Source organism: Uliginosibacterium sangjuense (genome assembly GCF_059132465.1).
The window spans coordinates 336,033-393,703 of record NZ_CP101132.1 but is presented as its reverse complement, the minus strand read 5'-3'; the positions used below and the strand labels follow the sequence as shown (position 1 = coordinate 393,703).

45 protein-coding genes (1 of these 45 only partly in view) are annotated in these 57,671 nt (G+C 67.2%); 30 read left to right on the top strand and 15 right to left on the bottom strand.

Annotated elements, in window-relative coordinates; genetic code table 11:
* Window positions 1-24: 24 nt before the first annotated feature.
* From NMB43_RS01820 to hemF, 11 genes are all read left to right on the top strand, one after another.
* The gene (locus NMB43_RS01820; RefSeq protein WP_494352098.1) at window positions 25-177 is read left to right on the top strand and encodes a rubredoxin; all 153 of its coding nucleotides are present in this window, start codon (window positions 25-27) and stop codon (window positions 175-177) included.
* Between the two features lie 172 nt (window positions 178-349).
* Complete coding sequence (gene pilG, locus NMB43_RS01815) at window positions 350-715, top strand: twitching motility response regulator PilG (RefSeq protein WP_494352097.1); 366 nt, start codon at window positions 350-352, stop codon at window positions 713-715.
* Between the two features lie 19 nt (window positions 716-734).
* Window positions 735-1,100 carry a response regulator transcription factor gene (locus NMB43_RS01810; protein ID WP_494350451.1) on the top strand — a complete coding sequence of 122 codons (366 nt, stop codon included), beginning with the start codon at window positions 735-737 and terminating at the stop codon, window positions 1,098-1,100.
* A gap of 24 nt (window positions 1,101-1,124) precedes the next feature.
* Window positions 1,125-1,646 (top strand): chemotaxis protein CheW, encoded by a 522-nt coding sequence (locus tag NMB43_RS01805; RefSeq protein WP_494350450.1) that lies wholly within the window; start codon window positions 1,125-1,127, stop codon window positions 1,644-1,646.
* A gap of 53 nt (window positions 1,647-1,699) precedes the next feature.
* On the top strand, window positions 1,700-3,850 hold the full coding sequence (locus NMB43_RS01800; RefSeq protein ID WP_494350449.1) for a methyl-accepting chemotaxis protein: 2,151 nt from the start codon (window positions 1,700-1,702) through the stop codon (window positions 3,848-3,850).
* A 94-nt stretch (window positions 3,851-3,944) separates the two neighbouring features.
* A complete protein-coding gene (locus NMB43_RS01795; RefSeq protein WP_494350448.1) occupies window positions 3,945-10,151 on the top strand; it encodes a hybrid sensor histidine kinase/response regulator in 6,207 nt (2,068 codons plus the stop codon).
* Between the two features lie 135 nt (window positions 10,152-10,286).
* On the top strand, window positions 10,287-11,321 hold the full coding sequence (gene dusB / locus NMB43_RS01790; RefSeq protein ID WP_494350447.1) for a tRNA dihydrouridine synthase DusB: 1,035 nt from the start codon (window positions 10,287-10,289) through the stop codon (window positions 11,319-11,321).
* The gene (locus tag NMB43_RS01785; protein ID WP_494350446.1) at window positions 11,318-11,554 is read left to right on the top strand and encodes a helix-turn-helix domain-containing protein; all 237 of its coding nucleotides are present in this window, start codon (window positions 11,318-11,320) and stop codon (window positions 11,552-11,554) included. Before dusB ends, NMB43_RS01785 begins: the two co-directional genes overlap by 4 nt.
* A gap of 32 nt (window positions 11,555-11,586) precedes the next feature.
* Window positions 11,587-13,182, top strand: coding sequence for a bifunctional phosphoribosylaminoimidazolecarboxamide formyltransferase/IMP cyclohydrolase (purH, locus tag NMB43_RS01780; protein WP_494350445.1), 1,596 nt, complete (start codon window positions 11,587-11,589; stop codon window positions 13,180-13,182).
* 1 nt (window position 13,183) lies between these two features.
* Window positions 13,184-14,452 (top strand): phosphoribosylamine--glycine ligase, encoded by a 1,269-nt coding sequence (purD, locus tag NMB43_RS01775; RefSeq protein ID WP_494350444.1) that lies wholly within the window; start codon window positions 13,184-13,186, stop codon window positions 14,450-14,452.
* Window positions 14,453-14,466: 14 nt separating this feature from the next.
* Window positions 14,467-15,477, top strand: a complete 1,011-nt coding sequence (hemF, locus tag NMB43_RS01770; RefSeq protein WP_494350443.1) for an oxygen-dependent coproporphyrinogen oxidase — start codon at window positions 14,467-14,469, stop codon at window positions 15,475-15,477.
* A 54-nt stretch (window positions 15,478-15,531) separates the two neighbouring features.
* Here the strand turns inward: hemF and NMB43_RS01765 are convergent, their stop codons facing one another.
* From NMB43_RS01765 to hemC, 4 genes are read right to left on the bottom strand one after another with little or no spacing between them, the layout of a single operon-like run.
* A complete protein-coding gene (locus NMB43_RS01765) occupies window positions 15,532-16,704 on the bottom strand; it encodes a heme biosynthesis HemY N-terminal domain-containing protein (protein ID WP_494350442.1) in 1,173 nt (390 codons plus the stop codon).
* A 12-nt stretch (window positions 16,705-16,716) separates the two neighbouring features.
* Window positions 16,717-17,871, bottom strand: a complete 1,155-nt coding sequence (locus NMB43_RS01760; RefSeq protein ID WP_494350441.1) for a uroporphyrinogen-III C-methyltransferase — start codon at window positions 17,869-17,871, stop codon at window positions 16,717-16,719.
* Between the two features lie 49 nt (window positions 17,872-17,920).
* Window positions 17,921-18,721, bottom strand: a complete 801-nt coding sequence (locus NMB43_RS01755; protein ID WP_494350440.1) for a uroporphyrinogen-III synthase — start codon at window positions 18,719-18,721, stop codon at window positions 17,921-17,923.
* Complete coding sequence (hemC, locus tag NMB43_RS01750; protein ID WP_494350439.1) at window positions 18,718-19,662, bottom strand: hydroxymethylbilane synthase; 945 nt, start codon at window positions 19,660-19,662, stop codon at window positions 18,718-18,720. Before hemC ends, NMB43_RS01755 begins: the two co-directional genes overlap by 4 nt.
* Window positions 19,663-19,837: 175 nt before the next feature.
* Here hemC and ppc point away from each other — a divergent pair, with 175 nt between their 5' ends.
* The gene (ppc, locus tag NMB43_RS01745; RefSeq protein WP_494350438.1) at window positions 19,838-22,606 is read left to right on the top strand and encodes a phosphoenolpyruvate carboxylase; all 2,769 of its coding nucleotides are present in this window, start codon (window positions 19,838-19,840) and stop codon (window positions 22,604-22,606) included.
* 63 nt (window positions 22,607-22,669) lie between these two features.
* On the opposite strand, the gene NMB43_RS01740 is transcribed toward ppc, so the two are convergent.
* Genes NMB43_RS01740 through NMB43_RS01730 form a run of 3 tightly spaced genes read right to left on the bottom strand, consistent with a single transcriptional unit; the run spans window position 22,670 to window position 24,817 of the window.
* Window positions 22,670-22,948 carry a hypothetical protein gene (locus tag NMB43_RS01740; protein WP_494350437.1) on the bottom strand — a complete coding sequence of 93 codons (279 nt, stop codon included), beginning with the start codon at window positions 22,946-22,948 and terminating at the stop codon, window positions 22,670-22,672.
* Between the two features lie 10 nt (window positions 22,949-22,958).
* The gene (locus NMB43_RS01735) at window positions 22,959-23,723 is read right to left on the bottom strand and encodes a LytR/AlgR family response regulator transcription factor (RefSeq protein ID WP_494350436.1); all 765 of its coding nucleotides are present in this window, start codon (window positions 23,721-23,723) and stop codon (window positions 22,959-22,961) included.
* On the bottom strand, window positions 23,720-24,817 hold the full coding sequence (locus NMB43_RS01730; RefSeq protein ID WP_494350435.1) for a sensor histidine kinase: 1,098 nt from the start codon (window positions 24,815-24,817) through the stop codon (window positions 23,720-23,722). The genes NMB43_RS01735 and NMB43_RS01730 overlap by 4 nt, the downstream gene beginning before the upstream one ends.
* 71 nt (window positions 24,818-24,888) lie before the next feature.
* Here NMB43_RS01730 and argH point away from each other — a divergent pair, with 71 nt between their 5' ends.
* The 7 genes from argH (at window position 24,889) to NMB43_RS01695 (ending at window position 31,665) form a co-directional block, all read left to right on the top strand.
* On the top strand, window positions 24,889-26,316 hold the full coding sequence (gene argH / locus NMB43_RS01725; protein WP_494350434.1) for an argininosuccinate lyase: 1,428 nt from the start codon (window positions 24,889-24,891) through the stop codon (window positions 26,314-26,316).
* 6 nt (window positions 26,317-26,322) lie between these two features.
* Complete coding sequence (locus NMB43_RS01720) at window positions 26,323-27,612, top strand: protein kinase domain-containing protein (protein ID WP_494350433.1); 1,290 nt, start codon at window positions 26,323-26,325, stop codon at window positions 27,610-27,612.
* Window positions 27,609-28,508 carry a fructosamine kinase family protein gene (locus NMB43_RS01715; protein ID WP_494350432.1) on the top strand — a complete coding sequence of 300 codons (900 nt, stop codon included), beginning with the start codon at window positions 27,609-27,611 and terminating at the stop codon, window positions 28,506-28,508. The genes NMB43_RS01720 and NMB43_RS01715 overlap by 4 nt, the downstream gene beginning before the upstream one ends.
* A 228-nt stretch (window positions 28,509-28,736) precedes the next feature.
* Complete coding sequence (locus NMB43_RS01710; RefSeq protein ID WP_494350431.1) at window positions 28,737-29,354, top strand: hypothetical protein; 618 nt, start codon at window positions 28,737-28,739, stop codon at window positions 29,352-29,354.
* 15 nt (window positions 29,355-29,369) lie between these two features.
* Window positions 29,370-29,642, top strand: a complete 273-nt coding sequence (locus NMB43_RS01705) for an HPr-rel-A system PqqD family peptide chaperone (RefSeq protein WP_494350430.1) — start codon at window positions 29,370-29,372, stop codon at window positions 29,640-29,642.
* On the top strand, window positions 29,639-30,568 hold the full coding sequence (locus NMB43_RS01700; protein WP_494350429.1) for an HprK-related kinase A: 930 nt from the start codon (window positions 29,639-29,641) through the stop codon (window positions 30,566-30,568). Before NMB43_RS01705 ends, NMB43_RS01700 begins: the two co-directional genes overlap by 4 nt.
* Complete coding sequence (locus NMB43_RS01695; protein WP_494350428.1) at window positions 30,565-31,665, top strand: nucleotidyltransferase domain-containing protein; 1,101 nt, start codon at window positions 30,565-30,567, stop codon at window positions 31,663-31,665. Before NMB43_RS01700 ends, NMB43_RS01695 begins: the two co-directional genes overlap by 4 nt.
* A 58-nt stretch (window positions 31,666-31,723) precedes the next feature.
* On the opposite strand, the gene grxD is transcribed toward NMB43_RS01695, so the two are convergent.
* The 4 genes from grxD to hemA all read right to left on the bottom strand — a co-directional run bounded on the left by grxD (window position 31,724) and on the right by hemA (window position 35,313).
* Window positions 31,724-32,041, bottom strand: coding sequence for a Grx4 family monothiol glutaredoxin (gene grxD, locus NMB43_RS01690; RefSeq protein WP_494350427.1), 318 nt, complete (start codon window positions 32,039-32,041; stop codon window positions 31,724-31,726).
* A 71-nt stretch (window positions 32,042-32,112) separates the two neighbouring features.
* Window positions 32,113-32,952: a peptide chain release factor N(5)-glutamine methyltransferase gene (gene prmC, locus NMB43_RS01685; protein WP_494350426.1), complete on the bottom strand. Its 840-nt coding sequence runs from the start codon at window positions 32,950-32,952 to the stop codon at window positions 32,113-32,115.
* Window position 32,953: 1 nt separating this feature from the next.
* A complete protein-coding gene (gene prfA / locus NMB43_RS01680; protein ID WP_494350425.1) occupies window positions 32,954-34,036 on the bottom strand; it encodes a peptide chain release factor 1 in 1,083 nt (360 codons plus the stop codon).
* Window positions 34,033-35,313 (bottom strand): glutamyl-tRNA reductase, encoded by a 1,281-nt coding sequence (gene hemA, locus NMB43_RS01675; RefSeq protein WP_494350424.1) that lies wholly within the window; start codon window positions 35,311-35,313, stop codon window positions 34,033-34,035. The genes prfA and hemA overlap by 4 nt, the downstream gene beginning before the upstream one ends.
* Window positions 35,314-35,511: 198 nt before the next feature.
* Here hemA and NMB43_RS01670 point away from each other — a divergent pair, with 198 nt between their 5' ends.
* From NMB43_RS01670 to NMB43_RS01655, 4 genes are all read left to right on the top strand, one after another.
* Window positions 35,512-36,420, top strand: a complete 909-nt coding sequence (locus tag NMB43_RS01670) for a DMT family transporter (RefSeq protein WP_494350423.1) — start codon at window positions 35,512-35,514, stop codon at window positions 36,418-36,420.
* Window positions 36,421-36,716: 296 nt separating this feature from the next.
* Entirely contained in the window at window positions 36,717-37,934 is a 1,218-nt protein-coding gene (locus tag NMB43_RS01665) for a cation:proton antiporter (protein WP_494350422.1), read from the top strand.
* A complete protein-coding gene (locus tag NMB43_RS01660) occupies window positions 37,931-39,097 on the top strand; it encodes a YbdK family carboxylate-amine ligase (protein ID WP_494350421.1) in 1,167 nt (388 codons plus the stop codon). The genes NMB43_RS01665 and NMB43_RS01660 overlap by 4 nt, the downstream gene beginning before the upstream one ends.
* Window positions 39,079-39,897, top strand: a complete 819-nt coding sequence (locus NMB43_RS01655) for a gamma-glutamyl-gamma-aminobutyrate hydrolase family protein (RefSeq protein WP_494350420.1) — start codon at window positions 39,079-39,081, stop codon at window positions 39,895-39,897. Before NMB43_RS01660 ends, NMB43_RS01655 begins: the two co-directional genes overlap by 19 nt.
* A 56-nt stretch (window positions 39,898-39,953) precedes the next feature.
* Here NMB43_RS01655 and NMB43_RS01650 read toward each other — a convergent pair whose 3' ends face one another.
* From NMB43_RS01650 to NMB43_RS01640, 3 genes are all read right to left on the bottom strand, one after another.
* Window positions 39,954-41,030, bottom strand: coding sequence for a M48 family metallopeptidase (locus NMB43_RS01650; RefSeq protein ID WP_494350419.1), 1,077 nt, complete (start codon window positions 41,028-41,030; stop codon window positions 39,954-39,956).
* Between the two features lie 9 nt (window positions 41,031-41,039).
* Window positions 41,040-41,222 (bottom strand): hypothetical protein, encoded by a 183-nt coding sequence (locus tag NMB43_RS01645; protein WP_494350418.1) that lies wholly within the window; start codon window positions 41,220-41,222, stop codon window positions 41,040-41,042.
* A gap of 297 nt (window positions 41,223-41,519) precedes the next feature.
* Complete coding sequence (locus NMB43_RS01640; RefSeq protein ID WP_494350417.1) at window positions 41,520-42,317, bottom strand: TIGR00266 family protein; 798 nt, start codon at window positions 42,315-42,317, stop codon at window positions 41,520-41,522.
* Between the two features lie 202 nt (window positions 42,318-42,519).
* Between NMB43_RS01640 and ilvD the strand changes: the two genes are divergently transcribed.
* The 7 genes from ilvD to NMB43_RS01605 all read left to right on the top strand — a co-directional run bounded on the left by ilvD (window position 42,520) and on the right by NMB43_RS01605 (window position 56,984).
* Window positions 42,520-44,385: a dihydroxy-acid dehydratase gene (gene ilvD / locus NMB43_RS01635; protein ID WP_494350416.1), complete on the top strand. Its 1,866-nt coding sequence runs from the start codon at window positions 42,520-42,522 to the stop codon at window positions 44,383-44,385.
* A 203-nt stretch (window positions 44,386-44,588) separates the two neighbouring features.
* Entirely contained in the window at window positions 44,589-47,339 is a 2,751-nt protein-coding gene (locus tag NMB43_RS01630) for a bifunctional diguanylate cyclase/phosphodiesterase (protein ID WP_494350415.1), read from the top strand.
* Between the two features lie 108 nt (window positions 47,340-47,447).
* Window positions 47,448-49,607, top strand: a complete 2,160-nt coding sequence (locus NMB43_RS01625; RefSeq protein WP_494350414.1) for a methyl-accepting chemotaxis protein — start codon at window positions 47,448-47,450, stop codon at window positions 49,605-49,607.
* Window positions 49,608-49,626: 19 nt separating this feature from the next.
* Window positions 49,627-51,666 carry a methyl-accepting chemotaxis protein gene (locus NMB43_RS01620; protein WP_494350413.1) on the top strand — a complete coding sequence of 680 codons (2,040 nt, stop codon included), beginning with the start codon at window positions 49,627-49,629 and terminating at the stop codon, window positions 51,664-51,666.
* Window positions 51,667-51,865: 199 nt separating this feature from the next.
* Window positions 51,866-53,476 (top strand): methyl-accepting chemotaxis protein, encoded by a 1,611-nt coding sequence (locus NMB43_RS01615; RefSeq protein WP_494350412.1) that lies wholly within the window; start codon window positions 51,866-51,868, stop codon window positions 53,474-53,476.
* A gap of 103 nt (window positions 53,477-53,579) precedes the next feature.
* The gene (locus tag NMB43_RS01610; RefSeq protein WP_494350411.1) at window positions 53,580-54,152 is read left to right on the top strand and encodes a lipid-binding SYLF domain-containing protein; all 573 of its coding nucleotides are present in this window, start codon (window positions 53,580-53,582) and stop codon (window positions 54,150-54,152) included.
* Between the two features lie 150 nt (window positions 54,153-54,302).
* Complete coding sequence (locus NMB43_RS01605) at window positions 54,303-56,984, top strand: bifunctional diguanylate cyclase/phosphodiesterase (RefSeq protein ID WP_494350410.1); 2,682 nt, start codon at window positions 54,303-54,305, stop codon at window positions 56,982-56,984.
* A gap of 15 nt (window positions 56,985-56,999) precedes the next feature.
* Here NMB43_RS01605 and NMB43_RS01600 read toward each other — a convergent pair whose 3' ends face one another.
* Window positions 57,000-57,671: the 3' portion of a LysR family transcriptional regulator gene (locus NMB43_RS01600; RefSeq protein ID WP_494350409.1), read on the bottom strand. 249 nt of this gene lie beyond the right edge of the window; only the last 672 of its 921 coding nucleotides appear in the window; its start codon lies off the right edge, out of view — the gene reads right to left on this strand; the stop codon is at window positions 57,000-57,002.

Below are 57,671 nucleotides of genomic sequence, written 5' to 3'. Positions count from 1 at the left end.
GCGACCGCCCAGTTCAAGACCTGGATGTGCCTGACCTGCGGCTGGATCTACGACGAAGCAGTGGGCAGCCCGGACGAGGGACTGCCCCCGGGCACCCGCTGGGAGGACGTCCCGCTCAACTGGACCTGTCCCGAATGCGGAGCGCGCAAGGAAGATTTCGAACTCGTCGAAATCTGAGTTAAGACATGGACGCAACTTGACGTTACTGCATAATGCAGCGGCAGTCGTGATACCGGGGTGACGTCAGGCTGTCAGGAATGGAGTCCGGAAGCGGGCAGGAATCCGGATCGGATATTGAGAACAGGAGTACTGCGTGGCCGAAGCACTCGACGTCTCCAACGTCAAAGTAATGGTGATCGATGACAGCAACACGATTCGCCGCAGTGCAGAAATTTTCCTCGCTCAGGCCGGCTACCAGGTCTTGCTGGCCGAAGACGGCTTCGACGCCCTGTCGAAGATTGCCGACCATCTGCCTGACCTGATCTTTGTCGACATCATGATGCCGCGCCTGGATGGCTACCAGACCTGCGCACTGATCAAGAAGAATCCCCGTTTCGCCGCCACCCCCGTGATCATGCTGTCGTCCAAGGACGGCCTGTTCGATCGCGCGCGCGGCCGCATGGTTGGCTCCGACGAGTACCTGACCAAACCCTTCACCAAGGACAGCCTGCTCAAGGCCGTCTCTGCCCATATCGCCGCCCGTACCCAGAAGTAGCCGCAAGAGGTCACACATCATGCCTATCAAGAAGATCCTGGTTGTCGACGATTCGCCGACGGAACGCTTTGCATTGAGCGAGTTCCTGGCCAAACAGGGGTTCACCGTGGTCACCGCCGAAAATGGCGAGGACGGGGTCGTCAAGGCCAAGGCCGAGCAACCCGACCTGATCCTTATGGACGTAGTCATGCCCGGCATCAATGGCTATCAGGCCACCCGCACCATCTCGCGCGACGAAGCCACACGCCACATCCCGGTCATCATGACGACCAGCAAGGATCAGGAGACCGACAAGATCTGGGGCATGCGCCAGGGGGCCTTCGACTACATGACGAAGCCGCTCAATCACGATGAGCTGATGAAGAAAATCCAGGCAATCGGCTGAACGACGAAGCGGAGCCCGCACACCATGGCGAAACGAATCAGTCTGCGCGAGTTCCAGCAGGATCTGACCAAACGGCTCACGGAAATCAAGAGCTCGGGCCGCCGCGCCGCCCTGCTGGCCGTCAACGCCGGCAGCGACAACTGGCTGGTCGACCTCACCGACGCGGGTGAAATCATTGCTGCACCGCAACTCACTCCCGTCCCGCTGACGCATCACTGGTTCCGCGGATTGACCAACGTGCGCGGCAATCTCTACAGCGTGGTCGACCTCGCTGCCTTCTGCGGCGAGGGCGTCACCACGCTCAACGCGGATTCGCGCATGATGCTGATCGGCACGCGCCACGGCCTGAACACCGCGCTGCTGGTATCGCGCGCGCTGGGCCTGCGCAACCCTGAGGACTTCGAGTCGGACGACGAATACATCGACAACCGGCCGTGGGTCGCTGGCGCCGTGCGTGACACGCAGGGACGACAATGGAAAAAACTGGTGGTCCGCCCCTTGCTGGCGGATGCCCGCTTTCTGGATGCGGCGGCCGACTACCGCTGACACCGCACAATAACCGCACTGACAAACGATAAGTCTGCACCTGGAGTCTTCGCATGGCACTGAAACTATTCGGTCGCAAGTCCCCGACGGGCAATACGACGGTAATGCCTGAGGGTACTGACAGCACCATCATGGACAACGCCACCGTCATGGAAGGCTCGCAGTTCTCGGTCACCAAGATCCGGCGCAAGCTGCCCTGGCTGGGCAGCAAGCCGGTGTCCGAGCAGCTCAAGATTCTGGGTATCGCCTTCGGCGTGTTCACCGCCGTCGCGGTGACGCTGACCTACTTCCAGATTCGCAACGCCAGCCGCGGCACCGCCTTCGTGTCGGCGGCCAGCCAGATGGGTACCCAATCACAGCAGCTCGCCAAGGCCGCTCAGTTGGCCGTGACCGGCGGCCGCACGGGCTTCTCCGAACTGAAGGAGTCGCGCGAACGATTCGCCAGTCTGCTCGCTGCAGTCAGCCAAGGGGGCGAGGTTGACGGCACCGCGGTGCCGGCCAGCCCCGGCGTGGTCAACACCCAGCTCAAGGAAGTGCAGGACATCTGGGAAAAGGTGAACAAGGACGCCACCCAGCTTGCCAGCCAACAGGTGAACATCACCCGCCTTGGCACCGCCGTGGCCAACATCAACAACAACAATGCGCAGTTGCTGGACTTCGCGGAACAGGTGGCAGCCTCCAAGCTGCAACGCAACGCACCCGCCGCCGACATCGCAACCGCCAACCAGATCGTGATGCTGACCCAGCGCATGGCGAAGAACGCCAACGCGCTGCTGGCCGCCGAGGCGGTGGAGCCGGAAGAAGTGTTCCTGCTCGGCAAGGACTCCAACACCTTCGGTGAGCTGATCGAGGAAATCAGCGCCAAGACCGGCGACGCCGACATGCAGGAAAAGCTGGAGGGCCTGAAGAAATACTCGACCCGCCACCTGCTGGCCGTGGGCGGGATCTTGAGCAACGTGCAACTGCTGGTGCAAGCCAAACGCGCCGGCGCCCAGATCTTCCAGAACTCGACCTCGCTGCTGACGGCCACCGACCAACTGTCCCAGGCTTACAAGAACGCCTATACCGGCTTCAGCGCCCTGATTGGCGCGATCATCGTGTTCGCCCTGCTGTCCCTGATCACGCTGGCCCTGTTGGCCTGGACCTACGGCGACGATATCGCGGCCCGACGGGAGGAGGCCGAAAGCCAGCGCGCCTCGGCGGAAGCAGACAAGAACGCCACCCAGCAGGCCATCTTGCGCCTGATGAACGAAATGGGCGACTTGGCGGATGGTGACTTGACGATCCGCGCCACGGTGACGGAAGACGTGACGGGCGCCATCGCCGACTCGGTGAACTACACGATTGAAGAACTCTCGGTGCTGGTGCGACGAATCAACGACGCCGCCAGCCGGGTGACGCAGGCCACCGAATCCGCCCAGCGTGTATCGGGCGAACTGCTTGACGCATCGGAACGCCAGTCGCGCGAAATTCAGCAGGCCGGCTCGCAGGTGCAGGAAATGGCCCGCCAGATGAACGCGGTATCGACCAACGCGCTGCAGACCGCGCAGGTGGCCCGCCGTTCGCTGGAAGCCGCGCGCAAGGGCGCCGACGCGGTGCAGGACTCGATCAAGGGCATGAACGAAATCCGCGAGCAGATCCAGGAGACCTCCAAGCGGATCAAGCGCCTCGGCGAATCCTCGCAGGAGATCGGTGAAATCGTGGAACTGATCTCCGACATTACCGAGCAGACGAACGTGCTGGCCCTGAACGCTGCCATTCAGGCAGCATCGGCGGGTGAAGCCGGGCGCGGTTTCACGGTGGTTGCGGAAGAAGTGCAGCGCCTCGCCGAACGCTCGGCGGAAGCGACGAAGCAGATCGCGGCGATCGTGAAGACGATTCAGACCGACACACAAGACGCCGTGGCCGCCATGGAAAACTCGACGCGGGGCGTGGTGGAGGGAGCCAAGCTGTCCGACGCGGCCGGTCAGGCACTGTCCGAGATCGGCGACGTGTCGGTGGAAATGGCCACGCTGGTCGAGAAGATCTCGGCCGACACGCAGCGCCAGGCTTCGGTGGCGACTGATGTGGCCGAGTCGATGCGCGGCATTCTCGCCATCAACGAAGCCACGACGCGCGGCACGCAGCAGTCTGCGGTGTCGATCGGTCAGTTGGCCGACCTCGCGGTAGAACTGAAGGGCTCGGTGTCCGGCTTCAAGGTCTGACCCCAGCACAGCCTGCATAGCACATGTCGAACCGACCCCGCCCTACTTCGCACCCTGTGGTGCCTACCGGTGGTGAGTCCTGCAGAGGCAATGAATGAGCCCGACGAACGACTTTGATATCGGACCGCTGTCCTGGGTCAAATCTGAGATCGACGCGACGCTGAATCGCGCGCGCGAAAGCCTGGAGGAATTCCAGCGCAATCAGGAATCACGCGAACCCCTGCGCTTCGCCCAAGGGCACATGCACCAGGCCAGCGGGGCGCTGTCGCTGGTCGGCCTGGATGGCGTGGCGCAATTCGCGGAAGCCATCGACAAGTTGCTGTCTGCCCAGGTGGCGGAAGAAACCAGCCCGCCTGCCGAGCAGATCACCCTGGTGCTGCGCGGCATCGCGGTACTGGCCAACTACCTCAACGAGTTGATGGCCGGCGCCACACACCAACCGCTGCGCCTGTTCCCGGTCTACCGCGAACTGGTCACCGCACGCGGTGGCGAGGAACCCGTTCAGTCCGAGCTGTTCTTCCCCGACCTGTCGGCACGCCCGGTGCTGGCGCAGCAGGCAGCACCGCAGTCGGCGGAGCGTACCGCGCACGAGTTGCGCCTGTTGCGCGGCCGCTTCGAGAAAGGCCTGCTGGCCTGGATCCGCAAGCCAGCCGAGGCAACCGGTCCCACCGAGATGCTGGCCGCCGTACGACGCATCGAACAAATTTCCGCCCTGCCCGCGACACGCGCGTTCTGGTGGGCGGCCATCGCCTACTTTGAAGGCCTTGCCCAGCGCGCCATCGCGCCGGATCGCCAGGCCCACCGCCTGTGCCGCCGGATCGACACACAGATGCGCCGCCTCATCGAAGGCTCGCAGATCGTCGCCGAACGCCTGGTCCGCGACGTGCTGTACTTCGTGGCCGCACACAAGATTCAGAGCGAGCACGCGGAAGCTGTACGCAAGGTTTACGCGCTCGAAAAACTGTTGCCCTCCAGCGCCAACGCAGCCCTGTCCGACACGCTGCGCCAGCCGGTCGTGCTACGCGTGCGTGAGTCCCTTGAGCACGTGAAGGAAGCCTGGAACCGCTTCTGCGCCGGCGCTGCAGTCGCCCTGCCTGTCTTCCAGGAACAACTGGAGGAGCTCACCAACCGGGCACGTCCGCTCAAGCTGCAGGCGGTAGACCGCCTGCTCGACGCGATGCTGGCCTTGGCCGACTGGCTGCGTAGCGATCCCTTGCGCTACAACGACGAACTCGCGATGGAAGTCGCCACCGCGCTACTTGTGTTGGAGCAGGTTGCCGACTCCCCGGCCTACGACCAGGATCTGCTGACCCGCCAGGTCGACCTGCTGTGCGCCATCTACACGGCTCGCCAGAACGGCAACCCGCCGCCCGCACTGGACGACGGCTTGTTCGGCGAAGCCTCCCAGCGTGCGCAGGAACGCCTGTTCTTCAACCAGTTGGCACGCGAGATTCTGACCAACCTGGGCCAGATCGAGCAGACCCTGGACGCCTTCTTCCGCAACCCGGCGGCCCAGCGTGAATCGCTGCCCGGTTTGTCCAGCCCGCTCAAGCAGATCGAAGGGGCCTTCTCGATGCTGGGCGAGGCCTCGGCCGCCCAGTTGGTGCGCAACGCAGCCGCCGAAATTGCCGGCATGGCAGGCAGCAGCGACGCTCCCCCGCAAGAAGCCTGCGAGACCCTGGCCCACAACTTGTCCGCACTGGGTTTCTATGTCGAAGCGCTGAAGGGGGGACCGGCGCAGCTTGAGCGCTTCCTCAACCCGGAAGCGAAGGCGCCGGAAGCCGAAATCGTCGCCTCCGCGGAGACCGTAGAAGCGCAGCTTGCACGCGAGACGCGCGAAACGCACAGCATCGCCGAAGCACTCAAGGACGCCCCGGAAAACGATGCTCTGCGCCAGCAACTGGTGAGCAGCCTCGAAGCGATCCGCGAAGACGCCCACCTGCTCGCCAACAGCGAGCTGGAGCAACAGACCAAGGACGCTATCGCCAGCATCAAGGCCGGCGGCGACATCCTGCCCGGACAACTGGACGTGGCCCTCGCCGGCGTGGTGCCGGCGGCGGCACCACAGCCCTCGGAAGAGGCTGCGCGGCTGATGCAGGCCAGCGCAGAAGAGCTGGACAAAGAACTACTCGAAATCTTCCTCGAAGAAGCCAACGAGGTCGTCGCGACGCAGAGCGAAAGCCGCCACGCAGCCGCGCGCAACCCTCACGATGTGGACGCGCTGACCACGCTGCGTCGCGGCTTCCACACCCTCAAGGGCTCCAGCCGCATGGTGGGCCTACAGGACTTCTCGGAGGCGGCCCGCCACGTCGAAATGGCGATGAATCGCTGGCTGCAACTGGAGAAGGACGCCAGCAGCGAGATCCTGTCACTGATCGACACCGGCATCATGGTGTTCACGGCCTGGGTCAAACAGCTCGAAGCCGGCGGTTCGCTGTGGTACGACGCCAGTGCTCTGATCGCCCAGGCGCAGACCTTGCTGTCCTCGCTCGACGTGCCACCAGGGGAGGACAGTCCGCCCATCCCTAGGTTTGGGGTCGCGGCCGCCCCCGTAATCGCAGCGGCCGCAGAAGCCCTCGCCAGCCCCGCCCCCCAGGAGCAGGATGCAGCGCTGGATGAGCTTGATTTCGACCTTGACGCCGGCGACGAGGAAGTGGTTGACGTGGAAGCCACCTCGCTCGCCTTCGACGCCTTCGAGGTCGAGGAGGGGGCCGAGGTCGACGCCCTCCCGAGTACACCGAGCACGCCACCCGCTGAGCCGGAATACCTCTCCTCGCTGGAGGCCACGCGCCTCGATGCCGACGCCTTGCGTGCCTTCGAGGCCGACGCCCCGGACATCTCCGCCGCCCCGCTGATGCCCGAGCTGGATCTCAACGCCACCCATCTGGAAGGTGGGTTGACCGCCCTGGACGGCGGAGCCGACGAGCTCAAGGAGATCGACCTCACCGCCACCCTGATGGATGGGGACCCGCTGTTCGCCGGCGGACTGGACTTTGAGCTGGGAGGCGACGACGAGCCAGCCGCTGCGCCGCAGGCGGTCGAGACGGTCAACGAAGAAGACATCGGACTCGAGGAAATTGCAGGCGACCTGGTCACCACCTCGCTGGACTTCGACCTGCGCGGAGAACAAGAGGAAGAGGAACCTACCGACCTCGGCGAAGCCCCCATTGTCATGGAAGCGCCAGCCGAGCCGGACGAATCCGCCGACGAACCCGCAGTCCTGACCGACATCGTCGAACCGCAGGCACTTGCCGCCAGCGAGCCCACCGCGAGCCCCGTCGAGCCGCCGGCCCCCGCCAGCAAGGACGAAGGCCTGGAGGTCGTCTCCATTGAGGACGAGCTCGACACCCGCGACGAGGATCTGCCGGTCCTGGACCTGAGCATGCTGGGCGGCGTCGCCCCGCTGGCCGTGGCACACGCCGAAATGGCAAGCGAGCCCGCCCCCGCCGACACGGAAGCCGAACCCACCGGGGAAAGCGCCGAAGCGCAGAGCGACGTCGGCACGGCCGACAGCGAGGTCAGCATCGGCAGCATCATGCTGTCACGCGCCCTGTACGACCTTTATCTCGCCGAAGCCCGCCAGCACATCGGCAGCCTGCAAGAGGAGCAACTGCGCCTGCGCGGCAGCCCGCTGCACGTGCCGCAGGCCCCGGCGATCCGTGCCGCCCACACCCTGGCGGGCATCTCCGGCACTGCGCGCATGGAACCGGTCCTCGCGCTGTCGCGTGCGCTGGAGCACGCCCTGCACCGCTTTGAAGAACTCGCGATGGCACCGGACACGGTGCAGTCCGAGGTGATGTACCGCACCGTGGACGCCCTGGAGCAGATGGTCGATGCCATCGCCGAACGCCAGGAACCGGTGCCGGAACCCGACCTGGTCGCCCAGCTCGAAGCCCTGTGGCCGCATGAGCCCATCCCTGCCGTGAGCATGGCGGCACCAGCCGAGCCTGTCGCGGTGATCCTGCCCGACTCAGCCATCGGTGAAGCGGAGGAAACGGGCAGCAAGCTTGAGGACGACCTGGACGAGCAACTGCTGCCGATCTTCTTCGAGGAAGCCGATGAGCTGAACCAGGAAATCGGCGTGCTCCTGCGCCAGATGAGGGCCGATCCGGCCGACCAGGCCTCCGCCCAGGCGCTGGCCCGCGTCTATCACACGCTCAAGGGCAGCGCCCGCATGGCGGGCGCCATGCGTCTGGGCGAATTCGTGCACGGGCTCGAGACTCGGCTGGAGCAGGCCAGCAGCCACAAGCAGGTCGATGCCGCCGTGGTCGACGAGCTGGAGCATGGTCTCGACCAGATCGGCACCATGATCGAGCTGCTGCGCAACCCCGCGGCCACCCCGGCGGAACAGCCGGCGCTCGAACAAGTCGCCGCGACGCCCGATGCGCTGGGCGCCCAGATCGAACGCGAGCCTGGCCAGACGCCGGCGATCCTGCTGCAACAGCCCGAGCCGCTCGCGCTGGTGGAAGACGATGCCCTGCAGGCCGTGCGCTCCCTGGTGCGCGTGCGCGCCGACATGGTCGACCGTTTCGTCAACGAGGCAGGCGAAATCTCCATCGCGCGCACCCGCGTCGAAGGGGAGATGCGCACGCTGCGCCGCTCGCTGCTGGACCTCACCGACAACGTGATCCGCCTGCGCAACCAGTTGCGCGAAGTGGAAATCTCGGCCGAATCGCAGATGCAGTCGCGCATCGCCGCGGCCGAATCGCAGCACGCCAACTTCGACCCGCTGGAGTTCGACCGCTTCACGCGCCTGCAGGAAATCACGCGCATGATGGCCGAGTCCGTCGGTGACGTGACGACCATCCAGCAGAACCTGCTGCGCAACCTCGATTCGGCTGACGCTGCGCTGCATGCGCAGGGGCGCCTGTCGCGCGACCTGCAGCAGGCGCTGATGGGCGTGCGCATGGTGCCCTTCGAGGACATCGCCGAACGGCTCTACCGCGTCGTGCGCCAGACCGCCAAGGAACTGGGCAAGCGCGCCAACCTCGACATCCGCGGCGGACGCATCGAAATCGACCGCGGCGTGCTGGACAAGATGGTGGCGCCGATCGAGCATCTGCTGCGCAACGCCATTGCCCACGGCATCGAGATGCCCGCCGACCGCGTCGCCGCCGGCAAGGCCGAGATCGGCCAGATCACCCTGACCCTGACCCAACTGTCCAACGAAATCGCGCTGGACATGCAGGACGATGGGCGTGGTCTCAACTTCGAGCGCATCCTCGCGCGCGGCCGCTCAGTCGGTCTGGTCGGCGCCGACGAATCGCCCAGCGAAGGTCGTCTCACCCAACTGATCTTCGAGCCCGGCTTCTCAACCGCCGAGACCATCTCCGGCATCGCCGGGCGCGGCGTCGGCATGGACGTGGTCAAGAACGAAACCCTGTCGGTCGGTGGCCGCATCGACACCAGCACCACGCCGGGCCAGGGCACGCGCTTCCTGATCCATCTGCCGCTCACCCTGGCCGTCACCCAGGCCCTGCTGGTGCGCAGCGCCGAACGCACCTACGCGATTCCGTCCAACATGGTGGAACAGGCGCTGGAGCTCAAGGAGCCCGCACTGGAAGCGATGCGCGCGCAAGGCTACGCCGAGTGGAAAGAGCAGCGCTACCCGCTGCGCTACCTGCCGCGCCTGCTGGGCGACCGCGAGACGCAGGCGATCCAGAGCCGCTTCCACTGGGTGCTGCTGCTGCGCGCCGGCAACGAGACGCTGGCGCTACAGATCGACGAGTTGCGTGGCAACCAGGAAATCATCGTCAAGAACGCGGGGCCACAGTTCGTGCGCCTGCAGGGCTTCACTGGCGCAACCGTGCTGCCTGACGGCGAGATCTCGCTGATCCTGAATCCGGTGGTACTGGCCTCGCGCGGCTCCGCCGCCGAGGATGAACTGGCGGTCGATGCCCGCTACGCCGCCGCGGTGCAGGAAGAACGCGTGCCCACGGTCATGGTGGTCGACGATTCGCTGACCGTGCGCAAGATCACCAGCCGCCTGCTGGAGCGCGAGGGCTACCAGGTCGTCACCGCCAAGGACGGCGTGGATGCGCTGGAGCAACTGGTCGACATGAAGCCGGATGTGATGCTGCTCGATATCGAGATGCCCCGCATGGACGGTTTCGACCTCGCCCGCAACATTCGCGCCGACGAGCGCCTGCGCAGCATCCCGATCATCATGATCACCTCGCGCATGGCCGACAAGCACCGCAACTACGCGTTCGAGATCGGCGTCAATCACTACCTCGGCAAGCCTTACCAGGAAGAGCAATTGCTCGAACTGATCGCCGACTTCGTTCGTCAGCAGCGCTGAGTCCCACCCTTCCTGTCTCGCGCCCGCCCCGGGCGTGAGACAGTTCCTGTTCGTGGCGCGTGCACACTCGCCGCGCTTACTTCGAAGGGGGTCGCTGGGGTAGAATTCCGCCCTTCGCCCTCCCCTTTCCGCCCGATGCAATTCGCCGGCATCCGCTTGAAAAACAACCTGTTTGTCGCACCCATGGCGGGCGTGACGGACCGTCCTTTCCGCCAGCTTTGCAAGAAGCTGGGGGCAGGACTCGCGGTGTCGGAGATGGTCACCTCAAACGCCTTGTTGTACGGCAGCAGCAAGACCCAGCGCCGCGCCAACCATGCTGGCGAGGTGGACCCGATCTCGGTACAGATCGCCGGCGCCGACCCGCAGATGATGGCCGAGGCGGCCCGCCACAACGTGGCCAACGGCGCGCAGATCATCGACATCAACATGGGTTGCCCAGCCAAGAAGGTATGCAATCTGGCCGCCGGCTCCGCCTTGTTGCGCGACGAAGCCCTGGTCGGGCGCATTCTGGATGCAGTCGTGGCGGCAGTACCCGAGGTGCCAGTCACGCTCAAGTTCCGCACCGGCTGGGACCGCAGCAGCCGCAACGCAACCGCCATCGCGCGCCTGGCGCAGGAAGCCGGCATCCGGTTGATCGCGATCCATGGCCGCACACGTGCAGATCAGTACATGGGCGAGGCCGAGTACGACACCATCGCCGAGGTAAAAAGCCGGATCGCCATCCCGGTCATCGCCAATGGCGACATCGACTCGCCGCGCAAGGCCCATAGTGTGCTGGCCTACACCGGCGCAGACGGTGTGATGATCGGTCGGGCGGCGCAGGGCAGGCCGTGGATCTTCCGCGAGATCGAGCACTTCCTGCAGACCGGCGAGGAATTGCCTCCCCCCGAGGTGAGCGAGATTCATCGCGTGTGCCGAGAACACCTGGCTGACCTGTACGCCTTCTACGGAGAAGTCAGCGGGGTGCGCGTGGCACGCAAGCACATTGCCTGGTACACGAAGGGACTGGCCGGCTCCAATGCCTTCCGCCAGGCCATGTACCAGTTGGAAAGCGCCGGCGCGCAACTGGACGCGCTCGACGCTTTCTTCGCCGAACAGGCCGCGCAAGGCACGCGGCTACAGTACCACCACAATAACGACGGGGAGGGGGCGCAAGCCCTCGCAGCATGAGCAACAACAACGAAATCTCCACCTGCGTGTCACGCGCACTCGACCGCTACTTCGCCGATCTTGACGGCGAGGCACCGGCCGGCGTCTATGACATGGTGCTACGCCAGGTCGAGCGTCCGATGCTCGAATCGGTCATGCGCCGGGCCAATGGCAACCAGTCTCAGGCGGCCTTGATCCTCGGCATCACGCGCAACACCCTGCGTCGCAAGCTGACCGAACACGGTCTGCTGTAAAGCCTCACTCCCATTCTTTTCAGGCACTTCCCATGAAAGTCACCCAAGCCCTCCTCAGCGTTTCCGACAAAACCGGCGTCGTCGAATTCGCGCGCGAACTGGCAGCCCTCGGCGTCACCCTGCTGTCCACCGGTGGCACCGCCAAGGCCCTGCGCGACGCTGGTCTGCCCGTCACCGATGTCGGCGACTACACCGGTTTTCCCGAAATGCTCGACGGCCGCGTCAAGACCCTGCATCCCAAGGTGCATGGTGGCATCCTGGCGCGCCGTGACCTGCCTGAACACCTGAGCACGATTGAAGCCAACGCCATCCCGCGCATCGACCTGGTAGTGGTGAATCTCTACCCCTTCCAGGCCACCGTGGCCAAGGCAGGCTGCTCGCTCGAAGATGCGATCGAGAACATCGACATCGGCGGCCCGACCATGGTGCGTGCCGCAGCCAAGAACCATGGCAGCGAGGCCGGTGGCGTGGGGATCGTGACCGACCCGGCCGACTATGCCGGCATCATGAAAGAGCTGAAGGGCAATGCCGGCGTGCTGAGCTACAAGACGCGCTTCGAGCTGGCGCGCAAGGCTTTCACCCACACTGCGCGCTACGACTCCGCCATTGCCAACTGGCTCACCGCCGTCGATGCCGACAAGCTGGAGCCGGCCGCTGCACCGACGCGCGCCGAGTACCCGACTCGCCTGCAACTGGCCTTCGACAAGGTGCAGGACCTGCGCTATGGCGAGAACCCGCACCAGACCGCAGCCTTCTACCGCGACCTGGCGGCCCCGGCCGGCGGCATTGCGGGTTACACGCAATTGCAGGGCAAGGAACTGTCGTACAACAACATCGCCGACTCCGACGCAGCCTGGGAATGCGTCAAGGCCTTCGACCCCGCCACCCCGGCCTGTGTGATCGTCAAGCATGCCAACCCCTGTGGTGTGGCCCTCGGCGCCAATGCCGAGGAGGCCTACCGCAAGGCCTTCTCGACCGATCCGACCTCGGCCTTCGGCGGCATCATCGCCTTCAACACCACGGTGGACGCGGTCGTGGCCGAGGCTGTCTCGGCACAGTTCATGGAAGTGCTGATCGCCCCGGACTACACGCCGGAAGCGCTGGCCCTGCTGGCCGTGAAGAAAAACGTGCGGGTACTGACCTGCGCCCTGGGCCGCGTGACGCAGACCGACTACAAGCGCGTGGCCGGTGGCCTGCTGGTGCAGACCTATGACGACGCCGTGCTCAACACGGCCGATCTCAAGGTGGTGACCAAACGCGCTCCGACCGACAAGGAGCTTTCCGACCTGTTGTTCGCCTGGCGCGTGGCCAAGTATGTGAAGTCCAATGCCATCGTCTACTGCAAGGACGGCATGACCGTGGGCGTGGGCGCCGGCCAGATGAGCCGTGTCGATTCCGCGCGCATCGCCAAGATCAAGGCGGAGAACGCCGGCCTCGCCATCCCTGGTTGCGTGGTCGCCTCGGACGCCTTCTTCCCCTTCCGCGACGGCCTCGACGTACTGGCACAGGCCGGTGCCACCGCGGTGATCCAGCCCGGCGGCTCGATGCGCGACGCGGAGGTCATCGCCGCCGCCGACGAACAGAACGTCGCCATGGTGTTCACCGGCTTCCGTCATTTCCGTCACTGATATGAAGATTCTCGTCATCGGCTCCGGCGGCCGCGAACACGCCTTGGCCTGGAAACTGGCCCAGTCGCCCCGCATCCAGAAGGTTCTCGTCGCCCCCGGCAATGCCGGCACAGCCACTGAACCCGGCCTGCAGAATGTCCCTGCCAACAGCATCCCCGAGTGGATCGCACTGGTGAAACAGGAAGGCATCGGACTCACCGTGGTCGGCCCCGAAGCGCCGCTGGCTGCGGGCGTGGTCGATGCCTTCCGTGCCGAGGGTCTGCCGATCTTCGGTCCGACCCGGGCGTGCGCCCAGCTTGAATCCTCCAAGGATTTCGCCAAGCAATTCCTGGTTCGCCATGGCATTCCGACTGCCAAGTACCAGACCTTCAGCGACGCCGCGCAGGCCCACGCCTACATCGACGCCGAAGGCGCCCCCATCGTCATCAAGGCTGACGGCCTGGCCGCCGGCAAGGGCGTGGTGGTGGCGATGACGCCGGACGAGGCGCACGCCGCCATCGACATGATGCTGGTCGGCAACAAGATGGGCGACGCGGGCGCGCGCGTGGTCATCGAAGAGTTCATGCAGGGCGAGGAAGCCAGCTTCATCGTCATGGCCGACGGCCGGAACGCGCTGGCGATGGCGACCAGCCAGGACCACAAGCGCCTGCTCGACGATGATCAGGGCCCCAACACCGGCGGCATGGGCGCTTATTCGCCGGCACCCGTCGTGACGCCTGACGTGCATGCCCGCGTCATGCGCGAGATCATCCGTCCGACACTCGCCGGCATGGCTGCCGACGGCCTGCCTTACAGCGGCTTCCTGTACGCCGGCCTAATGATCGACGAGGCCGGCGCGCCACGCGTAGTGGAGTTCAACTGCCGCTTCGGCGACCCCGAGACCCAGCCCATCATGATGCGCCTCAAGAGCGATCTGGTGGACCTGATCGAAGCCGCACTGGCCGGCAAGCTGGACGAGGCCGAGGCCGAGTGGGACCGCCGCGTGGCTCTGGGCGTCGTACTCGCGGCGGGCGGCTACCCCGACAACCCGCTCAAGGGAGACGTCATCCGCGGCCTGGACCATGTTGCAGAAGACGTGCATGTGTTCCACGCCGGCACGACGCAACACGGCGACGCCATCGTCACCGCCGGTGGTCGCGTGCTGTGCGTCACCGCGCTGGGAGACTCGGTGCGCGAAGCGCAGACACGCGCCTACGAAGCCTGCAGCCGCATCGGGTTCGACGGCATGCAGTACCGCCGCGACATCGGCCACCGCGCCATCAAGCGCTGAACAGGAGGCCCTGCATGTCACTCAGCGAGCAAGTACGCAGCTACCTGCTGGACCTCCAGCAACGCATCGTCGCCTCGCTGGAGACTTTTGACGGCCGCCCCTTCCGCACCGACACCTGGGAGCGCCAGGGCGGGGGTGGCGGCATCACCCGCGTGATCGAGGACGGTCACTTCTTCGAGCGCGGCGGAGTGAATTTCTCACACGTAAAGGGCGACCAGTTGCCACCCTCGGCCAGTGCCAGTCGCCCGGAGCTCGCCGGTGCTGCCTTCGAGGCCATGGGCGTGTCCCTGGTCCTGCACCCGCGCAACCCGTACTGCCCGACGGTGCACATGAACGTGCGCTTCTTCATCGCGCGCCATCTTGCGCGCGTGGACGAAGGACCGGAGCCTTCCCGCTTCTATGCCTCGCCGCGCCGCCTCAGGGCCAACGCCGAGGAAGAGGAGCGCCCCGGCAACACGCTGCCGCGCATGGAAGCCGGCCAACCCGTCTGGTGGTTCGGCGGCGGCATGGACCTCACGCCCTACTACCCCTTCGAGGAAGACGCGCGCCACTTCCACGACGTCTGCCGCAAGGCCGTGTCACCCTTCGGGCCGGATCTCTACCCGCGCTTCAAGCACGGGTGCGACGAGTACTTCTTCCTCAAGCATCGCAACGAGGCGCGCGGCATCGGCGGCCTGTTCTTCGACGACTACAACGCGCAGGACTTCGAGCACAGCTTCGAGATGACGGCCAGCGTGGGCGACGCCTTCCTCGACGCCTACCTGCCCATCATCGAGCGCCGTCGCCATCAAGCCTACGGCGAGCGTGAACGTGACTTCCAGGCCTATCGACGCGGTCGCTACGTGGAATTCAACCTGGTGTGGGACCGCGGCACGCTGTTCGGTCTGCAGTCCGGCGGGCGCACTGAATCCATCCTGATGTCGATGCCGCCCAACGTGGCCTGGCGCTACGACTGGCAGCCCGAGGCGGGCAGCCCGGAGGCGCGCCTGTACACCGATTTCTTGCCGCCCCGCGATTGGGTCTAGGCGCTTGGTCGCGCGCCCTGTCCGCGCGCGCGGGTAGCTTGACGCGCCAGCCAGTCAGGCGCCCAGTTCGGCGGCCGCGCGATAGTGGCGCGCCGCCACCTCCTGACGCTCCAATGACTCGGCCAGGCGTGCCAGCTCCAGGTGGGCGACGCGCGATGGCTGTTGCGACAACGAGGCTTCGAAGTAACTTTGCGCCTTGCCCCACAGTTGGCCGCGCAGACACAGGCGGCCCAGGGTCATCAGCAGGCCCGCGTCGTCCGGATGCTGCCTCAGCCATGCCTCGGCAGTCGCCAGCTGCGCGCGCAGGTCCTGGCTCTTGCAGCGACCGTACAGCGCGGCCAGTTCCGGCTCCCACTCCTGCGCCAGCGCGGCCTCGATGGCGGCGGGCGCGAGCTTGTCGTCCCCCGCCGCAATCAGGTAGGGCACGGCGCGCGTCAGCAAGCCCGGGTCCAGACGCTCCTCCTTGGCGATGCCATCCCACACGCGCAGCAAACCCGCGAGATCGCCCTCGGCCTCGCGCAATTGCTCCAGCGAGGCGCGCCGCAACAGCGGCGCCGCCTGCTCCGGCGTCAGTCCATGATGATTGCGGAGCTGGCGTGCCAGGCGCGCCACCTCGTCCCAGCGGCCGCGCCCCTGCTCGGCCTGCAGCGCGAGGCGCAGCGCCGCGATGTGGCGCCCGCCGCTCTGCCGCAGGCGCTCCAGGCTGGCTACCGCTTCATCGAAACGACGGTCGGCGATGGCGAACTCTGCCTCGATCATGAGGCGTGCCGAACGGATCTCGCGATCATGCTGCACCGCTCTGTCCATCCATTGCTGGCGCCGCTCGTACTCGCGCAGGGCATGGGCCGAACGCGCCGCGATCAGCGCCGCCAAGCCAGGCGCATCGGAGCGGTCGTAAGCTGACTCGGCCGAGCGATAGGCCTGACCAAAGCGCCCTTCCATGTACAGACGGCCGGCTGCGCGCAGGGCCTGGGCCGCACTGTTGCGGCTGCGGCTGGCGCGGAAGGCACTGACCCGCGCCGGCAGGGCCAGGGTCCGAAAGAACAGGCGCAGGAGGAAATACAGCAGGGCGAAGCTGGCCACCAGGGCCGGCAACAACAGGTTGAGCGACACCTGCATGCGCCACGGCGGCAGCACCAGCAGGGCGTAGCCCTCGTTGTAACGGGCCGCGATGACCAGCACGACCGCCAGCGCGAACAAGCCGATGAACCAGAACAGAGTACGCATGCCCGGCCCCCGTCAGTTGCCGCGACCGAACTTGAGGTTGCGCAGCGCAGCCTCCGTCTCGGCCAGCGAGGGCAGTTCCACGTTCAGACGCGCGGCTTCCATCTGGCGCAGGTCGCCCAGCATGTTGCGCACCGGCGCGGCATCCACGTCGAAATAGCGTTCCACCCACAGGCGCGACTGGCGCACATCCTCGGCGAAGCTGCGCGCGTCACGCTGCAACAGGCCCAGGCGCGCCGACAGGAGGCGCAGGCGCAGGTTCTCGCGCAGGTAGATGGCCTGCTGCGGTGCCAGCAGCGGCGGCTCCGCTCGATCCAGGCGCTCGATGCGCACCAGTTGGCGCAACTCGCTCCACAACTCGCCGAGCAGGCTGGAGACGAAGCCCGGCTCTGCGCTGACCGGTGCCAACGCCGGCTCGGAAACCGCCACGGGCGCCGCCTTGCCCTTGGCGGGCGCGGCTGGCTTGGGGGTGGACGTCTTGGCCGCCGCAGGTTTCTCTGGCGGCGTGTGCTCGAAGCCCAGCGGCAAGGTGTCGATGATGCCGAGCATGGTTTCCAGGCGCAGCGCCATGCCCGTGATGTCGGCCGTCGGCAGCGCACGCAGGCGCTCGATGTCGCGCGCCACCAGCTTGCGCACGGCCAGCAGTTGCGGCCGGCTCTGCGAGGCCAGGCGGGCCTCGGCCGCCTGCAAGGCGGTCAGCGCCGCGGGCACGTTGGCGGCAAGCTGCAATTGCTGCGAGGCGATGCCAACGGCCTGCTCCACTTCCGTGAGGAAGCGTTCGTCACGCGCCCGCATCAGTTCCTGATACATGCCCTGCAGCGCATCCTGCTGGCTGGCCGCGTCGCCGACCCGTGCATCGATGCCGCCCACGCGTTGCTGCAGGCTGTCCAGGCTGTCATGCACCTGGCGCGCCACCGCCTGTGCGGCGCGTGCCGTCTCCTCGGCGGTGGCGAGACGACGAGCCAGGTCGGCCCGGCTACGCTCGAGCTCTGCCCGCACGGCGTAGACCTGCCACACGGCGATGGCCGCGATCACCAGCAAAGAAGCGAGCCACAACAGGCGCTGGCGCGAGGCGCCCGCGGGCTTGGGCTGACGCGGCGTCGCGCCGGCGGCGGTATCCGGCGCGGGCGGGGGGGCGGCCGTGTCGGACAGGGGGAGTTGTTCGTTCATGCGCCCAAGTTTAGCGCATGCCTAGGACGGCACGTCGCGGCCCGCCCCTTCAGGGTGCGCCGGACGCGCCTGTCGCTGCGAAAAACGCGACGAGCGCGGCGACCAGGCCTGAATCTCCAGCCCCATGCACCACCACGCGGAGGGCCCCCAGGGCCCGCGCCCGCTCGGCGATGCGTGCGTGCGGCACAAAGACGGGCAGCGCGGACAACACCTCTGGCGTGGCCGCACCGAGCAGGGCAGCGAAATGCTCGGCCCCCTCGCTGCTGGTCAGACTCAGCGCATGCACATTGCCGGCCGCCTGCGCCGCCAGCAAGGGCTGCGGATCGCTGGCGGCACGCTGGCGCCGGTAGCACGTGAGTTGCTCGACCTCGGCACCACGCGCCCGCGCGGTCTCCGCCACCAGCTCGCGCCCGCCGTCACCCCGCAGCACCAGCAGGCGCCTGCCGCGCAAGGCTTCGGCCTGGAAGGCGGGCAGCGCCAGCACGCCCTCGCTGTCGAAGCGTGCCGACGGCAGCAGGACCTCGGCAAAACCGGCCTCGTGCAGGGCGCGTGCCGTGCCCGGCCCGACCGTGGCGACCCGCAGGCTGGCCGGCCACAGGGCACGCGGCAAGCACGCGAGTGCATGTATCACAGCATTGGGGCTGACGAAGAACACGAGGTCGAAACTCGCCAGCCGCGGCGCCAGGGCGCTCAGCACGGCAGGATCGGCCGGCGGCAGGATGTCGATGACGGGAAAGGGCCAGGGCGTGGCGCCCTGCGCTCGCAGGGCGGCGGCGAGTGCCGGCATCTGGGCGGCAGGACGGGTGATCACCACGCCGCGCCCGGCCAGCGGCCCCGCCTCGATGCTCATGGGTTCGCCAGTTCGGCGAGAATGCTGCGTGCGCCCTGGGCGAGCAGTGCGTCGGCGACTTGCCGCCCGAGCGCCTCGGCCTGTTCCGGCCCGGCCTGCGCCTCGGCACGAATGATGCGCGCACCATCCGGCGTCGCCACCAGCGCGCGCAACCAGAGCTGCGCCCCTTGCTGGATACAGTAAGCGCCAATCGGTACTTCGCAGCCACCGCCCAGACTCAGGGTCAGCGCGCGCTCGGCGGCCACGCAATGCGTGGTCGTCTCGTCCGCCAAGGGCGCCAGCCAGGCACGCAGCTCGGGCCGGTCTGCCCGCGCCTCGATGCCCAACGCCCCCTGCCCTGCGGCGGGCAGTGAATCTTCTGCCGCCAGGACGCTGCGGATGCGCGCACCCAGGCCCAGGCGACGCAGCCCGGCAGCGGCCAGGATGATCGCGTCGTACTGCCCCTCGTCGAGTTTGCGCAGGCGCGTATCGAGATTGCCGCGCAGCGGCGACACCCCAAGGTAAGGGTACTGGGCATGCAGTTGTGCCTCGCGGCGCAGGCTGGAGGTACCCACCACCGTGCCAGGCGGCATGTCGGCCAGGCTGGCGTAACGATTCGAGACGAAGGCGTCCAGCGGCTCTTCGCGCGCCAGGGTGGCAATCAGCGCAAAGCCCTCGGGCATCTGCGCCGGCACATCCTTCATCGAATGCACCGCGAGATCGGCACGACCGTCGGCCAGGGCCTGTTCCAGCTCCTTGACGAACAAGCCCTTGCCCCCCACCTTGGATAAAGTCCGGTCGAGGATCTGGTCGCCGCGCGTGGTCATGCCCAGCAGGCTCACCTCGCAGCCCGGCCAGGCGCTCTCCAGGCGTGCCTTGACGTGTTCGGCCTGCCACAGGGCAAGGCGGCTTTCACGGGTGGCGATGACGAGGCGGCGGGGAGGGGAAATGACTTCAGACATGGCGGAGCGCAAGGCACGAAAGTTGCGTCCATGGTAACAGCGCGGCAGTAGTTGGCGCCATTTTGGTGCCTGTGGCTGGTATATTTGGCAGTTTGCGGTCGCCCCGGCCGCCGGTTTCTTCCGGGTTTTCTTTCTTTCCGCGCCTTCCCCCAACGGGCGCTGCTTCGGGCAATCCATGAACACCATCAACGAACAAGACAAGGACATCCCTCTGCGCGAAGACACGCGCCTGCTCGGCCGCATGCTGGGTGACACCGTGCGTGCCCACGAAGGGGAGGCCATCTTCGAACTGATCGAGCGCATCCGCCAGACCTCGATCCGCTTCCACCGCGACGAGGATGCCGGTGCTCGGCATGAACTGGAAGCCATGCTGCGCGATCTGCCCAGCAGCGAGACCATGCAAGTGGTGCGCGCCTTCAGCTTCTTCTACCAGTTGTCGAACATCGCTGAGGATCTGCACCACATCCGCCGCACGCGCGCCCATATGTGCGCCGGCTCCAAGGCGCGCGACGGCAGCATCGAGCATGCGCTGGACCTGGCCGACGAGGCCGGCCTGAAGCCGGAAAAAATTCGTGAGTTCTTCAGCGATGCGCTGATCAGCCCGGTACTGACCGCCCACCCGACCGAGGTGCAGCGCAAGAGCATCCTCAACTGCCAGTTGCGCATCGCCAAGCTGATGGACCAACGCGACCGCATCCAGCTCACCCCGGAAGAACTGCAGGCCAACGAGGACGACCTGCGCCGCAACATCCAGATTCTGTGGGAAACGCGCATGCTGCGCCCGGTGAAGCTGTCGGTCACCGACGAAGTGGCCAACGGCCTGTCGTTCTACGACTACACCTTCCTGCGCGAGCTGCCGCGCCTCTACACCCACTTCGAAGACCTGCTGGCGCACCGTTACCCCGAGCTGAGTGGCGAAGAGCTGCCCAACTTCATGCGCATGGGGAGCTGGATCGGTGGCGACCGCGATGGCAATCCCTTCGTCACGGCGGACGTACTGCGTCGCGCGCTGCGCATGCAGTCCAAGGCGGTGTTCACCTACTACCTGGAAGACCTGCTGGCGCTGGGCTCGGGTCTGTCCATGTCCACCCTGCTGGTCAATGTGTCGAGCGAACTGGCCGAGCTGGCCGCGCGCTGGCCGGCACGCACCGCGCACACCGAGGACGAACCCTATCGCCGTGCGCTGCGCGGCATCTATGCCCGCGTACATGCCACCGCGCTCAAGCTGCTGGGCGAATCGATCGGCGAAGACCCTGGCCTGGTGGGTGAGCCCTATGCCAGCGTCAAGGAATTCCGCGCCGACCTGGACATCATCCATCGCTCGCTGACCGACCACAAACTGGCCAACATCGCGCGCGGCCGCCTGCGCCGTCTGCGCCGGGCGGCCCGCGTGTTCGGCTTCCACCTGGCCGCCATCGACGTCCGCCAGAACTCCGATGTGCATGAGCGCTGCGTGGCCGAACTGCTGGCCCTCGCCCGTCCCGGTACCGACTACCTGGCGCTGGACGAGGATGCCCGCATCGCGCTGCTGACCGAAGAACTGGCCACGCCGCGCCCGCTGGGCTCGCCGGCCATCCAGTACTCGGAGGAGACAGAGGGCGAGCTGGCGATCTTCCGCGCCATTGCCGAAGGCCATCGCCTGTTGGGCCAGAACTGCATCCAGAACGCCATCATCTCCAAAACCGACGGCGTGTCGGACATGCTGGAACTGGCCGTGCTGCTGAAGGAGGTGGGCCTGCTGCGCCCGCACCTGAAGGAGCTGGACGTCAACATCATTCCCTTGTTCGAGACCATCGGCGACCTGCAGAATGCCGCCGGCATCATGAACCGCCTGCTGTCGATCCCGCTCTACCGCGAGCTGCTGGCCACGCGCAAGCACGCGCAGGAAGTGATGCTGGGCTACTCCGACTCGAACAAGGACGGCGGCTTCCTGACCTCCGGCTGGGAACTGTACAAGGCCGAAATGCAGTTGATCGAAGTCTTCCGCAAGCACGGCGTGAAAATGCGCCTGTTCCACGGCCGCGGCGGTTCCGTCGGGCGTGGCGGCGGCCCCAGCTACCAGGCCATCCTGGCGCAGCCGGGTGGCGCGGTGCAGGGGCAGATCCGCCTCACCGAGCAGGGTGAAGTGATCGCCTCCAAGTACTCCAACCCTGAAGTGGGCCGCCGCAACCTCGAAGTGCTCGCCGCCGCCACCTTCGAGGCGACCCTGCTGGCCCATCCGGAAGCCGCACCGCGCGCCGAGTACCTGGCCATCATGGACGAGCTGTCGGACTACGCCTTCAAGGCTTACCGCGGCCTGGTCTACGACACCGAAGGCTTCGAGCGCTACTTCTGGGAGTCCACCGTCATCGCCGAGATCGCGCACCTGAACATCGGCTCGCGTCCGGCCTCGCGCAAGAAGACCACGGCCATCGAGGACCTGCGGGCGATTCCCTGGGTGTTCTCCTGGGCCCAATCGCGCGTCATGCTGCCTGGCTGGTTCGGCTTCGGCAGCGCCATCAACCAGTACCTCGCCAAGCACGGCGCGGGCGCGCTGGAGCGCCTGCAGGCGATGCACAAGGAATGGTCCTTCTTCGCCACCCAGCTCTCCAACATGGACATGGTGCTGGCCAAGACCGACATGGCCATCGCCTCGCGCTATGCCGAGCTGGTCAAGGACGAGGCCCTGCGTAACGCGATCTTCCCGCGCATCAAGACCGAACACGAGGCCACGGTGCAGGCCCTGCTGGCTATCACGGGCCACAAGGAACTGCTGGATGGCAACCCGCTGCTCAAGCGCTCGGTGCGTAGCCGCTTCCCCTACCTCGACCCGCTGAACCATGTGCAGGTGGAACTCCTGCACCGTTTCCGCGAAGGCACGGTGGAAGCGGGAGACGACCGCGCGCGCCGCAGCATCCACATCTCGATCAACGGGATCGCGGCGGGTCTGCGTAACAGCGGTTGAGTGCCTGGTGGACAAAAACAAAGGGCGCCTCGGCGCCCTTTGTTTTTGTCCCAAGCAGTCCGATCAGTCTTCGCGGTCCTGCAAGCGCGCCTCTGCCCGTTCAAGCCAGACGCCGAACACATGCAGCAGGCTTTCGCGGCTGAAGGAGCAACTGTCTCCAGCAAACAGGCGGCTGGACTCGATGCGCATCAAGGCATCATCCAGCGCGCGGCGATAGGTCTCCGGCAAGCGCTCGCACAGACGCCCACCTTGCTCGCGCCACAGCGCGCAGAACGCGTCCGTGCTGATCTGGTCGTGTGCGTAGTCGTCGACCGCGCCGCGCAATTGCTCGATGGCAGACATGGCACGCGCCTCAGCCTCCCAGCTCGGCGCGCACGTGCGCCCATTGCCGGCGGCTGATCGGCAGCGCGTCGACCACGCCAGTCAGGCGTACCGACCAGTGTCCTTCGCCGCCCTCCTCGCCGACCGTGCGCTCGAAGCCCACCACCCCACTACGCGCCACCAGGCAATTGCGATGGATGCGCACAAAGCGGTCCGGGAACTCATGCTCCAGTTGCACCAGGGACTCTTCGAGCAAGTACTCGCGCTCGGTCGTGCGCGCGGTCACGTACTTCAGCTCGGCCTTGAGGAAGATCACGTCACTGATCGGGATCAGGTGGATCTTGCCGCGCTCGCTGCAGGTCAGGTGGCGACGCGGTTCGGCGAACTGGTCGATCTTCTCGCGCGTCACCGGCACCGCGCGCCGCACCTTCTCCAGTGCGGCAGCCAGGCGATCGGCCCGCACCGGCTTCATCAAGTAATCCACCGCATTGAGCTCGAAGGCCTGCACCGCGTACTCGTCGTAGGCGGTCACGAAGATGATGTGCGGCCGCGGCTCCAGGCGCGTCACATGCTGCGCAAACTCGATGCCATCCATGGCCGGCATGCGGATGTCGACCAGCAGCACATCGGGTTTCACGGTTTCCAGCAGGCGCAGCGCCTCGATGCCGTTGCCGGCCATGCCGACCAGGCGCGTGGGCTGCTCCGCCGCGATATCACTCAGCAGGTCACGCAGGCGCTCGCGCGCAGGCGCCTCGTCGTCAACGATCAGGATGTTCAGCACATTGTTCTCAGTCATTTGTCATCCCTCCGGATAGGCAGGCGGATACGCACCCGGAATTGCCCATCGCGATCTTCCGTCATCAGGCTCGCCTCCATGTCGAAGAACAGGATCAGGCGCTCGCGGATGTTCTCCAATGCCATGCGATTGCCCTGTCCACGACGCGGCAGGCCGTGCGACGGGTTCAGCATGTTGATCTCCAGCATGTGCCCCTTGCGCACGACACGGACCTGGATGATGCCCGGATCCGGCGAAGGCTCAATTCCATGATAAACAGCATTTTCGAGCAAGGGCTGCAACATCAACGGCGGTACCTTGGCGTTCAGCGGCGCGTGCTTGAGTTCCCAGCTCACCTGCAGGCGGTCGCCGAGGCGCAAGCGCTCCAGTTCGAGGTAGCGATTGCACAGGTCGATCTCGTCACACAATGTCACAAGATCGCGATTGTCCTTCATCAGTTCACGGAACAGCTCCGCCAGCGATTCGAGCGCCTGCTCGGCGCGCCGCGGGTCGGAACGGATCACCCCCAGCACGCCATTGAGGCTGTTGAAGAAGAAGTGTGGCCGGATGCGCGCGGTCAGCGCCAGGATGCGCGCCTCGTCCAGCGCCGGGATCTGCGCAATCTGACGCCAGCGAAAATAGGCCGACACCGCCAGCGCCGCACCGATGGCCCAGAGCATATGGAACACATAGCCGTCACCGCGCATGCCGGAGAACACCAGGGACTGGGTGATCACGGTCAGGATCACCGCCAGCGAACACAGCAGCATGGTCATCTCGCGCCAGGTCAGGCGAGCCATCCAGCTTCCCATCAGATAGACCGTGAGCATGGCGACCAGCAGCGACAGTTCGGCCCGCGCCGCCAGGTGCATGAAGCGCACTGGCACATCGGCCAGTTCGTTGGCGCGCATCGCGGCCGTCAGCAGCAGCAACAGGTTAACCAGCACGAAGATGCGCAGCACTGCCCCCAGGTTGCGGAAATCCGGGACGGACACCCGCAAGGCGTCACCGCCAGGGCGGCCAGTGCTTTGCTTTATACTTCCAGCCTTGCCGCCGCCCCGCGCGGACTCGGCCGCGAGCGTGCTGTTCGATACTTTTTCGGCCAGTTGCGCCATTCACAGCCCCTAATCAGGCCCGGCCTCGGAATGAAGCCGCGCACGCCTGCACAACACGAAGCCTTCACATTATGGTCGATCCCCGCACCCCGAGCGCCCCGGACTCCGGCAAAGCCTGGTCCGGACGCTTCTCCGAACCCGTCTCCGATCTGGTCAAGCGTTACACGGCCTCGGTGTTCTTCGACCAACGCATGGCCGAACAGGATATCCGCGGCTCACTCGCCCACGCCCGTATGCTGGCCCGCCAAGGCATCATCGGCACGGATGACCTGGCCTTGATCGAAAAAGGCATGGCGCAGATCCTAGGTGAGATCCGCAATGGCGAGTTCGAGTGGAGCCTGGACGCCGAAGACGTGCATCTGAACATCGAGCGCCGCCTCACCGCGCTGGTGGGCGATGCGGGCAAGCGCCTGCATACCGGCCGCTCGCGCAACGACCAGGTGGCTACCGACATCCGCCTGTGGCTGCGCGACGCCATCGACCAGATCGTGGTGCTGATCCGCCAGTTCCAGGCCAATCTGCTGAGCCTCGCGGAACAGCATGCCGCCACCCCCATGCCCGGTTTCACCCACCTGCAGGTGGCCCAGCCGGTGACCTTCGGTCACCACCTGCTGGCCTATTTCGAGATGACCCAGCGCGACGCCGAACGCTTCCTGGATGCGCGTCACCGCGTCAACCGCCTGCCCTTGGGCGCGGCCGCATTGGCCGGCACCACCTACCCGATCGACCGCGAATCGGTGGCGCGCGAGCTGGGTTTCGAAGCCGTGTGCGAGAACTCGCTGGATGCGGTGTCCGACCGCGACTTCGCAATCGAATTCTGTGCCGCCTGCGCGCTGACCATGACTCACCTGTCGCGCCTGTCGGAAGAGATCATCATCTGGATGACGCCGCGCTTCGGTTTCATCGACCTGGCCGACCGCTTCACGACCGGCTCCTCGATCATGCCGCAGAAGAAGAATCCGGACGTGCCCGAGCTTGTGCGCGGCAAGACCGGCCGCATGAACGGCCATCTGATCGCCCTGCTGACCCTCATGAAAGGTCAGCCCCTGGCCTACAACAAGGACAACCAGGAAGACAAGGAGCCCCTGTTCGACGCCGCCGACACGCTGATCGACACACTGCGCATCTATGCCGACATGATGACCGGCGTCCGGGTCAAGGCCGAAGCCATGCGTGGCGCGCTGGCCCAGGGTTTCGCCACCGCCACCGACCTGGCCGACTACCTCGTCAAGAAGGGCCTGCCCTTCCGCGACGCGCACGAGGCTGTGGCCCTGGCCGTGCGCGCGGCCGAAACACGCGGCTGCGACCTGGCCGACTTCACCCTGGACGAACTGCGTGCCAGCATGGCCCACGTCACCGGCGCGGCCGAGCGCCTGGACAGCGACGTCGCCGCCGCCCTCACGGTGGAGGGTTCGCTGGCCGCGCGCAATCACATTGGCGGCACCGCGCCCGAACAGGTCCGCGCCGCCATTGCCCGGGCACGCCAACGCATGGCCTGAGCGGACATGGACAGCCTGGGCGAGATCGGGCGGTACGAACTTATCGCGCTGCTGGGTGAAGGCAGCAGCAGCGAGGTCTTCCTCGCCCGCGACCCGCTCGACGGAACCCAGGTCGCCATCAAGCTCTACCGCCAGGACATGCTGCGCGATCCGCAGCACGCCCGCCTGCTGCGCCAGCAGTTGCTCACCGAAGCCACGCTGGCACGCCGCCTGAAGCACCCCCACATCGCACGCATCGTCGACGTCGTGCTGGGCGACGCGGCCACCTACATGGTGCTGGAGTACGTGCCCGGGGGCAGCCTGGACGCATTCAGCGAGCCCGCCACACTGATGGCGCCAGAGCGCTTGCTGGAAATCCTCTTCAAATGCACCCAGGCACTGGACTTCGCGTTCCGCCGCGGGATCACCCACCGCGACATCAAGCCGGCCAACATCATGCTGATGGATGCCGCCGGCACCCGCGTGAAGATCAGCGACTTCGGTGCCGCGCTAAGCCCCGACCTGCGCCAGACCGTGGTCCTCGGCCTCGGCTCGCCGGCCTACATGTCACCCGAGCAGGTCCGTGACGAGGCCCTGAACCATCAGACCGACATCTACTCGCTGGGCGCCGTGATGTACCAGTTGCTCACCGGCCAACTTCCCTTCGCCGCGACCAGCCACACCAGCCTGGCCTGGCAGATCGTCAACACCACCCCCCCGCCGCCGAGCTGCCTGCGCCCCACTTTGCCCGCCTGTCTCGATGAGGTCGTGACACGCGCCATGCATCCTCAGCGCGAGCGGCGCTACGCAAGCTGGCAGGAATTCGCCCACGACCTCAACCAGGCGGCCCGCGAGTTGCGCCAGCCGCTGTCGCAGGAGGTGCCGCCAGAAGCGCAGCGCTTCCAGGTCATGCGCGCGATGCCCTTCTTCCGACAGTTCGACGACGCCGAAATCTGGGAAGCGCTGCACCTGTCGCAATGGCGTGCCTACCAGGCTGGCGCGCTGGTCATGCGCGAGGGGGAACCGGGCGACCGCTTTGCCCTGCTGGTCGATGGTCAGGTCAGCGTCTGCTCCCAGGGACGCGCCCTGTACCGCCTTGCACCCGGCGAATGCGTGGGCGAGATGGCCGTCGTCACGCCCGACCACGGCACGCGCAGCGCCGACGTGATTGCCGACTCCGACTGTCATCTGCTGGAGATTTCCGCTCCCGCCCTGGCTCGGGCCTCGGCCGGCTGTCAGTTGCGCTTCTACCGCGCCTTCATGGACACCCTGGCGAGCCGCCTCGTCCAGGCCAACGAACGCCTGCTCAAGACATGAACACACCGCCTCTCGCCGCGGACATTGAAGCACTTGCGCGGCGAGCCTTGGGCACGGACTTCCGGCTGTCCACACTGCACCCGGTCGCCGGCGGCGACATCAACACCTGCCTGTGCGCCGACGGCGGCACCGACCGCGTCTTCGTCAAGTTACGCGCCGCCCGCGACATCTCTATGTTCCAGGCCGAGGCCGAAGGCCTGGGCGCCCTCGCCTCCGCCCGGGCCCTACGCGTCCCCGCCGTGGTGGCTTGCGAAGCCACGACCACCCATGCCCTGCTGCTGCTCGAATGGCTGGACCTCCAGCCGCTGCGCGATGAGGCCGCGGCGACCCGCGCCGGCGCCGCACTGGCCGACCTGCACCGCATCCAGGCGGCGCGCTTCGGCGGCCCCCGCGACAACTACATTGGCAGCACGCCGCAGACCAACACGCAGGACGACGACTGGGCGCGTTTCTTCATCCGTCAGCGCCTGCAGCCGCAACTCGCCCTGGCCGCCCGCCAGGGCCACGGCGGCACCCTGCAGCAACTGGGCGAGCAGGTCTGCGCCCGCCTGCCGGGCCTGTTCATCGACTACCGCCCACGGCCCAGCCTGCTGCATGGCGACCTGTGGGGCGGCAACATCGGACAATTGCCGGACGGCACGCCGGTACTGTTCGACCCTGCCAGCTACCATGGCGACCGCGAGACCGATCTCGCAATGACTGAACTGTTCGGCGGCTTCCCGCTGCGCTTCTACGCCGCCTACCGCGAGGCCTGGCCACTGGTCGCCGGCCACGAAACCCGCAAAACGCTCTACAACCTGTACCACGTGCTCAACCACCTGAACCTGTTCGGGCGTGGCTACCTGGCCCAGGCCGAGCGCATGCTGGCCGGTCTGCTGGCCGAGTTGAAGCGTTGAGCCCCGCCTGTCGACGGATTTGACACTTTATGGCGCGACCCGGCCGCGCGCCTCATCGACTCGCACAAACAACTGATTAATAAGAACTTTATTCACGTCGCTCGATCGGCACTCATCTTGCTTAAAAGTAGTGAACCCGCCCGGATGTCTCACGAAAACGTGACACATTCGTGCGTAAAATGAGTTTCCGCCGCGCACAATTGCGCTGTGTGTCACCGGATTCGCACCATGAGCACTGACCGCCAACAAGATCTCGCCCCCGCGCCCTCCACCGAGTCGCGCAATGAAGGACGCCGCCGCCTGATCCGCGGCGGCATGGCCGCAGGCCCGGTGATCCTGAGCCTGGGCAGCCAGCCCGTGTTCGGTACCGGCCTCAAGTGCATGGCACCGTCCAAGACCCTGTCGGTGGTCTCCAGTCAGACCACCAAGCACGAAGGCGATTGTGGGCAATGCCTGCCGATCACCACTTGGAAGAGCAAGTGCGGCAGCAGCTCGGACGAAGGCTACAGCCACGGCACGAAGTCCTTCCACGACATCTTTTCCGCGGGCGGCAGCGGCTATTCCTTCACCAAGACCGTCAATGGCGTGGGAGTCTCCAAGACGGTCAGGGAAGTGCTGGATGTCGGCGGCCTGGGCGCCCAATTCGCCTGCGCCTACCTCAATATCATGACCGGGCGCGGCAAGTTCCCGGTTGGCGGCCAGTACTCGGCTGCCGCCACGCTGGCCCATATTCGCCAGATCTGGGCTGCCCTTGCCCAAGGCGGCCTGTACGAGGCCAGCGCCGGCGTGCCCTGGAACTCCTCCAGCGTCAGCAGCTATCTCAGCAACACCAAGCTCGGCTACTGAGCCCCGCGACGCGGCATGCACGCGTGCGCGGAACGCTTCTCCATCGGTGACTGGCGCGTCCTGTTCTGGGACGAAGGCGCGGCTGCCTACCATGTGCGGCGCGGCGACACCCATGCGCTGGATGCGCTCACTGCCGAAGTCCTGCGCCATGGCGGTGCCGTGCATGAATTCGACGGCGCGCATCTGGCACAGTGCATCGCGCACGATCTGGACCTTCCCCTCGACGAAGCCCTGCAAGCGGCCGTGGCACAATCGCTGACGCGTTTGTGCAACCTCGCCCAAGAATGAGTGCTCCCCTGCTGGTCAAGCAAGTCAATGACGCCACGCTGCGCGCGCGGCTCGCCTGTGGCGAGTTCGTGCTGCGCACCGGTCCGTTCGCGACCGCGATCCGCACCCGGCACACCAAGGTCGTGGCGACACTGCAACGGCTGTACGCCGATAACCCGCTCGACGCCCCCGGTGGCTTTGTCGACTTCCATGTCGAGATCAAGCGGGTCGAGGGCCTGCGTGGCTGGGTCCGGCCACAAGCGGTGTTCGAGCTGGACGGCGCGCGCCCCTTCGCCCCGCTCCCGCAGCCACAGGCCTTCGCTCTGCTGGAGTGGGGGCTCAACTGGTGCATCGCCAACTTCTGCCACCAGTTCCTCCTGATCCATGCAGCCGTCATCGAACGTGACGGATTGGCGGTGATCCTGCCGGCTCCACCAGGCTCGGGCAAGAGCACGCTGTGCGCCGCGCTGGCGCATCGCGGCTGGCGCCTGCTGTCCGACGAACTGACCCTGATCCGCCCCGCAGACGGCCAAGTGCTGGGCCTCGCCCGCCCGATCAACCTCAAGAATGCTTCCATTGAGCTGATCCGCGACTTCGCGCCGCAGGCGGTGTTCGGCCCGATCGTACCCGACACCCGCAAGGGCACGATCGCCCACCTGAAGGCACCAGCCGACAGCATCGCCCGCCTGGCCGAGCCGGCACGCCCGCGCTGGATCGTGTTTCCGCGCTACCAGGCCGGCGCCGCTCCCTTGCTGCGCCCGCTACCGCCGCAGGAGGCCTTCATCTTCCTGGCCGAGAACAGCTTCAACTACAGCATCCTTGGCGAGCAAGGCTTCGAGACTCTGGGTCGCACGATCGACGCCTGCGAATGCCTGGACTTCAGCTATAGCCGACTGGACGATGCCATCGCGGTATTCGAGCGCCTGCATGCTGAGGCTGGCGCATGAACCTGTTTCGCTTGCTGGTCACCCCGGCCGACGCACTCGCACTGGATGCCCGGGGGTGGGACCGCTGCATCCGCCTGGCTCGTTCCAGCAACGTGCTGGCACGACTGGCTGAGGCGCTGGATGCCCAAGGCCTGTTATTGGCCGTACCGGCCGCACCACGCCAGCATCTGCAGGCCGCCCTGGCCTTGTCGGCGCGCCAGCGCATCGCCGGCCTGGCCGAAGTCGAGCGCATCCGTGACGCGCTGACCCCACATGGTCTGCGCTGCGTGCTGCTGAAGGGCGCGGCCTACCTGGCCGCTGGTCTGCCGACTGCACGCGGACGCCTATATGGCGACATCGATCTACTGTTCCCGCACGCCCGCCTGGGCGAAGCGGAGTCCGCCCTGCTGCTATCCGGCTGGCACTGTGGCGACGTCACGCCATATGACCAGCGTTACTACCGCCAGTGGATGCACGAGCTGCCGCCTTTCACCCACATACGGCGCCACAGCGTGCTGGACGTGCACCACAACATCCTGCCGCTGACGGCACGCCACCCTCCGGATGCACAACTGCTGCTGGACGAAGCGCGCGAACTGCCCCACCTGCCGGGCATCTGGGTGCTGTCGCCGCGCGACATGGTGCTGCACAGCGCCTGTCACCTGTTCCATGAAGGCGAGTTTCCCAACGGTCTGCGCGATCTGGCCGACCTGGACAGCCTGCTGCGCGACTTCGCACAAGCCCCCGATTTCTGGGCGCAACTGCTGGCGCGTGCCGAGCAACTGCACTTGCTGCGCCCCCTGCACTACGCGCTGCGCTATGCCAGCAGCCTGCTGGAGACGCCGGTCCCGCAGGCGGTGCTGGAACAGGTGGCGGCGAGCGAAGCCAAACCCTTGCGCCAGTGGCTGATGGACGCCTTGTACCGGCGCGCCCTGCGCCCGCAGCACACGCTGAGCGACGACCGCTGGAGCGGGCTGGCGCGCTGGCTGCTGTACGTGCGTGCCCACTGGCTGCGCATGCCGCCCCATCTGCTGGCCATGCACCTGGCACGCAAGGCCTGGTATCGCTTCACCGGTTTCAGTGACCGGCCACCCACCGAGGACACGGCCGCGCAATGAGAAACGGGCCCTGCTGGGCCCGTTTCTCATGACATCGGCGACAGAGGCCGCAGCGCTGTTACTTCGCCACGCCGGTCAGCAGGCTCTGCAGCTCGCCCGACTGATACATCTCGCGCATGATGTCGCAGCCGCCGATGAACTCGCCGTTCACATAGAGCTGCGGGATGGTCGGCCAGTTGGCGTATTCCTTGATGCCGTTGCGGATCTCGTCGTCGGCCAGCACGTTGACGGCGACATAGCTTTCCACGCCACAGGCCTTGAGGATCTGTGCTGCGGTGGAGGAGAAACCGCATTGCGGAAACTGGGGCGTGCCCTTCATGTACAGCACGACCGGGTTGCTGGTGACGGTTTCACGGATGGTGTCTTGAGCGCTCATGGGGGAGTCCTTTTTTGATCAATACCTGACAAATTTTGTCGGAATTAGTTTAGGTAATGCGCCAGTCAGCGTCAATCCGGCCCGCCCGGCCAGCAGCCGAGAGTGACGCGGGCGATGCCGGCCAGGTCGGCGTAGCTGCCGACTTCGATGAAGCCTGCAGCCCCGAGCAGTCCGCGCACCGCCTCTGCCTGGTCGTAGCCATGTTCCAGCATCAGGTAGCCGCCGGCTTGCAGGTGGGCCGGTGCGGCAGCAACAATCTGCCGCAGGTCATCCAGGCCATCCGCGCCGGATGCCAGTGCCGCCACCGGCTCGAAGCGCAGGTCGCCTTGTTGCAGATGAGGGTCGTCAGCGGCCACGTAGGGCGGATTGCTGACGATCAGATCGAAGCGCTCTCCGGCCAGCGGGGCGAGCCAGCTCCCGAAACGGAAACGCACCGGCGCACCCAGGCGTTCGGCGTTCTCGGCTGCCACGGCCAATGCGTCGGCCGAGGCGTCGACCGCCCACAGCTTGGCCGCAGGCAGCTCCAGCGCCAGCGTCACCGCGATGGCGCCGCTGCCTGTGCCGAGGTCGACAATGCGCGGCTCCGCCAGATCACCCAGCTTTTCCAGCGCCAGTTCGATCAGCAACTCGGTTTCGGGGCGCGGGATCAAGGTCGCCGGCGTGACGCGGAACTCGCGGCTGTAGAACTCGCGGTAGCCGACCAGATAAGCCACCGGCTCGCCGGCCTCGCGGCGTGCCAGCCAATCCAGGAAACGCTGCGCGGCTTCGGCCGCCAGTGCGCGTTCGGGGAAGGCCAGGAGGCTCGCCGCCGAACAGCTCGCCGCCTCGCGCAGCAGCAGACGCGCGTCCACCACGTCGATGCGGCCGGCCGCCAAGGCCAGTGCTTCGCCCAACGTAGCCGGCAGCACCATGTCAGCTCTCCTCGGTGAGCTGCGCCAGCAGCTCGGTCTGGTGTTCAGTGATCAGGCCATTGATCAGCTCGCCGATGTCGCCGTCCATGGCCGCATCCAGCTTGTACAGCGTGAGGTTGATGCGGTGGTCGGTGATGCGGCCCTGCGGGAAATTGTAGGTGCGGATGCGTTCCGAACGGTCGCCGCTGCCGACCAGGCTCTTGCGCGTGGCCGCTTCCTTGGCCTGCTGTTCGCGCAGTTGCACGTCCTGGATGCGCGCCGCCAGCACGCTCATGGCCTGCGCCTTGTTGCGGTGTTGCGAACGGTCGTCCTGGCATTCGACGACGATGCCGGTCGGCAGGTGCGTGATGCGCACCGCCGAGTCGGTCTTGTTGATGTGCTGGCCGCCCGCGCCGCTGGCGCGGAAGGTGTCGATGCGCAGGTCGGCCGGGTTGATGTTCACCTCGGCCAGCTCATCAGCCTCGGGCATCACCGCCACGGTGCAGGCCGAGGTATGGATGCGCCCCTGCGTCTCGGTCGCGGGCACGCGCTGCACGCGGTGGCCGCCGGACTCGAATTTGAGTTTGGAGTAGGCGCCCTGGCCGATCACCCGACAGATCACTTCCTTGTAGCCGCCGAGGTCGGACTCGCTGGCCGAGGCGATCTCGACGCGCCAGCCCTGGCGCTCGGCAAAGCGCGTGTACATGCGCAGCAAGTCACCTGCAAACAACGCTGCCTCGTCGCCGCCCGTGCCGGCGCGGATTTCGAGGAACAAGTTGCGCTCGTCCTTGGGGTCGCGCGGCAGCAGTTGCAACTGCAGCTCATGCTCGATGCGCTCCTGCGCCGCACGCGCGGCTTCCAGCTCGCTCTGCCCCAGCTCTTTCATCTCGGGATCGGCCAGCAGCTCCTGCGCGGTCTGCTCGTCGGCCTCGGCCTGCAGGAAGTCCTGCCACAGCTTCACCACCGGCGTCAGCTCCGAATGCTCGCGCGTCATCTTGCGGTACTGGTCCATATCGGCCGTGGCGGCGGCCGACGCGAGGATGCCGTCCAGCTCTTCGAGGCGGAAGGCGAGTTGTTCGAGTTTGCTGCGGATGCTTTGCTTCATGAGGCTGGCTTGTCGTCGGACCGCGCCGCCGCGGGGTCGAGATTGAAAATGTCGTGGACAGTCCGTGCGGCGCGTTCGCCGTCGGTCTGCTGCGCCTGGTTCAGGTACTGGGTCGGGCCATGCATGAGCTTATTGGTGAGCCCATGACTCAGCGCCTCCAGCACCGCCTGCGGGTCGTCGCCACGCGCCAGCAGACGCTGCGCACGCGCCAGCTCGGCCTGACGCAAATGCTCGGCATGCTCGCGCAGGGCGCGGATCGCCGGCACGCTGTCGCGGCGGTCCACCCAACTGAGAAAGCCGTCCACATTGCTGGTGATGATGCGTTCGGCATCCTGCACCGCGGCCTGGCGCGATTCGATGCCACGGCTGACGATCTGCGCCAGATCATCCACCGTGTAGAGGAAGACGTCGGACAGCTCAGCCACTTCGGGCTCGATGTCGCGTGGCACCGCCAGGTCCACCAGCACCATGGGGCGATGGCGGCGCTGCTTGAGCGCACGCTCGACCATGCCGCGTCCCACGATGGGCAGCGGGCTGCCGGTACAGGCAATGACGACGTCGTAACGGGCCAGAACATCGCCCACCGCCTCCAGCGCGACCACGTCGCCCCGGATGCGCTCAGCCAAGGCCTCGCCGCGTGCCCGCGTGCGATTGGCCACGGTCATCTGACGCGGCGCCACGCTGGCGAAATGCGCAGCGCACAGGCCGATCATCTCACCCGCGCCGATGAACAGCACGCGCGTGTCGCTCATGCGCTCGAAGATGCGCTCCGCGAGATGCACTGCGGCGGCGGCCATGGACACGATGTTGGCGCCGATGGCGGTCGACGAGCGCACCTCCTTGGCCACCGCGAAGCTGCTCTGGAACAGGCGATGCAGCACGCTGCCCAGGGTGCCGGCAGACTCCGCCACGCGCGCGGCCTCCTTCATCTGGCCGAGGATCTGCGGCTCGCCCAGCACCATGGAATCCAGCCCCGAGGCGACGCGGAACACATGGCGCACGGCATCGCGGTCGGGCAGGGTGAACAGATGCGGCGCCAGCTCCGGCAGGGCCACGCTGCGATAGCTGGCAAGCCAGTCGACGGCCTGCTCGGGGGTGTCCGTCGCGCAGATCAGCTCGGTACGGTTGCAGGTGGAGACGATGGCCGCCTCGCGCACCGGGGTGCGTCGCACCAGGTCGGCCAGGGCCTCGGCCACGCCCTCGGGCGGGAAAGCCACGCGCTCGCGCACCGCCAGCGGCGCGGAGTGGTGATTGAGTCCGAGAGCGAAGAGCGGCATAGGGGCGTGGGGGCGGAGACGCAGGCCGGCGGCAAGACGCCCGGGCCGGGGTGGCGGCGAGTATACCACCCGCGTCCGCCCAGCCCGGCCGGGCGTGGCCGGGGTCCAAGCGTGTCATCTTGTGGCAGATCGAAGAGGCCTCGCAGCCCGGGTGGGATAATGCCGCCCCTTCTCCATCAGCCCCGCCCCGCTCCGCCCATGTCGTCCGCGCCCACCGCCCGCCAGCCCTGGCTGCCCGTACTCTGCCTGGTGATCGTCACCTTGCTGTGGGGCACCACCTTTCCCGGCATGAAAGCGGTCGCCAGCGTGATGCCCCCTGGCTTGATGATCGGCGTGCGCTGGCTGCTGGCGGCGCTGATACTCGCGCCGATGATCGACTGGCGCGACCGCGCCTTGCTGCGCGACTCGCTGCTGCTCGCCACGCTGCTGATGCTCAGCATGCTGCTGCAGGTGCTGGGCCTGACCCTGATGACGGCCGGACGCAACGCCTTCGTCACCGGCCTCAACGTGGTGATGGTGCCCTTGTTGCTGGCCCTGGGCGGCACCCGCCTGCGCCTGCCGCACACCCTGGCCGCGGTGCTGGCCACGCTGGGCATCGCGGTGATGAGCTTCGAAGCCGGTGGCAGCCTGCTGGGCGATGGGCTGACCGGCATCAGCGCGCTGTGCTTCGCGATCTACGTGCTGGCGATGGAACGCCTGGCAGGTCGCCATCGCGCGCTGGCCCTGGCCGGCGGGCAGGCCGTCGCGATGTGCCTGCTGTCGCTGCTGTGGATCGGCGGCGAAGCCTGGTGGTGGGGCGAACGCTACGCGGCGATGGCAGCACGCAGCGGCGAGGTGTGGCGCGAGCTGCTATATCTAGGCGTGGCCTGCAGCGCCGGCGCATTGGTGATGCAGACCTGGGCACAAGCGCGCGTGAGCGCGGTCCAGGCGGCCGTGGTGTACGCGCTGGAGCCCTTCTTCGCCGCCCTGGTGGCGGCCTGGTGGCTGGGCGAAGTGCTGGGCGCGCGCGGCGTCGCCGGCGGCATCCTGGTGGTGATCGCGATGATGATTTCGCAATGGCCGGCCAAGCCGCACGCCGGTGGCGAGCATCCACACGCGCCGGGCTGAGCGCAGCGACCAGCGGCACGTCCGCGGGGAACTTTTCGCGGCGCGATCCGATCACATTGGATGATGCATCGTCGGGCAGCCGCCTGCGCGATGCCGATTAGACATCCGGCATAAGCCGGAGTACCGGGAATCCTCCGTTCAACAGGGCGGTACACCGCCCGGGGTCACTCACCCCACACGGCATCATCGCGACCCTCCGAGGGTCCATCCCGTTTGCGTGCGCCGGTCACGAGACTGGCGCTGCCCCGCCGCCGACGCGGGGCTTCCATCGTTCCGCATCACGAGGAGACAGCCGCATGCTGACGACATCCTATCTGCCCTCCTGGCCGCTGCACCTGCCCGACCTGGGCTGGGCCGCGCTGGGCCTGCTGCTCGCCATCCTGCTCGGCGAGCTGCTGCAGCGCCTGCTGCGCCTGCCACGCATCACCGGCTACGTGATCGCTGGCGCCCTGCTGGGCAATGCGCTGGCCGAAGCCTGGACACCCGATCTGCTGCCGCTGCTGAGCCCGCTGTTCGAGCTGGCCTTCGGCCTGATCGTGTTCGAACTGGGGCAACGCATCGACCTCGGCTGGCTGCGCCGCAACCCCTGGCTGCTGGCGACCAGCCTGGCCGAGAGCCTGCTCGCCTTCGGCGCGGTGTGGGCCGTGCTGATGCTGCTGCAGACACCGCCCTTGCTGGCCACGCTGACTGCAGGTGCCGCCGCCGCCACCGGCCCGGCCGTGGTGCTGGGCGTGTGCAAGGACGAGCAGGCGCGTGGCCCGGTCACCGCACGCCTGCAGTTGCTGTGCGCGCTGGGCAGTTGCATGGCCTTTGTCACGCTCGGCGTGGCCTTCGCCTGGCAGCACCAGATCGACCGCCAGAGCCTCAGCGATTCGCTGGCGCACCCGCTGTATCTGCTGCTCGGTTCGGTGCTGCTGGGCATGGTGGTGGCGCGCGCCATCTCGGGCGTGCTGTCGCGCCTGCAGGCGCGCTTCAACAGCCAGACCCTGGGCGTGGTGGGCGTACTGGTGTTCGCTGCCAGCGTGGCCAGCATGCTGCAACTGTCGGTGGTAGTGACACTGCTCGCCGCCGGCGTGCTGAGCCGCGTGCAAGACCGCCGCCATCGCCTGCAGCCGCTGGACTTCGGCCTCATCGGGCGGCTCGCGCTGATCCTGGTGTTCATGTCCTCCGGTGCGTTGCTCAAGCCGGAACACCTGTCCCTGGCCCTGGTGCCGGCCCTGGGCATCATCGCCGCGCGCGCGCTGGGCAAGCTGGTCGGGGTGTTCGTCTTCGCCCGCCAGGGCGGGCTCAGCTACCGCAAGGCTTCGCTGCTGGGCGTGGCGATGCTGCCCATGTCCGGCGCCGCCCTGCTGTGGGTGGACCGTACCGCGCAGATGTGGCCCGAGTTGGGGGCGCAACTGGCGGCCATCGTGCTGTGCGCGCTGTTCATGATGGAGCTGGTGAGTCCGCCGCTGACGCAGTTCGCACTGCGCCGCGCCGACGAAACGAACGAGAGCGAGGAGAGCATCCGATGAATGCCAATGTCACGACCGAGACGAACACGCGCGGCACCGAGGTGGAACTGGAGTTTTCGCACTCCGAGGCGCTCACGCTGGGCGTGGAGCTGGAACTGCAGATCGTCAGCCGCCTGGATGCCGACCTCACCCGCGGCGCCACCGAGCTGCTCGCACAGATTGGTCGGCGCAAGAACGTGGTGGGCGACTTCAAGCCGGAGATCACCGAGAGCATGATCGAGGTGAGCACCGGCATCCACCACGACTGCAGCCGCCTGGCCGAGGAGCTGCAGGCGATCCGCCGCACCCTGGTCGATGTCGCCGACAAGCAGAACCTGTTGATCGTTGGCGGTGGCGCCCATCCCTTCCAGCACTGGGCGGCGCGCAAGATCTTCGACAAGCCGCGCTTCCAGCACCTCAACGAGATGTACGGCTACCTCGCCAAGCAGTTCACGGTATTCGGTCAGCATATCCACGTCGGCTGCCCCAATGGCGACGAAGCCCTGTTCCTGCTGCATGGCCTGTCGCGCTACCTGCCGCACTTCATCGTGCTGTCGGCCGCCTCGCCTTACTACCAGGGCATCGACACCAGCTACGAGTCCTCGCGTCTGAACGCGATCTCGGCCTTCCCGCTGTCGGGGCGCGCGCCGCTGGTCAAGCGCTGGGCCGACTTCGTGGCGTACTACAACGAGATGCGCAGCTTCGGCGTGGTCGAGAGCATGAAGGACTTCTACTGGGACATCCGGCCCAAGCCCGAATTCGGCACGGTGGAACTGCGCATCTGCGACACCCCGCTGACGGTGGACCATGCCGCCCGCCTGACTGCGCTGGCGCAGACCCTGTGTCGCTACCTGCTGGTCGAGCGCCCCTTCGCCATCGACGAGTCGCTGTACGTGGTCTACACGCACAACCGCTTCCAGGCCGCGCGCTTCGGCTATGCCGGCAACCTGATCGACCCGGCATTGCGCCGTCCGGTACTGCTGCAGGACGACATGCTCGCGACGCTCGACAAGCTGGCGCCACACGCACGTGAGCTGGGCACGCAGGAGTTCATCGCCCAGCTTGCCGACCAGGTGCGGCGACAGGAAAACGACAGCCGCTGGATGCGCGAGCAGTTCCAATCCAGCCGTTCGCTGGCCGACCTGGTGTGGCAGCAGGCGCAGAGATGGCGACAGGGCGGCTGAGCGGCAAGACCGATCCACCACTGCGCATCGGCCTGTCGGCGCGCCTGATGCATCGCCCGCCGGCCGAGCTGGGCTTTCGCGGCAAGACCCTGCAGTACCTGGAGCAGAGCATCGCTCACTGGCTGCTGGCGGAAGGCGCGCTGGCCTTCATGCTGCCCACGCTGGAGGCGGGTGGTGCGCTGCGCCGCGCCGCGGTCAGCGTGGCGGACTACGTGCGCACCATCGACGGCCTGGTGTTGCAGGGTGGCGCCGACGTGAGCCCGCAGAGCTATGGCGAAGAGGCCCTGCGCCCCGAATGGCAGGGCGACCGTACGCGCGACCTCTACGAGCTGGATCTGATCTGGGAATGCGTGATCCAGCGCAAGCCCATCCTCGGCATCTGCCGTGGCTGCCAGTTGCTCAACGTGGCCTTTGGGGGCTCCCTGTGGCAGGACGTGGCAAGCCAGGTGGAGGGTGCGCACACGCACGTGGACCACGAGGCCTACGACCGCCACATCCACGCCGTCGATTTCCTGCCCGGCTCGCTGCTGGCGCGCCTGTATCCGCACACCGGGACGCCACGCGTGACCAGCATCCACCACCAGGCGATCAAGCGCGTGGGCAACGGCCTGCATGTCGAGGCCATGGCGGTCGGTGATGCGATCATCGAGGCGGTGCGCTGGGAGGGCGCGAGTTTCGTCTATGGCGTGCAGTGGCATCCCGAGTTCCACACCGGCACGGACGACGCCCTGCTCGACAGCGCACCACTGCTTGGTGAGTTCCTGCGTCAGGCGACGACGCGCCGACAGGACTCAGGCTGACACGGTCAAAGCGAGGTCGAGCTTCTGACGATTCGAAGCCAGCGATGCGGGCCCGCTCAGCTGGGCGGCCAGGGCGTGTAGGGCAGGGGCGGCACGGCCGCCGGCGCATGCTCGCGCAGCAAGGCGGCAAGCCGCTGCTGGCGCTCGGCCGAATCCGGGTGGGTCGATAGCAGCGCCGGAGGCGCCATGCTCTTGTCGGCCAGGGTGCGGAAGAACGCAGGCATGCCAGAAGGGTCGATGCCGGCGCGGATCAGCGCGGCCAGACCTTGCTCGTCGGCCTCGCGCTCGGCCTCGCGCGAAAACGACAGGCCCAGCATCTGTTGCGCCGCCTGCCCGGCCAGGCCGCCGCCGATGTCGCCGGTGCCCAGCGCCCATACCGCCGACAGGCCCAGTTGCTTGACCAGGCCCTTGAGGCTGTGGCGCAGCTCGACGTGCTGCACCTCGTGCGCCAGCACGCCGGCCAATTCCTCCGGCCGTTTCGTCGCCGCGATCAGCCCGGTGTGCACCACCACGATGCCGCCGGGCATGGCGAAGGCATTGACCTGCGGATTGTCGGCCACGTGGAACTCGTACTGGTAGCGCGAGCCGGCGGTGAGCCGTGCGCCGATCTCGCGCACCACGCGCAGCGCCTCGCCCTGCTCCTGCAGCTTGAGCGTGGGCTTCATGCTGGCAAAGCTGGCCTCGCCCAGCTTGCGCTCCTGCGCCACGGGAATATGACCGGCCACCCAGCCGGCCAGCGGGTCGGCGAACACGAAGAAGGCCGCCACGGCCAGCAGCGGCGCCCCCAGGAACAAGCCCAGCGCGGCCCAGCCGAAGCGACGGCCATGGCCTACCCGGCGCACCTCGCGCTGCACTGCCTCGCGCTCTGCGTGCAGCCAGGCCGGCAACGCGGCGAGGAGCTGGGCCGCCGGGCCCGCGTCCAGCACCTGCAGCGCCCAGCGCCCCTCGGGCGTGTCCCAGCCCAGTTCCAGGCCCTGCCCGTCGAAACCCACGCGCCGCAGGCGCAGGCCCGTGCGCGGCAACACCTGTGGCGGATCGAGCAGCCTCAGCGTGTCGGCGAGGACTTCAAGCTGGGCATCCTGGCCGGCCGGGGGCAGGCCAGGGGCGTAGAGGCGGACGGGAAAACCAGGCACGGAGCTGACTCACTGCCCGAATAAGCGCGTGAACCAGTCGCTCGGCACCGCAAACGTGGCATAGCCCGCGAGGAACAGGGCCAGCGGGATCAGGTAACGACGCCAGCCCAAGCCCTGCTGGGAGGGATCGGATGGACGTGAGGGCGCAATCTGGTCCGGCTTGACTGGCTTAGCTTGCTTGCGTGATGACATGTGGCCTCCAGGCGACTTCGAGTATGCAGACCGCAAGGGGTTCCGCCCAACGAGCGCAGACGTGCTGAGGACTCTGCCTGGCAAGCAGTCAAAGCCGCTGGATTCCTGCCTGCGCAGGAATGACGCCTTGCTGCGATCGCCACCGGCTCTGTCGTCCCTGCGCAGGCAGGGACCCAGCGACTTCGCACTCTCCTCACTCGGGCCGAGCGCGCGGTAAGACATTGCGCGCCGACGCAGACAGTACAAGCAGTACGGCAAGGAGGCGCAACAACGTCAGAACCATTCTGTTACGGTTTCTTACTCGTTATCCCCATCCAGCAATCCCCCCAACCCGCCCAGCAGCGAGCCCTCGCCCACCGCGCGGCCGCCGGCGGCCGGCGAGGCGCGCACGATGCGGTCGGCCAGGCGCGACAGCGGCAGGGACTGCAGCCACACGCGACCGGGGCCTTGCAGGGTGGCGAAGAACAGGCCTTCGCCGCCGAAGATTGCGCTCTTGAGCTTGCCGACGTACTGGATGTCGAAGTCCACGCTGGGCTGGAAGGCGACCACGCAGCCGGTGTCGACGCGCAGCACTTCGCCCGGCGCGAGGTCCTTGACGGCCAGGGTGCCGCCGGCGTGCACAAAGGCCATGCCGTCGCCGTCCAGCTTCTGCATGATGAAGCCCTCGCCACCGAACAGGCCGGTGCCGATCTTGCGGTTGAAGGCGATACCCAGCGATACGCCGCGCGCGGCGCACAGGAAGGAATCTTTCTGGCAGATCAGGGTGCCGCCCAGTTGGCTCAGGTCGATCGGCACGATCTTGCCGGGGTAGGGCGCGGCGAAGGCGACGCGGCGCTTGGTGCCGGATTCGTTGTGGTAGATCGTGGTGAACAGCGATTCGCCGGTCAGCAGGCGCTTGCCGGCGCCCATGAGCTTGCCGAACAGGCCGCCCTGCTGGGCCGCGCCGTCGCCGAACACGGTGTCCATCTGGATGCCGTCCTGCATCATCATCATGGCGCCGGCCTCGCCGATGGCGGCTTCGCCGGGGTCCAGCTCGACCTCCACGTACTGCATCTCGTTGCCGAAGATTTCGTAGTCGATCACATCCATGGCCATGATTGGGGTCCTCAAACTGTCTCGAAAAAGGTGGGGCCGCAAAGTATAGCGAGGCACAGCCACGACATCGTGACAGGCGCTTTTTGCACGTCGTGACGGTCGCGCGTCGCGTCGCGGGCTACATTGGGAGTGTCCGCCTGCAGTAAACTGCCTGGTTTCGCCGGTCCGGCCGGCGACTTCTGCCCCGTCCCTGGAGAACATCATGCCGCACTACCGCTCCCGTACCTCCACCCACGGCCGCAACATGGCCGGTGCCCGCGCGCTGTGGCGTGCGACCGGCATGCAGGATGGCGACTTCGGCAAGCCCATTATCGCGGTGGTCAACAGCTTCACCCAGTTCGTGCCGGGCCATGTACACCTCAAGGACCTGGGCCAGATGGTGGCGCGCGAGATCGAGGCCGCCGGCGGCGTCGCCAAGGAATTCAACACGATCGCCGTGGATGACGGCATCGCCATGGGCCACGGCGGCATGCTGTACTCGCTGCCCAGCCGCGAGCTGATCGCCGATTCGGTGGAATACATGGTCAACGCGCACTGCGCCGACGCCATGGTGTGCATCTCGAACTGCGACAAGATCACCCCGGGGATGCTGATGGCCGCGCTGCGCATCAACATCCCGGTGGTCTTCGTGTCGGGCGGGCCGATGGAGGCCGGCAAGGTCATCGCACACAAGCCGGCCGGCGACCAAGTCATCAAGCTCGACCTCGTGGATGCCATGGTCAAGGCCGCCGACAAGACGGTCAGCGATGCCGAGGTGGCCGAGATCGAACGCTCCGCCTGCCCCACCTGCGGCTCCTGCTCGGGCATGTTCACCGCCAACTCGATGAACTGCCTGACCGAGGCGCTGGGCCTCTCGTTGCCCGGCAACGGCACGGTCGTCGCCACCCATGCCGACCGCAAGCAGTTGTTCCTGCGCGCCGGCCGCCTGGCCGTGGAGCTGTGCAAGCGCTACTACGAACAGGACGACGAGTCCGTGCTGCCGCGCAGCATCGCCACCTTCGAAGCCTTCGAGAACGCCATGTCGCTGGACGTGGCCATGGGCGGCTCCACCAATACCGTGCTGCACCTCTTGGCGGCCGCCAAGGAAGCCGGCGTGGACTTCACGATGAAGGACATCGACCGCGTCTCGCGCAAGGTGCCCTGCCTGTGCAAGGTGGCGCCGGCCACCGACAAGTTCCACATCGAGGACGTGCACCGCGCCGGCGGCGTGATCGGCATCCTCGCCGAGCTGGACCGCGGCGGCCTGATCCACCGTGGCTGTCGCACCGTGCATACCAAGACCCTGGGCGAAGCCATCCATGTGTGGGACGTGATGCACGCCCACGACAACAGCGTGTTCGACTTCTACCGCGCCGCCCCCGGCGGCGTGCCGACCCAGGTCGCCTTCAGCCAGGACCGCCGTTACACCGAACTGGACCTGGACCGCAGCAAGGGCTGCATCCGCGACGTCAAGAACGCCTATTCCAAGGACGGTGGCCTCGCGGTGCTGACCGGCAACATCGCGGAAAAGGGCTGCATCGTGAAGACCGCTGGCGTCGATGAGTCGATCTGGAAGTTCACCGGCAAGGCGATCGTGTTCGAGAGCCAGGAAGACGCGGTCGAGGGCATCCTCGGCGGCCAGGTCAAGGCCGGCCACGTGGTCATCATCCGCTACGAAGGCCCCAAGGGCGGCCCCGGCATGCAGGAGATGCTGTATCCGACCAGTTATCTCAAGTCGCAAGGCCTGGGCAAGGAATGCGCGCTGCTCACCGATGGCCGCTTCTCCGGCGGCACCTCGGGCCTGTCGATCGGCCACGCCTCGCCCGAGGCGGCCATGGGCGGCGCCATCGGCCTGGTGGAAGACGGCGACATCATCGAGATCGACATCCCGAACCGGCGCATCCACCTGGCGATCCCCGACGCCGAGCTGGCCCGTCGCCGCAGCGCCATGGAGGCGCGCGGGGTCGAGGCCTGGAAGCCGGCCAACCGGGTGCGCCATGTGTCGGCCGCGCTGCAAGCCTACGCCGCCCTGACCACCAGCGCCGACACCGGCGCGGTGCGCGACGTGAGCCAGGTGCAGGGACGCTGAGGCCGACGAACGGCATTGCGGCCGGAACAAACGGTCGCAATGCCGTATTTACCAGCCTCCACGCACTCGGCGTGCGCTTGCGGGCTACGACTTTAGTCGTAAAAACTGGCAAATACGCCCTCCAGTTTCGGGCGCCGCGGTCGTAATGGTCCGAATGTAAGTGCGATTTGTGAACTTGCCGGCCCATCCACGCCCCGTCCGCGATGATCTTCCCCTCGCTCGATCATTTCGATCGCCTGTCCAGTCATCTGCACGCCGCCTACGTCCGCCTGACCAAGGACGAAGCGCTGTGGCAGGGTGATTTTGCGGGCGCGCTGCGCCACATCGCGACCGAACTGGCGACCGCCTTCGAGGTGGCTGGGGTGTCGGTGTGGCTGCTGCGCGAGGACAACAGCGCGTTCGAGTGCACGCTGCGCTTCGATGCGGTCGCGGGCCGGTTCGTCACCTGCGAACCCCTGCCCATCGCGCACTGCCCCAACTATTTCCGCGCCCTGGACGGCAGCCGCGTGCTGGACGCAGCCGATGCCCTGAACGATCACCGCACCACCGAACTGGCCACCAGCCTGCGCGAGCAGGGCGTCGGCGCCCTGCTGCAGGCGACCCTGCACCGCGCCGGCCACCTGGCCGGCACGATCTCGGTGGAGCACAGCGGCTCGGCCCGTCTGTGGCGGCGCGATGAGCAGAGCATGCTGGTCGCGGTGGCCGACATGCTGTCGCAACTGCTGGTGTTCCACGCGCTCAAGGACAGCGAGCGCTGCTACCGCACCCTGGTGGACTGCGCCGGCGACGCCATCACCACCCTGCGCAACGGTCGCTTCGTCGACTGCAACCAGCGCGCGCTGGAACTGTTCGGCTACACCCGCAGCGAATTCCTGGAACTGCGCCCCGAGCAGTTGTCGCCCCCGACCCAGCCCGACGGCAGCCCCTCCTGCGCACGCTGGGAGAGCATGCTGCAGCACGCAGCGCACAACAGCACGCAGTATTACGAATGGGTCTATCGCCGCGCCGACGGCGGCGAGTTCGAGGCCGAGGTGAGCCTGGCCGGCGTGCGCCTGGCCAACGAGGACTACATCCTGGCCATCGTGCGCGACGTGACCGAGCGCCGCCAGGCCGAGCGCGCCCGCGTGGCCGCGGCAAGCCAGCTCGAACAGCGCAACAGCACCCTGCAGGTGGTCAACAGCCTGGCCAGCCGCCTGCATGGCACGGCCGACATCAAGGTCATCGGCGAGGAGACGGTGCGTGCGCTGCACGCCCTGCACCGCCAGCCCATGCTGACCTTCTACCGCCTGATGCCGGACGGCGAGACCCTGGAGCTAATGGCTGGCGTCGGCTTCGACGACCTGGTCGCGCAGGGCTTCAGCCTGCCGGTGCGCGGCAGCCTCAACGGGCTTGCGCTGACCGAGCGCAAGATCATGCTGTGCAGCGACCTGGAGCAGGACGAGCGGCTCCACGAACAGGCCCGCCAGCGCCTGCTGCACCGCGGCGTGCGCTCGATGATGCTGCTGCCGCTGCTCTACCGCGACGAGCCCATGGGCACCATCGGCCTGCTCTACACCGAGCCCGGCGTGGCCTACTCCGAGGTCGAGATGGACACCTTGCGGGCGATCTGCCAGACCGTCTCGCTGTCCATCGCCAACGCGCGCCATGTGCAGGTGCTGGAGTACCAGGCGCTGCACGACTCGCTGACCGGCCTGCCCAACCGCACCCAGTTGCACCGCGAGGCGGCCCAGGCAATCCTGCGCGCCGACCAGGCGCGCCACGGCATCGCGCTGATGCTGCTGGACCTGGACCGCTTCAAGGAAATCAACGACACCCTGGGCCACCACACCGGCGACAGCCTGCTCAAGCAGGTGGCGAGCCGCCTGTCGCGCCTGCTCGGCGAGCGCAACGCGCTGCTGATGCGCCTGGGCGGCGACGAGTTCGCCATCCTGGCAAGGAACATCACCGGCGCCCCCGAGGCCACCGCCCTGGCCGGCACGGTGCTGGCCACGCTGCGCCAGCCCTTCGAGGCGCAGGGTCTGGCCATCGAGCTGGGCGGCAGCATCGGTATCGCCATCTACCCCTACCACGGCGACACCAGCCATGCCCTGCTGCGCTGCGCCGACGTGGCGATGTACGCGGCCAAGAGCACGGTCGGCAACATCAGCCTCTACGATCCCGAGCACGACCAGCACAACCCGCGCCGCCTGGCCATGATCACCGAGCTGGGCGCGGCCATCACCGGCGACCAGTTGCTGCTGCACTTCCAGCCCAAGCTGGACCTGCAGAGCGGGCGCTGGACCGGCTGCGAGGCGCTGGTGCGCTGGTCGCACCCCCTGCTGGGGCAGATTCCGCCGGGCGAATTCATCCAGTTCGCCGAGATGAGCGACCTGATCCGCTCGCTGACCCTGTGGGTCGCCCGCCAGGCCATCGCCCAGCTCGCGCGCTGGCGCGCCGCCGGCCACGAGGTCAGCGTGGCGATCAACCTGTCGACACGCAACCTGCTCGACGTGACCTTCCCCACCGCCCTGGCCGCGCTGATCGCCGAGTACGGCGTGCCGCCCGAGGCACTGGAGCTGGAGATCACCGAGACCGCGCTGATGGGCGACCCGGAGCGCGCCATGATGGTCGTCGACCGCCTGATGCAGACCGGCGTGCGCCTGGCCATCGACGACTTCGGCACCGGCTACTCCTCGCTGGCCTACCTCAAGCGCCTGCCGCTGACCACGCTCAAGCTGGATCGCAGCTTCGTGCAGGATATGACCGAGGATCAGCAGGACGCGATCATCGTGCGCTCCACCATCAACCTCGCGCACAGCCTGGGCATCCGCGTCGTCGCCGAGGGCGTGGAAGACGCGGCCACCCTGGCCGCGCTGCGCGAGTGCGGCTGCGACGAGGCGCAGGGCTTCCACCTGTCGCGCCCCATTGCCGCCAGCCTGGTCGACACGCTGCTGGGTCAACCCTTCTGCGGGTAATCCCGTAACAAACTTTCAATAACGCACGGTCAAGTTTCGTCCGCCCACGCCGGTAAGAACGAGAGCCCCTGCCCGCTTTCCGGGATCAGGCCCGCCAGAGGAGACAGCGTGAGCATCCGCCACCGCATACAAACCGCCACCGACACCCTGCGCCGCCAACTGCGCGGGGCCCCCGCGTGGCAACCCCGCGCCACGCTGGCCGGCGGACGCGAGGCCCTGCGCGAGGGCGTCGCGCGCCTGCGCCAGGGCGGCCTGCGCGGCTTCCTGCAGCCTGGCGTACGCCTGCTCAACCGCCTGCGCTACCCCGCCAAGTTCGGCCTCATCGCGCTGGTTTCCTCCGTCGCCATCGGCTTCTTCGTGGTGTCCCTGCTGTTCGCCGTCTACAGCGAGCTGTCGGCCGCGCGTGCCGAGTTGGCCGGTCTCAAGCTGTGGGAGCCGGCCGCCCAGCTCACCGGCAAGCTACACGCCCTGGCCGGCGAGACGGCCAGTGCCGGCGCTGGCGACGAGGCGGCCAAGGGGCGCCTGGGGAGCGCACGCAACGAGGTGGACGAGGCCCTCAAGCGTTTCGAGTCCGCCATCGCCGCCAGCGAACTGGACCTGGCGCCCCAAGCGCAAGCTATCGCCAAGGCCTGGCAGCAACTGCGCCCACAGGTCGAGCAACTCACCAGCAAGGACCTGGCCGCGGCGGTCGCCCCGCTCGACGGCCATCTGCTGGACTTCATGCGCGACCTGGGCGAAGCCTCACAACTGATCAGCGACGCCTCGCCCGAATCGGCCTACCTGGGCGACCTGCTGGTGCGACGCATCCCGCAGCTCGCCGACTCCCTCGCCAGCGTGCAGGCACTGGGCACGAAGTTGCTCGTTGAGCGCGAGATCAACGCCGAATGGCGCCAGATCGGCACCCATTACACCAACCTGCAGCGTGGCGCCAACGGCCTGGCCGAAGTCATGCGCCGTGACGCCGCCGCCAACCCGGCGCGCAAGGCCCAGGTCGATGCCACGCGCGAGCAGGTCAGTACTACCCTCGCCAGCTTTGCCGAGATCGCCGACCGCGAACTGGTCAAAGGGGCCTTCACCTTGCCGGTGCCGGAGTTCGTCCAGGCCGCCGGGGCGGCGCGCGAAGCGCTCTTGACCCAGGCCGGCAACAGCCTGCTGCCGCCGCTGCGCACCGCGCTGGAAGCGCGCATCGAACGCTTGCAGGCGCGCTTCTGGAGCAGCGGCATCGCCGTCGGGGTGATCCTGGTGCTGCTGACCTACGCCTCGCTGGCGATGTTCGTCTCCATCCTCGGCGCGGTGGAAGAGCTGTCGGCCGGTGCGCAGGAGATTGGTGCCGGCGATCTCACGGCGCGCGTGCGCTTCTCTTCGCGCGACGAACTGCGCGCGGTCGCCGAGCAGTTCAACGGCATGGCCGAGAACTTCGCCGGCGTGATCAGCGGGCTTAAGCGCAGCGTGGCCGAACTGAGCGACTCGGCGCGCGCGCTGCGCGATTCGGCCGAGCGCGTGACGCACGGCTCGACTCAGCAGAGCGAGGCCGCCTCCAGCATGGCCGCGGCCATCGAGGAGATGGCGGTGGGCGTGGACGAGATCTCGCGCCACGCGGGTTCGGCCGAAGCCTGCTCGCAACAGACCGGCACGCTGGCCGAAGAAGGCAGCGCCGTGGTGCGCGACACGGTGGCCGAAATGGAACGCATCGCGGGCGCGGTCAACGAGTCGGCCGAGGTGATCCGCGAACTGGGCAAGAACACCGCGCGCATCAGCAAGATCGCCGCGTCGATCAAGGAGATCGCCGACCAGACCAATCTGCTCGCGCTCAATGCCTCGATCGAGGCCGCACGCGCCGGCGACGAAGGGCGTGGCTTCTCGGTGGTGGCCGACGAGGTGCGCAAGCTGGCCGAGCGCACCACCCAGGCGACCTCGCAGATCGCCGGCATGGTGGGCGCCATCCAGGGCGGCACCCAGCGGGCGGTGAGCGCCATGCAGAACGGCGTGACCCGCGTGCGCGAAGGCGTGGCGCTGACCAGCCAGGCCGGCGACGCGATGCAGCAGATCGGCACCGAAGCGGCCCGCGTGGTGCAGGCGGTGGCCGACATCTCGCTCGCCCTGCGCGAGCAGACCAGTGCCAGCACCGAGATCGCGCAAAGCGTGGAGCGCATCGCCGAGATGGCCGAACAGAACAGCAGCGTGGTCGGCGACACCGCCCGCACCGCCGCCCAGCTCGACGAACTGGCGCGCAAGCTCAACACCGAGATCGGACGCTTCCGCGTGTGACGCGGCCGGAGAACGTGACGTGAACATCCTCAAACTGATCCTCGCCCCGCTGGTGCTGCTGCTCAACCGCCTGCGCTACCCGTGGAAGTTCGGCCTGCTGGGTGGCCTGGCGATCCTCGCCATCGCCTACTTCATGGTCGGCCTGGCCGGCTGGCTGGGTGCCGGCCTGTCGGCAGCGCGTCAGGAGGCACGCGGCGTGGCCCTGATCGAGCCCAGCTTCGCCGCCATGCGCGCGATGCAGGAATACGTGGGCCTGGGCTATGTCGCGGCCGGCAACGAAGAGCTCAAGCCGCTGGCCGAGAACGCGCTGTCCGCCGCCGACAAGGCCTTCGCCCGCCTGGATGCGCGCATCCTCGACGCCGACGGCCCCCTGGGCGATCTCAAGCCGCACGCCAAGCGCATCGCCGAGGCCTGGGGAACGGTCAAGCAGACGGCCGCCGGCAGCGAGGTGCGGCAGATCGTCGAGGCCCGTCCGCACAAGGCGGTGCTGGACGCCATCGACGCCCTGCTGCGCGACGTGGCGGATGCCTCCGGCATGTCGCGCGACCCCGACGCGCGTGCCACCTACCTGATCGACGCGGTGCTCAACAAGCTGCCGGAAGGCGCCGAAGCGATCAACGGCGTGCGCATCTCCGGCAGCCTGGTGCTGGGGGTGCCCGGTTTCGCCCGCGAATGGCGTCGCATGGGCACGCAGATCGAGGAGATCGAGCGCACCCAGGCCGAGCTGGAGCAGGCCTTCAAGCGCATCGCGCGCTACGACGCCGGCCTCGGCGACTCGCTGGGCCAGGGGGCGGCCGCCATGGGCAAGGTCGCTGGCGAGTTCATCGAGCTGAACCGCAAGAACATCATGAGCGGCACCCGCGGCATCGAGATCAAGCCCTATGCCATCGAGGGCCGCAAGGCCCTGGCCGGTTATTACGAGCTGATGGAGGACGAGGTGCTCGACGAGCTGGCCTCGCTGGTCAACTGGCGCGCCCGCACCCTGTGGCTGCGCGTGCTGCTGGCCGGCGTGCTGGCCCTGGGCATGGCCGGCCTGCTGGCCTACACCCTGGGCAGCATGTTCCTGTCCATCACCCAGTCGGTGGATGCGCTGCGCGAGGGAGCCCAGCGCATCGCCGCCGGCAACCTGGGGCACCGCATCCAGCTCGATTCACGCGACGAGCTGGCCGGCGTGGCCGAACGTTTCAACGCCATGGCCAGCGGCTTCGACGCCATCATCGGCACGGTCCAGGCCAGCGTGCGCGAAGCCACCCAGGCCGCCGCCGCGCTGCGCCAGTCGGCTGACACGGTGGCCCAGGGCTCGACCCGGCAGAACGAAGCGGCCGCCAACATGGCCGCCACGGTGCAGGAAGTGACCGTGGGCATCGGCGAGATCGCACGCCTGGCCGGCGATGCCGACCAGATGGCCAGCAACTCCGGCGCGGTGTCGGGCCGCGGCGAAGAGATCGTGACCCGCACGGTTGCCGAGATCGAACGCATCGCCGAGGCGGTGAGTCAGTCCTCCCAGGTCATCGACGAACTGTCCAACAACTCGGAGGCGATCGGCGCCATCGTCGCGACGATCAAGGAGATCGCCGAGCAGACTCACCTGTTGGCGCTCAACGCGGCGATCGAAGCGGCACGCGCCGGCGAGTCCGGGCGTGGCTTCGCGGTGGTGGCCGACGAGGTGGGCAAGCTGGCCGACCGCACCAACAAGGCCACGCAGGAGATCACCGAGATGATCCAGTCGATCCAGTTCGGCACCGGCGAGGCCATCGCCGCGATGCAGAAGGGGGTTGGTCGTGTGGCCGACGGCGTGGCGATGACGCGCAAGGCCGGCGACGCCATGCACCAGATCCACGAGGCCTCGCGCCAGGTCGTGCAGTACGTCGGCGAAATCTCCGACGCGATGCGCGAGCAGGCCGCCACCAGCACCGAGATCTCGCGCAACGTGGAACAGGTCGCCCAGATGGCCGAAGCCAACCACGCCGTGGTCGACGAGACCGCCGCCACCACGCGCGCGCTGGAGCAACTGGCCGCCCGCCTGGACGGCGAGATGCAGCGCTTCACGCGCGGCTGAGCAAGCTACCTCGGCCGCAAACCCGGGGGCGGCAGCGCCCCCACCGGGCCCACTTTGATCCAAACCAAAGTCGTAGGCGTATACCCTTTATCCAGCCCAAAGTAAGCCCCCTCGCCGGCCGATAAGCCAGTTTCCCGGTCTGTGTTTTGCGCAACGCAGCACGCAGCGGCCGGCCATGGTTCAAGCTGGGAGAGGATCGATGAGTATCGCGAAGAAGATGGCAGGCATCGTCCTGCTGGGAGTGCTGGCGATGGTGCTGTCCGGTGCGCTGGGGGTCAGCCAGTTGTGGCGCCTCAACGACAGCCTGGAGTCCCTGAGTGACGAGACCGTGCCACATGTGGTCAGCCTCGGGATAGCGGCGCAGTCCTTCGAGCAGGCGCAGAGCGCGGCCTATCGCTACATCCTGAACACCCGTCCGCAGGACAACGAGGCCTTGCTGCGCGACGTGACCGCGCCGCGCAAGGCGCTGGACCAAGCACTCGAACGCTATGCCAGCCTGCTGGCGGGTGAGGAAGACAAGACTCTGTTCGAGGCCGACCGCAAGGCAGTGACGGCCTACCTTGCCAAGCTGGACCAGGCGGTGAAATACAACCGCGACTCGCTCAACGCCGATGCACGCGACACCATGGCCGACGCGGTACCGCTGGCGGAAGCCGTGACCAAAGCCTTCGCCGCCCATACCGCCTACAACATGAAACTGGCCGAGGCGGCGCACGAGCGCGGCGACGCCGCCTTCGGCTCGGCCCTGTTGCTGACCGCCGTACTCACCGTGGTCTTCGCGGTCGGGCTGGGCCTGGCCGGCTGGCGCGTGAGCCAGGGCATCGTGCGGGCACTCGACAAGCTGCGCAACACCTTGGTGGCGATCGAATCGCAACTGGACTTCACACGCCGCAGCGGAATCCGCGGCAGCGACGAGGTGGGCCAGGCGGGCGCCGCTTTCGACAAGCTGCTCGACACGCTGCAGACAAGCATCCGCGGCACGCGCGAAGGTGCGCTGGCATTGGCCGGGCTAGCCGGCACGCTGGCCGGCACGGCGCACGAGGTGAGCCAGTCGTCGGAGCAGCAGGGCGACGCGGTGCAGGCCATGGCGGCCGGCATGGAAGAGATGAGCGTAAGCATCCAGCACGTGGGCGAGCAGGCACGCGACGCGAGCCGCGTGTCCACCGCCTCCGGCAAGCTGGCGCAGGAGGGCGGGGTAGTCATCGGCAGCACGGTGGAAGACATCCACGCCATCGCCGAGACCGCGCGCATCGCCGAACAGCGCCTGCAGGAGCTGGAGGGGCAGACCCAGCGCATCGACGGCGTGATCAACGTGATCCGCGAGGTCGCCGAGCAGACCAATCTGTTGGCCCTCAACGCCGCCATCGAGGCGGCGCGCGCCGGCGAGCAGGGACGCGGCTTCGCGGTGGTGGCCGACGAGGTACGCAAGCTGGCCGAACGCACCGCGCAGTCCACCGCCGACATCGCGCAGACCATCGGCGCCATGCGCAACAGCGTGGAACAAGCCGTGGTGGGCATGCACGTCACCATCGAGCGGGTGGAGAGCGGCGTGCAGCGCGCCGCGCGCGCGACCGAGGTGATCGGACAGATCGGCAACCAGGCCGGCGAAGCCGTCACCGTGGTCAGCGACATCTCCGACGCCTTGCAAGCGCAGGGCGAGACAGCGCAGAGCCTGGCCCAGAAGGTGGAACTCATCTCGCGCATGGCCGACGACAACCGCCACGCGGCCGACCAGGCTGCGCGCAGCACGCAGGAGTTGGAGCGCCTGGCGGCCAGCCTGCGCGGCGGGGTCGAACGCTATCGCGTGTAGAGCGACGGGGTGACCGGCCGGCAGCCGCCGGCCGCGTGCGCGCACACTCAGGCAAAGGCGGCGTACAGTGGCAGTCCCACATCCTGTTTCCAGGAGGCCTGCCATGTCATCACGCCGTCATTTCCTCGCTTGCTCCATGATCGCCCTCAGCCTCGGGCTGGCCGGCAGCGCCTGGGCCGCCGACGCCAAGATCGAAAAGAAACGCGCCGACATCCGCAAAGGCGTCAGCGAGACCCTGCAGGAGTTCTACAAGGCCGACGCCAAGCTCAAGGGCGAGGTGCAGAAGGCGGCCGGCTACGCGGTCTTCAAGACCTACGGTGGCAGCCTGATCGTGGGCGGCGCCGGTGGCGAAGGCCTGGCCCATGACAGCAAGAGCGGCAAAGACACCTTCATGTCCATCGCCCAGGCCAGCGCCGGCCTGCAGGTCGGCGTGTCACGCACCCGCTACCTGTTCGTCTTCAAGGACGCGACCGCCATCCAGCGCTTCATCGACAGTGGCTGGGAGGCCGGCGCCAGCGCCTCGGCCGGGGCAGGCGCCGGCAAGGAAAAGATCAATGCCGGCGCGGGCGCGGGCGAATTCACCGGCGGCAAGGTCTACACCCTGACCGATGCCGGGGTGCAGGCCGGCGGAGCCGTCGCCGGCACCAAGGTGTGGAAGAACGACGAGATCAACTAGGGCGTGCTGCCCTGCCCCTTCGGGCAGGATGGCTCAAGCACACACGCCGGAAGGCGTAGTTGCTTGAGCCGTCCAACCATTCATTCTGCATAAATAAGTTCGTCGGACGGCCCTCCGTACTCCCGGTTGTCATCAGGAGGGCATGTGGTATTGAAAGGCAGGCGTTCCCTGGGTTCGCTGCAGCAGTCGGTCTTCCTGTGGATCGGCGGCTTGCTGCTGTCCGTCGCCACCCTGCTCACATACGTGCTGATCCAGAGCCGTCAGCACTACGACAGCAGCGCCACGGCGATCTCGCAGAGCCTGGCGCAGAGCATCGAAACCTTCCTCGCGGCGCATTTCCAGGCCATGGATTTGGCCTTGCTCAGCGCGAGCGACGAGTTCACCGCCCGCCACCGCGAGGGCAACTTCCAGGCGGAGAGCTTCAACCAGCTTCTGCGCAGCTTGCGCCTGCGGGTACCCAATGCCACTGCCATCCGGGGAACGGACGTGGATGGCACGGTGATCTATGGTGACGATGTGGATCGGCGCCAGCTACACAACGTGGCCGGCCGCGAACACTTCCGCCGCGCGCTCACCGAGCGCGGCCTGATCATCAGCCCGCCCGTCGTCTCACGCCTGACCGGAGACCTGATCCTTCCCGTCACCCGCAGCCTGCTGACACCGGACGGGCACTTCGCCGGCACGGTATCCATCCATACCGCCGTACCCCGCCTGGAGGAGTACTTCTCGTCTGTGCGCGTGGGCACACAGGGCGTGGTGACCCTGATCGATCTGCAAAGACGCGTGCTGGTGCGCTACCCCAGACCGCCCGACGCCAGCCCGGACAAGGTCGTCGTGCTGAACGCGCCCTTCACAGTCCGCGCGGTGGAGGCGCGACTGCGCCAGGCCAACTATGAAAGCCATAGCCCGGTGGACGGCGTCAGCCGCATGCTGACATTGCGCCGCGTCGGCGGCTATGACACTTACGTGATCAGCGGCATCGGCACCAGCGACTATCTGCGTCCGTGGTACCACGAGCTGGCCGCTGGCGTGGCCGCCTTCGGTCTGCTATGCATCCTGAGTATCGCATTCGGCCTCAATCTCAAGCGCCGCTGGCGGAGCGAGCTGCGGGTGCAGTCGCTGGAGGCCGGCGCCCAGGCGCATCGCGAGCTGGAGGCGGTGATCACCGCGATCCCCGATGCCTTGCTGGAGCTGAGTGCGGATGGGCGTTGCCTGCGCGTGATGGGCACTCAGGATACCGGCTGGCTGCCGCCGGGCCCCTCGCCGCTCGGCCGAGGGTTGGAAGAGCTGTTTCCGCAAGACACCGCCGCCAGCCTGCGAGAGGCGCTGGAACAGGCGCTTGCGCATGGGGTGTCCCGCGGCACGGAAATCGCTTTGACGCGCGAAGCCACGCAACGCTGGTACGAACTATCGATCGCCCGCACTGCGGACGGAGACCCAGCGCGCAGCCGCCTGATCATGCTGGCACGCGACATCACCGAACGCCAGCTCGCCCGGGCCCAGGTGGAGCAACTGGCCTATTCGGACCTGCTGACCCGCTTGCCCAACCGGCGCATGTTCATGGGACGTCTGCGCCAGAGCCTGGCGGCCAGCCAGCGCAGCGGCAAGTACGGCGCCCTGCTGTTCCTCGACCTCGATCACTTCAAAGCCGTCAATGACACGCTCGGCCATCAATGCGGTGACCTCCTGCTGCAGCAGGTGGCCCAACGCCTGCGCTCGATCGTGCGTGAGGAAGATGTCGTCGCCCGCCTGGGCGGTGACGAGTTCGTAGTGATCCTGGAACAGCTCGACGCGCAGCACGACGAGGCGGCCAGCCAGGCAATGCAGGTCGCCCGCAAGATCGTCGACGCGCTGGACGCAAGCTACGACCTGGACGGCCGGCGGGCCCAAACCACGGTCAGCATCGGCGTCTCACTCTTCCTTGGCCAGGCGTTCAGCGTGGAGGATTTGCTCAAGCGTGCCGACACCTCGATGTACCAAGCCAAGGGTGCGGGGCGCAACGCGGTGCGTTTCTTCGACCCTGCGACGCAGGCCGCCACCGAGGCGCGCAGCGCGCTGGAAGCGGCCCTGCGCCACGCCCTGGTCAATGAGGAGTTCCTGCTGTGCTACCAGCCGCAGGTGGGCCACACGGGCCGCTGCATCGGTGCCGAGGCCCTGATCCGCTGGAACAGCCCGCAACTGGGCATGGTGTCGCCAGCGAACTTCATCCCGCTGGCCGAGGAGTCGGGCCTGATCTCACCCATCGGCCACTGGGTCATGGCCGAGGCCTGTCGTCGCCTGGCAGACTGGCAGGCCTCACCCGCCACGCATGACCTCACCTTGGCCGTCAACGTCAGCGCACGCCAGTTCGCCCACCCCACCTTCGCCTCCGAGGTCTGCGAACTGGTCGAGTACTACGGCGTCGCCCCCACGCTCCTCAAACTGGAACTGACCGAGAGCCTTTTCATCAGCAACATCGACACGGTCATCGAGCGCATGCAACAGCTTGCTCGGTTCGGCATCCGCCTGTCGCTCGACGACTTCGGCACCGGCTTCTCCTCCATGGCCTATCTCAAGCGCCTGCCGCTCTCGCAGATCAAGATCGACCGCTCCTTCACCGACGACATCCTCCACGACCAGCACGACAAGGCGATCTGCGAGGCCGTCATCACGCTGTGCCGCACGATGGCGCTTGAAGTCATCGCCGAAGGCATCGAAACACAGGCACAGTGGGACTTCCTGCGCGAGCTTGGGTGCCGCCTCGGCCAGGGCTACCTGTTCGGCCGCCCGATGCCCGCCGCGGACTTCGAGGCCTGGCTGCGCGCCCACCTGGAACCGCAGCAACCGTCCTGATCTGATGCCGCGGCCTCAGGGCTGAGCGCCGCGCCACGGCAGCTCGCGTGTAGCGCGACGCATCACCTCGACGAAGGCGCGCAGTTTGGCTGGGTAGAACGGCGCATACGGATAGACCAGGTACACCGGCAGCGACGCGGCCTGCCAGTCCGGCACCAAATGCAACAAGCGCCCGGCCGCCAGGTCTTCCTGCACCACCCAGGCCGATGCTGCCGCCACGCCGACGCCGCGCAGTGCGGCACTGCGCAGCGCGTACAGCGAATCGGTGGTGACACGCGGCGCGAGCTCCAGCGTCTGTTCCTCGCCGCGCGGGTTGAACAGCGTGATCTCGTTGCGATAGTAGGGTTGCAGCGCCACCCACGGCAGTTCGGCCAGCGCGGCCGGCTTGCGCGGCAACTTGCGCCCGGCCAGCAGGGACGGCGCGGCAACCAAGATGCGCGACACTTCGGCGATGCGTACCACCACGGCCAGCGGGTCCGCTTCGCCACCGACGCGGATCGCACAATCGATACCTTCCCCGATGAAGTCGGGTGGTGTGTCATGCAACAGCCACTCCACCGCCACTTTCGGATGGCGCGCCAGGTACTCAGCCAGTGGCTCCACCAACTGGTGCTGACCAAAGGCATGGGGCACCACCACGCGCAAGGTACCCTGCGGCTCGTCAACCGCCCCCCGTAGGTCCGATTC

Coding starts and splice junctions, on each gene's coding strand:
- NMB43_RS01695 (WP_494350428.1), top strand. CDS start 30,565: ATGAACCTGTTTCGCTTGCTGGTCACCCCGGCCGACGCACTCGCACTG.
- argH (WP_494350434.1), top strand. CDS start 24,889: ATGGTCGATCCCCGCACCCCGAGCGCCCCGGACTCCGGCAAAGCCTGG.
- NMB43_RS01645 (WP_494350418.1), bottom strand. CDS start 41,222: ATGTCATCACGCAAGCAAGCTAAGCCAGTCAAGCCGGACCAGATTGCG.
- NMB43_RS01720 (WP_494350433.1), top strand. CDS start 26,323: ATGGACAGCCTGGGCGAGATCGGGCGGTACGAACTTATCGCGCTGCTG.
- prmC (WP_494350426.1), bottom strand. CDS start 32,952: ATGGTGCTGCCGGCTACGTTGGGCGAAGCACTGGCCTTGGCGGCCGGC.
- pilG (WP_494352097.1), top strand. CDS start 350: ATGGTGATCGATGACAGCAACACGATTCGCCGCAGTGCAGAAATTTTC.
- NMB43_RS01610 (WP_494350411.1), top strand. CDS start 53,580: ATGTCATCACGCCGTCATTTCCTCGCTTGCTCCATGATCGCCCTCAGC.
- hemA (WP_494350424.1), bottom strand. CDS start 35,313: ATGCCGCTCTTCGCTCTCGGACTCAATCACCACTCCGCGCCGCTGGCG.
- hemC (WP_494350439.1), bottom strand. CDS start 19,662: ATGTCTGAAGTCATTTCCCCTCCCCGCCGCCTCGTCATCGCCACCCGT.
- NMB43_RS01805 (WP_494350450.1), top strand. CDS start 1,125: ATGGCGAAACGAATCAGTCTGCGCGAGTTCCAGCAGGATCTGACCAAA.
- NMB43_RS01660 (WP_494350421.1), top strand. CDS start 37,931: ATGAATGCCAATGTCACGACCGAGACGAACACGCGCGGCACCGAGGTG.
- NMB43_RS01800 (WP_494350449.1), top strand. CDS start 1,700: ATGGCACTGAAACTATTCGGTCGCAAGTCCCCGACGGGCAATACGACG.
- NMB43_RS01730 (WP_494350435.1), bottom strand. CDS start 24,817: ATGGCGCAACTGGCCGAAAAAGTATCGAACAGCACGCTCGCGGCCGAG.
- NMB43_RS01755 (WP_494350440.1), bottom strand. CDS start 18,721: ATGAGCATCGAGGCGGGGCCGCTGGCCGGGCGCGGCGTGGTGATCACC.
- purD (WP_494350444.1), top strand. CDS start 13,184: ATGAAGATTCTCGTCATCGGCTCCGGCGGCCGCGAACACGCCTTGGCC.
- NMB43_RS01740 (WP_494350437.1), bottom strand. CDS start 22,948: ATGTCTGCCATCGAGCAATTGCGCGGCGCGGTCGACGACTACGCACAC.
- ilvD (WP_494350416.1), top strand. CDS start 42,520: ATGCCGCACTACCGCTCCCGTACCTCCACCCACGGCCGCAACATGGCC.
- NMB43_RS01795 (WP_494350448.1), top strand. CDS start 3,945: ATGAGCCCGACGAACGACTTTGATATCGGACCGCTGTCCTGGGTCAAA.
- NMB43_RS01700 (WP_494350429.1), top strand. CDS start 29,639: ATGAGTGCTCCCCTGCTGGTCAAGCAAGTCAATGACGCCACGCTGCGC.
- grxD (WP_494350427.1), bottom strand. CDS start 32,041: ATGAGCGCTCAAGACACCATCCGTGAAACCGTCACCAGCAACCCGGTC.
- NMB43_RS01630 (WP_494350415.1), top strand. CDS start 44,589: ATGATCTTCCCCTCGCTCGATCATTTCGATCGCCTGTCCAGTCATCTG.
- ppc (WP_494350438.1), top strand. CDS start 19,838: ATGAACACCATCAACGAACAAGACAAGGACATCCCTCTGCGCGAAGAC.
- NMB43_RS01670 (WP_494350423.1), top strand. CDS start 35,512: ATGTCGTCCGCGCCCACCGCCCGCCAGCCCTGGCTGCCCGTACTCTGC.
- NMB43_RS01615 (WP_494350412.1), top strand. CDS start 51,866: ATGAGTATCGCGAAGAAGATGGCAGGCATCGTCCTGCTGGGAGTGCTG.
- NMB43_RS01820 (WP_494352098.1), top strand. CDS start 25: ATGTGCCTGACCTGCGGCTGGATCTACGACGAAGCAGTGGGCAGCCCG.
- NMB43_RS01710 (WP_494350431.1), top strand. CDS start 28,737: ATGAGCACTGACCGCCAACAAGATCTCGCCCCCGCGCCCTCCACCGAG.
- NMB43_RS01810 (WP_494350451.1), top strand. CDS start 735: ATGCCTATCAAGAAGATCCTGGTTGTCGACGATTCGCCGACGGAACGC.
- purH (WP_494350445.1), top strand. CDS start 11,587: ATGAAAGTCACCCAAGCCCTCCTCAGCGTTTCCGACAAAACCGGCGTC.
- NMB43_RS01785 (WP_494350446.1), top strand. CDS start 11,318: ATGAGCAACAACAACGAAATCTCCACCTGCGTGTCACGCGCACTCGAC.
- NMB43_RS01655 (WP_494350420.1), top strand. CDS start 39,079: ATGGCGACAGGGCGGCTGAGCGGCAAGACCGATCCACCACTGCGCATC.
- hemF (WP_494350443.1), top strand. CDS start 14,467: ATGTCACTCAGCGAGCAAGTACGCAGCTACCTGCTGGACCTCCAGCAA.
- NMB43_RS01640 (WP_494350417.1), bottom strand. CDS start 42,317: ATGGCCATGGATGTGATCGACTACGAAATCTTCGGCAACGAGATGCAG.
- NMB43_RS01765 (WP_494350442.1), bottom strand. CDS start 16,704: ATGCGTACTCTGTTCTGGTTCATCGGCTTGTTCGCGCTGGCGGTCGTG.
- NMB43_RS01705 (WP_494350430.1), top strand. CDS start 29,370: ATGCACGCGTGCGCGGAACGCTTCTCCATCGGTGACTGGCGCGTCCTG.
- NMB43_RS01735 (WP_494350436.1), bottom strand. CDS start 23,723: ATGACTGAGAACAATGTGCTGAACATCCTGATCGTTGACGACGAGGCG.
- NMB43_RS01760 (WP_494350441.1), bottom strand. CDS start 17,871: ATGAACGAACAACTCCCCCTGTCCGACACGGCCGCCCCCCCGCCCGCG.
- dusB (WP_494350447.1), top strand. CDS start 10,287: ATGCAATTCGCCGGCATCCGCTTGAAAAACAACCTGTTTGTCGCACCC.
- NMB43_RS01665 (WP_494350422.1), top strand. CDS start 36,717: ATGCTGACGACATCCTATCTGCCCTCCTGGCCGCTGCACCTGCCCGAC.
- prfA (WP_494350425.1), bottom strand. CDS start 34,036: ATGAAGCAAAGCATCCGCAGCAAACTCGAACAACTCGCCTTCCGCCTC.
- NMB43_RS01715 (WP_494350432.1), top strand. CDS start 27,609: ATGAACACACCGCCTCTCGCCGCGGACATTGAAGCACTTGCGCGGCGA.